Source organism: Streptosporangium sandarakinum (assembly GCF_013409935.1).
Taxonomy (GTDB): domain Bacteria; phylum Actinomycetota; class Actinomycetes; order Streptosporangiales; family Streptosporangiaceae; genus Streptosporangium; species Streptosporangium nondiastaticum.
The window spans coordinates 966,819-1,024,489 of record NZ_JACCCO010000001.1; the positions used below are offsets into that span (position 1 = coordinate 966,819).

At 73.2% G+C, this 57,671-nt stretch carries 47 protein-coding genes (2 of these 47 cut by a window edge); 13 read left to right on the forward strand and 34 right to left on the reverse strand.

Going from position 1 to position 57,671, the window contains the following annotated elements:
• Together HDA43_RS04200 and HDA43_RS04205 are read right to left on the reverse strand one after the other, a co-directional pair.
• Window positions 1-77: the 5' end (the start) of a hypothetical protein gene (locus tag HDA43_RS04200; protein ID WP_179818387.1), read on the reverse strand. 745 nt of this gene lie to the left of the window's left edge; the window shows 77 of its 822 coding nt (coding positions 1-77); the start codon lies at window positions 75-77; its stop codon lies off the left edge, out of view.
• Window positions 64-579: a SigE family RNA polymerase sigma factor gene (locus tag HDA43_RS04205; RefSeq protein WP_179818388.1), complete on the reverse strand. Its 516-nt coding sequence runs from the start codon at window positions 577-579 to the stop codon at window positions 64-66. The genes HDA43_RS04200 and HDA43_RS04205 overlap by 14 nt, the downstream gene beginning before the upstream one ends.
• A gap of 181 nt (window positions 580-760) precedes the next feature.
• On the opposite strand from HDA43_RS04205, the gene HDA43_RS04210 reads away from it, so the two are divergent.
• Together HDA43_RS04210 and HDA43_RS04215 are read left to right on the forward strand one after the other, a co-directional pair.
• Window positions 761-898 (forward strand): hypothetical protein, encoded by a 138-nt coding sequence (locus tag HDA43_RS04210; RefSeq protein WP_179818389.1) that lies wholly within the window; start codon window positions 761-763, stop codon window positions 896-898.
• A 54-nt stretch (window positions 899-952) separates the two neighbouring features.
• The gene (locus HDA43_RS04215) at window positions 953-1,885 is read left to right on the forward strand and encodes a CDP-alcohol phosphatidyltransferase family protein (protein WP_179818390.1); all 933 of its coding nucleotides are present in this window, start codon (window positions 953-955) and stop codon (window positions 1,883-1,885) included.
• A gap of 127 nt (window positions 1,886-2,012) precedes the next feature.
• Here HDA43_RS04215 and dnaE read toward each other — a convergent pair whose 3' ends face one another.
• Window positions 2,013-5,534, reverse strand: a complete 3,522-nt coding sequence (dnaE, locus tag HDA43_RS04220) for a DNA polymerase III subunit alpha (protein WP_179818391.1) — start codon at window positions 5,532-5,534, stop codon at window positions 2,013-2,015.
• A gap of 148 nt (window positions 5,535-5,682) precedes the next feature.
• On the opposite strand from dnaE, the gene HDA43_RS04225 reads away from it, so the two are divergent.
• Window positions 5,683-7,074, forward strand: a complete 1,392-nt coding sequence (locus HDA43_RS04225; RefSeq protein WP_312872985.1) for an amino acid permease — start codon at window positions 5,683-5,685, stop codon at window positions 7,072-7,074.
• Between the two features lie 107 nt (window positions 7,075-7,181).
• On the opposite strand, the gene HDA43_RS36290 is transcribed toward HDA43_RS04225, so the two are convergent.
• Window positions 7,182-8,102: a chorismate mutase gene (locus HDA43_RS36290; protein ID WP_179818393.1), complete on the reverse strand. Its 921-nt coding sequence runs from the start codon at window positions 8,100-8,102 to the stop codon at window positions 7,182-7,184.
• Window positions 8,103-8,418: 316 nt separating this feature from the next.
• Between HDA43_RS36290 and HDA43_RS35745 the strand changes: the two genes are divergently transcribed.
• From HDA43_RS35745 to HDA43_RS04255, 5 genes are all read left to right on the forward strand, one after another.
• On the forward strand, window positions 8,419-10,572 hold the full coding sequence (locus HDA43_RS35745) for a protein kinase domain-containing protein (RefSeq protein ID WP_179818394.1): 2,154 nt from the start codon (window positions 8,419-8,421) through the stop codon (window positions 10,570-10,572).
• A 49-nt stretch (window positions 10,573-10,621) separates the two neighbouring features.
• Window positions 10,622-12,907, forward strand: coding sequence for a serine/threonine-protein kinase (locus tag HDA43_RS04240; protein ID WP_179818395.1), 2,286 nt, complete (start codon window positions 10,622-10,624; stop codon window positions 12,905-12,907).
• A gap of 196 nt (window positions 12,908-13,103) precedes the next feature.
• The gene (locus HDA43_RS04245; protein ID WP_179818396.1) at window positions 13,104-13,784 is read left to right on the forward strand and encodes an AzlC family ABC transporter permease; all 681 of its coding nucleotides are present in this window, start codon (window positions 13,104-13,106) and stop codon (window positions 13,782-13,784) included.
• Complete coding sequence (locus tag HDA43_RS04250; RefSeq protein ID WP_179818397.1) at window positions 13,781-14,101, forward strand: AzlD domain-containing protein; 321 nt, start codon at window positions 13,781-13,783, stop codon at window positions 14,099-14,101. The genes HDA43_RS04245 and HDA43_RS04250 overlap by 4 nt, the downstream gene beginning before the upstream one ends.
• 60 nt (window positions 14,102-14,161) lie before the next feature.
• Window positions 14,162-15,775, forward strand: coding sequence for a protein kinase domain-containing protein (locus HDA43_RS04255; RefSeq protein ID WP_179818398.1), 1,614 nt, complete (start codon window positions 14,162-14,164; stop codon window positions 15,773-15,775).
• A gap of 168 nt (window positions 15,776-15,943) precedes the next feature.
• Here the strand turns inward: HDA43_RS04255 and HDA43_RS04260 are convergent, their stop codons facing one another.
• Genes HDA43_RS04260 through HDA43_RS04270 form a run of 3 tightly spaced genes read right to left on the reverse strand, consistent with a single transcriptional unit; the run spans window position 15,944 to window position 17,840 of the window.
• Complete coding sequence (locus tag HDA43_RS04260; RefSeq protein WP_179818399.1) at window positions 15,944-16,873, reverse strand: RluA family pseudouridine synthase; 930 nt, start codon at window positions 16,871-16,873, stop codon at window positions 15,944-15,946.
• Entirely contained in the window at window positions 16,873-17,412 is a 540-nt protein-coding gene (gene lspA / locus HDA43_RS04265; RefSeq protein WP_312872988.1) for a signal peptidase II, read from the reverse strand. Before lspA ends, HDA43_RS04260 begins: the two co-directional genes overlap by 1 nt.
• 23 nt (window positions 17,413-17,435) lie before the next feature.
• Window positions 17,436-17,840 (reverse strand): TraR/DksA family transcriptional regulator, encoded by a 405-nt coding sequence (locus HDA43_RS04270; protein WP_229810913.1) that lies wholly within the window; start codon window positions 17,838-17,840, stop codon window positions 17,436-17,438.
• Between the two features lie 484 nt (window positions 17,841-18,324).
• On the opposite strand from HDA43_RS04270, the gene ileS reads away from it, so the two are divergent.
• Window positions 18,325-21,489 carry an isoleucine--tRNA ligase gene (ileS, locus tag HDA43_RS04275; protein WP_179818401.1) on the forward strand — a complete coding sequence of 1,055 codons (3,165 nt, stop codon included), beginning with the start codon at window positions 18,325-18,327 and terminating at the stop codon, window positions 21,487-21,489.
• A 114-nt stretch (window positions 21,490-21,603) separates the two neighbouring features.
• Here ileS and HDA43_RS04280 read toward each other — a convergent pair whose 3' ends face one another.
• The 18 genes from HDA43_RS04280 to mraZ all read right to left on the reverse strand — a co-directional run bounded on the left by HDA43_RS04280 (window position 21,604) and on the right by mraZ (window position 43,521).
• Window positions 21,604-23,520 (reverse strand): hypothetical protein, encoded by a 1,917-nt coding sequence (locus HDA43_RS04280; RefSeq protein ID WP_179818402.1) that lies wholly within the window; start codon window positions 23,518-23,520, stop codon window positions 21,604-21,606.
• 42 nt (window positions 23,521-23,562) lie between these two features.
• The gene (locus HDA43_RS04285) at window positions 23,563-24,420 is read right to left on the reverse strand and encodes a DivIVA domain-containing protein (RefSeq protein ID WP_179818403.1); all 858 of its coding nucleotides are present in this window, start codon (window positions 24,418-24,420) and stop codon (window positions 23,563-23,565) included.
• A 49-nt stretch (window positions 24,421-24,469) separates the two neighbouring features.
• Entirely contained in the window at window positions 24,470-24,757 is a 288-nt protein-coding gene (locus HDA43_RS04290) for a YggT family protein (RefSeq protein ID WP_179818404.1), read from the reverse strand.
• 82 nt (window positions 24,758-24,839) lie between these two features.
• A complete protein-coding gene (locus HDA43_RS04295) occupies window positions 24,840-25,343 on the reverse strand; it encodes a cell division protein SepF (RefSeq protein WP_179818405.1) in 504 nt (167 codons plus the stop codon).
• 120 nt (window positions 25,344-25,463) lie between these two features.
• Complete coding sequence (locus tag HDA43_RS04300; protein ID WP_179818406.1) at window positions 25,464-26,168, reverse strand: YggS family pyridoxal phosphate-dependent enzyme; 705 nt, start codon at window positions 26,166-26,168, stop codon at window positions 25,464-25,466.
• 91 nt (window positions 26,169-26,259) lie between these two features.
• A complete protein-coding gene (ftsZ, locus tag HDA43_RS04305; RefSeq protein ID WP_179818407.1) occupies window positions 26,260-27,684 on the reverse strand; it encodes a cell division protein FtsZ in 1,425 nt (474 codons plus the stop codon).
• 222 nt (window positions 27,685-27,906) lie between these two features.
• Entirely contained in the window at window positions 27,907-28,575 is a 669-nt protein-coding gene (locus HDA43_RS04310; RefSeq protein WP_179818408.1) for a cell division protein FtsQ/DivIB, read from the reverse strand.
• 206 nt (window positions 28,576-28,781) lie between these two features.
• Window positions 28,782-30,188: a UDP-N-acetylmuramate--L-alanine ligase gene (murC, locus tag HDA43_RS04315; RefSeq protein WP_179818409.1), complete on the reverse strand. Its 1,407-nt coding sequence runs from the start codon at window positions 30,186-30,188 to the stop codon at window positions 28,782-28,784.
• 251 nt (window positions 30,189-30,439) lie between these two features.
• On the reverse strand, window positions 30,440-31,525 hold the full coding sequence (locus HDA43_RS04320) for a UDP-N-acetylglucosamine--N-acetylmuramyl-(pentapeptide) pyrophosphoryl-undecaprenol N-acetylglucosamine transferase (protein WP_179818410.1): 1,086 nt from the start codon (window positions 31,523-31,525) through the stop codon (window positions 30,440-30,442).
• Window positions 31,522-32,754 (reverse strand): putative lipid II flippase FtsW, encoded by a 1,233-nt coding sequence (ftsW, locus tag HDA43_RS04325; RefSeq protein ID WP_312872989.1) that lies wholly within the window; start codon window positions 32,752-32,754, stop codon window positions 31,522-31,524. The genes HDA43_RS04320 and ftsW overlap by 4 nt, the downstream gene beginning before the upstream one ends.
• 338 nt (window positions 32,755-33,092) lie before the next feature.
• Entirely contained in the window at window positions 33,093-34,517 is a 1,425-nt protein-coding gene (gene murD / locus HDA43_RS04330; protein ID WP_312872990.1) for a UDP-N-acetylmuramoyl-L-alanine--D-glutamate ligase, read from the reverse strand.
• Window positions 34,514-35,572 (reverse strand): phospho-N-acetylmuramoyl-pentapeptide-transferase, encoded by a 1,059-nt coding sequence (mraY, locus tag HDA43_RS04335; RefSeq protein ID WP_179818413.1) that lies wholly within the window; start codon window positions 35,570-35,572, stop codon window positions 34,514-34,516. Before mraY ends, murD begins: the two co-directional genes overlap by 4 nt.
• The gene (locus tag HDA43_RS04340; protein ID WP_179818414.1) at window positions 35,569-36,978 is read right to left on the reverse strand and encodes a UDP-N-acetylmuramoyl-tripeptide--D-alanyl-D-alanine ligase; all 1,410 of its coding nucleotides are present in this window, start codon (window positions 36,976-36,978) and stop codon (window positions 35,569-35,571) included. Before HDA43_RS04340 ends, mraY begins: the two co-directional genes overlap by 4 nt.
• Window positions 36,975-38,534, reverse strand: coding sequence for a UDP-N-acetylmuramoyl-L-alanyl-D-glutamate--2,6-diaminopimelate ligase (locus HDA43_RS04345; protein ID WP_179818415.1), 1,560 nt, complete (start codon window positions 38,532-38,534; stop codon window positions 36,975-36,977). Before HDA43_RS04345 ends, HDA43_RS04340 begins: the two co-directional genes overlap by 4 nt.
• A gap of 40 nt (window positions 38,535-38,574) precedes the next feature.
• Window positions 38,575-40,269, reverse strand: a complete 1,695-nt coding sequence (locus tag HDA43_RS04350) for a peptidoglycan D,D-transpeptidase FtsI family protein (RefSeq protein WP_179818416.1) — start codon at window positions 40,267-40,269, stop codon at window positions 38,575-38,577.
• A gap of 968 nt (window positions 40,270-41,237) precedes the next feature.
• The gene (gene ftsL, locus HDA43_RS04355) at window positions 41,238-41,879 is read right to left on the reverse strand and encodes a cell division protein FtsL (protein ID WP_179818417.1); all 642 of its coding nucleotides are present in this window, start codon (window positions 41,877-41,879) and stop codon (window positions 41,238-41,240) included.
• Window positions 41,866-42,870, reverse strand: a complete 1,005-nt coding sequence (rsmH, locus tag HDA43_RS04360; protein ID WP_179818418.1) for a 16S rRNA (cytosine(1402)-N(4))-methyltransferase RsmH — start codon at window positions 42,868-42,870, stop codon at window positions 41,866-41,868. The genes ftsL and rsmH overlap by 14 nt, the downstream gene beginning before the upstream one ends.
• Before the next feature lie 219 nt (window positions 42,871-43,089).
• Window positions 43,090-43,521, reverse strand: coding sequence for a division/cell wall cluster transcriptional repressor MraZ (gene mraZ / locus HDA43_RS04365; RefSeq protein WP_179818419.1), 432 nt, complete (start codon window positions 43,519-43,521; stop codon window positions 43,090-43,092).
• A 376-nt stretch (window positions 43,522-43,897) separates the two neighbouring features.
• Here mraZ and HDA43_RS04370 point away from each other — a divergent pair, with 376 nt between their 5' ends.
• The 3 genes from HDA43_RS04370 (at window position 43,898) to HDA43_RS04380 (ending at window position 48,751) form a co-directional block, all read left to right on the forward strand.
• Entirely contained in the window at window positions 43,898-44,917 is a 1,020-nt protein-coding gene (locus tag HDA43_RS04370) for an AAA family ATPase (protein WP_376770452.1), read from the forward strand.
• Window positions 44,914-46,170 carry a DUF58 domain-containing protein gene (locus HDA43_RS04375; RefSeq protein WP_179818421.1) on the forward strand — a complete coding sequence of 419 codons (1,257 nt, stop codon included), beginning with the start codon at window positions 44,914-44,916 and terminating at the stop codon, window positions 46,168-46,170. Before HDA43_RS04370 ends, HDA43_RS04375 begins: the two co-directional genes overlap by 4 nt.
• A gap of 109 nt (window positions 46,171-46,279) precedes the next feature.
• Window positions 46,280-48,751 (forward strand): transglutaminase TgpA family protein, encoded by a 2,472-nt coding sequence (locus HDA43_RS04380; protein WP_179818422.1) that lies wholly within the window; start codon window positions 46,280-46,282, stop codon window positions 48,749-48,751.
• A gap of 51 nt (window positions 48,752-48,802) precedes the next feature.
• Here the strand turns inward: HDA43_RS04380 and HDA43_RS04385 are convergent, their stop codons facing one another.
• The 8 genes from HDA43_RS04385 to HDA43_RS04420 form a co-directional block, all read right to left on the reverse strand.
• A complete protein-coding gene (locus HDA43_RS04385; RefSeq protein WP_179818423.1) occupies window positions 48,803-49,201 on the reverse strand; it encodes an SCO2097 family morphological protein in 399 nt (132 codons plus the stop codon).
• A gap of 147 nt (window positions 49,202-49,348) precedes the next feature.
• Window positions 49,349-50,587, reverse strand: a complete 1,239-nt coding sequence (gene dinB / locus HDA43_RS04390; RefSeq protein ID WP_179818424.1) for a DNA polymerase IV — start codon at window positions 50,585-50,587, stop codon at window positions 49,349-49,351.
• 37 nt (window positions 50,588-50,624) lie between these two features.
• Window positions 50,625-51,383: a methyltransferase domain-containing protein gene (locus HDA43_RS04395; protein ID WP_179818425.1), complete on the reverse strand. Its 759-nt coding sequence runs from the start codon at window positions 51,381-51,383 to the stop codon at window positions 50,625-50,627.
• Between the two features lie 124 nt (window positions 51,384-51,507).
• Entirely contained in the window at window positions 51,508-51,918 is a 411-nt protein-coding gene (gene nusB, locus HDA43_RS04400) for a transcription antitermination factor NusB (protein WP_179818426.1), read from the reverse strand.
• Window positions 51,918-52,478, reverse strand: a complete 561-nt coding sequence (gene efp / locus HDA43_RS04405; RefSeq protein ID WP_179818427.1) for an elongation factor P — start codon at window positions 52,476-52,478, stop codon at window positions 51,918-51,920. Before efp ends, nusB begins: the two co-directional genes overlap by 1 nt.
• A 25-nt stretch (window positions 52,479-52,503) precedes the next feature.
• Window positions 52,504-53,601 carry a M24 family metallopeptidase gene (locus tag HDA43_RS04410; protein ID WP_179818428.1) on the reverse strand — a complete coding sequence of 366 codons (1,098 nt, stop codon included), beginning with the start codon at window positions 53,599-53,601 and terminating at the stop codon, window positions 52,504-52,506.
• A 193-nt stretch (window positions 53,602-53,794) separates the two neighbouring features.
• On the reverse strand, window positions 53,795-55,105 hold the full coding sequence (locus HDA43_RS04415) for a dicarboxylate/amino acid:cation symporter (RefSeq protein WP_179818429.1): 1,311 nt from the start codon (window positions 55,103-55,105) through the stop codon (window positions 53,795-53,797).
• Window positions 55,106-55,444: 339 nt separating this feature from the next.
• Entirely contained in the window at window positions 55,445-56,485 is a 1,041-nt protein-coding gene (locus tag HDA43_RS04420) for an LLM class F420-dependent oxidoreductase (RefSeq protein WP_179818430.1), read from the reverse strand.
• A 227-nt stretch (window positions 56,486-56,712) separates the two neighbouring features.
• On the opposite strand from HDA43_RS04420, the gene HDA43_RS04425 reads away from it, so the two are divergent.
• Window positions 56,713-57,600 (forward strand): endonuclease/exonuclease/phosphatase family protein, encoded by an 888-nt coding sequence (locus HDA43_RS04425; protein ID WP_179818431.1) that lies wholly within the window; start codon window positions 56,713-56,715, stop codon window positions 57,598-57,600.
• A gap of 1 nt (window position 57,601) precedes the next feature.
• On the opposite strand, the gene HDA43_RS04430 is transcribed toward HDA43_RS04425, so the two are convergent.
• Window positions 57,602-57,671: the final stretch of a nucleotidyltransferase family protein gene (locus HDA43_RS04430; RefSeq protein ID WP_179822757.1), read on the reverse strand. The gene runs 524 nt beyond the window's last position; only the last 70 of its 594 coding nucleotides appear in the window; its start codon lies off the right edge, out of view; the stop codon is at window positions 57,602-57,604.

Genomic DNA, 57,671 nt, shown 5'->3' on the forward strand with positions numbered 1-57,671 from the left:
GCCAGGTCCGGCGCGGCATGCAGCTCCCGCGTCTCCTCCGCCATGGCCCGGCGCAGGATCTCCTCAAGAGTGGGCACTTTCGAGCACTCCTTCCAGTGACTCGTGGCCGATGGCCGTCCTGAGCTTCGCAAGCGCCTTCGACGCCTGGCTCTTCACCGTGCCCGTCGAGCAGCCGAGGATCTCGGCCGTCTGCGCCTCGCCGAGGTCCTCCCAGTAGCGCAGGACGATCACCGCGCGCTGCCGGGGCGGCAGCGCGCGAAGGGCGTCCATGAGCATCCCGCGCAGGTCGAGGTCGACCTCCCGGGCCGGCCTCTCGGGCGGGGTGTGGGTGGGCAGGATCCGCAGGATCGCCCGGCGCCGGGCGCGGTTGATGGCGGCGTTGACGATGACGCGGCGGACGTACGGTTCCGGGTTGTCGTGCCACACCCGGTCCCACCTGCGGTACGTCCGCTCCAGCGCCGTCTGCAGCAGGTCCTCGGCCTCCCGCTCGTCACCGCACGCGAGGTGGGCGACGCGCAGCAGGCTGGTGCCCCGCGCGGCGACGAACGCGGCGAACCCATCGTCGTCGGGACCGCTCATCCCTGTTCGTCCGATCTCATGCCCGGTAGTACACGCGGACCGCCCGGAAGGTTGTCCGGCGCCCCCGAGAACACGCCGGACCAGGGCCGGCGGCCCCGAGCCGGAAAGCATCCCGCCGCACGGGCAACCCGGGAGGCCGTCCGGATGTATCAGGGGGCATCCACAGAACGGGGGCGAGCACATGCCGAATGCGTTTCTCGACGCCATGGCGGCGCTGTTCGGAGCCGACGACGATCCCCACTTCGGGGACGACACGCATGCGCTCGACGAGGACGACGACATCGATGAGGCGGAAGACCTGGATGACGATTTCCGATGAGTTCCCGCGACCTCGCGGGAGAGATGTGACCCCTACCCGCCGGAGGCCGGCGGAATGACCTTCACCCTGGAGGAGGTGCGGCTTTCGACCTACAAGGCGCGGGACGCCTGGTGGACGGTGTTCCTCGTGGACCCCGTGGCGGGCCGCCTGGTGGTCGCGACCGCGAATCGCACCTCGATCACTCCGAACCAGCTCACCTGGGGTGCTTTCGTCCTCGGCCTCGGGTCGGCCGCCTGCTTCCTGATGGCCGAGTGGGTCTGGCTGGCCGCCGGAGCGTTCCTCTACCACCTGAGCTTCGTGCTCGACTGCATGGACGGCAAGATCGCCCGTCTCAAGGGCACCGGGACGGTCCTGGGCGGCTGGCTCGACTACGTGTTCGACCGGATCCGCGTGTTCACCTGCACCCTCGCTCTGATGGGAGGCCAGTACCGGGTGGGCGGGCAGGAGGTGTACCTGTTCCTCGGCGTCGCGGTGGTCTTCCTCGACATGCTCCGCTACATGGACGCTCTGCAGGTGGGGAAGGTCAGGCGCCAGATGCGCCAGAAGCTGCGGAAGGCGATCAGGGAGGCGTCTCCGGCCGATCCCGCCGCCCTCACCGGCGGCCTGCCGTCCGGGAAGCCCGGTCTCGACGCCGACCCCGACCCCGACCCCGACCCCGACGCCGACGACGGGGAGGCCGTGATCCGTACGGCACGAACCGTCGACCTGCAACAAGAGTTCCGCTCGCGTTTCGCCTGGTACCTACGGATCCGCGACTGGCTGCGCGACCACCGGGTCCGCACCCACCTCGTCAGCGGCATCGAGTTCCAGATGGCGGTGTTCATCGTGGGCCCGCCGGCCGGGGGGATCATCCCGGTGACCGTCGGCGCGGGGGCGCTGCTGCTCCTCTTCGAGGTCGCGATCGTGTACAAGCTCTGGCTGTCGTCACGGGACCTCGCCCGCGCCCTGGCCGAGATCCGGCGGGCACGCCCGGCGACCGTGGGCTGAGCCGAGCACGCCCGTGGCCGTCCCCGCCGGGTACGGGGACGGCCACGGGCGTCGCGGTCCCGCCCGGCACGGAAACGGCGGGCGCGGGCCGGTCGGCGATCATCCCGGCGGTCCCGCCCGCCCCGGCTCAGGCGCCCAGGCAGGCCGGGCCGAGGAGTTGCTTCAGGTCGCCCATCAGAGCCGGGGACAGGGCGACGCGCAGGCGGTCGTCGAGCCGCATGACGGTCGTCCGGGGGCCGTTGTGGACCTGCAGGTGGACTTCGGTGGTGCCCGGGTGGGTGGTCAGGACCTCCTTCAGCCGCCCCACCACGGGCGGGGTGCAGCGGGTGAGCGGCACGCTGACGACCAGGGGGCCGCCGCCCTCGACCGAGAGGTCGGGGGCGGTCACCTCCATCGCGATGATCTTGCCGACGTCCTCGCGCTTGTCCAGTCGGCCCTTGACGAAGACGATCGCGTCCTCGGCGAGGATCGTCGAGCAGAGCTGGTACGTCGAGGGGAAGACCATCACCTCGATGGCGCCCTCCAGGTCCTCCAGCGTGGTCAGGACCCAGGTGTCGCCCTTCTTGGTGACCTTGCGCTGCACGCCGCTCAGGATGCCGCCGACGGTGACGATCTGGCCGTCGGGCCGGCCGCCGTCCTGGAGCGCGGCGACCGAGCAGTCCGCGCCGGAGGCGAGGATGTGCTCCACGCCGAACAGCGGGTGGTCGGAGACGTACAGGCCGAGCATCTCCCGCTCGAACGCCAGCAGGGTGGTCTTGTCCCACTCCCCCGGCGGGATCTGCACGTCGAAGGTCTGGTCCTCGGCGCCCTCGACCGCGCCGAACAGGGAGTCCTGGCCGATCGCCTCGTTCCTCTTGATGTCGATGATCGCGTCGACGGCCTGCTCGTGGACCAGGACCAGGCCCTTGCGGACGTGCCCGAACGAGTCGAACGCGCCGGCCTTGATCAGCGACTCGATGACGCGCTTGTTGCAGACGACCGCCGGGACCTTGCGCAGGAAGTCCTTGAAGTCGGCGAAGCGGCCCTTCTCCTTGCGCGCGGCCAGGATCCCGTCGACGACGTTGCCGCCGACGTTGCGGATGGCCGACAGGCCGAAACGGACGTCGGAGCCGCGCGGGGTGAAGTCGAAGTCGGAGTCGTTGACGTCCGGCGGGAGCACCTTGATGCCCATGCGGCGGCACTCGTTGAGGTAGAGGGCCGACTTGTCCTTGTCGTCCTTGACGGAGGTCAGCAGGGCCGCCATGTACTCGGCGGGGTAGTTGGCCTTGAGGTAGCCGGTCCAGTACGCGACGAGGCCGTAGCCGGCGGTGTGGGCCTTGTTGAAGGCGTAGTCGGAGAAGGGCAGCAGGATGTCCCACAGGGACTTGATGGCCGCGGCGGAGAAGCCGTTGTCCTTCATGCCGCGCTCGAAGAACTCGTACTGCTTGTCCAGCTCCGACTTCTTCTTCTTGCCCATCGCGCGGCGGAGCAGGTCGGCGCCTCCGAGGGAGTAGCCGGCGACCTTCTGCGCGATGGCCATGACCTGCTCCTGATAGACGATCAGGCCGTAGGTCGTGTCGAGGATCTCCTTGAGCGGCTCCTCCAGCTCCGGGTGGATCGGGATGATCTCCTGCTGGCCGTTCTTGCGCAGCGCGTAGTTGGTGTGCGAGTTGGCGCCCATCGGGCCGGGCCGGTAGAGCGCGAGGGCGGCGGAGATGTCCTCGAAGTTGTCCGGCCGCATCAGGCGCAGCAGCGAGCGCATGCCGCCGCCGTCGAGCTGGAACACGCCGAGGGTGTCGCCGCGGGCCAGCAGCTCGTAGGTCCTGCGGTCGTCCAGCGGCAGCTTGAGCAGGTCGATCATGGTGCCGGTGTTGGCCTCGACGGCCTTGAGGCAGTCGTCGATGATCGTGAGGTTGCGCAGGCCCAGGAAGTCCATCTTCAGCAGGCCGAGCGTCTCGCAGGTCGGGTAGTCGAACTGCGTGATGATCGCGCCGTCGGAGTCGCGGCGCATGATCGGGATGTGGTCGGTCAGCACCTCCGACGACATGATGACGCCCGCGGCGTGCACGCCGGTCTGCCGGATCAGGCCCTCCAGGCCCCGGCCGAGGTCGACCGCCGCCTTGACGTCGACGTCCTCCTCGTACAGCTTGCGCAGCTCGCCGGCCTCGTTGTACCGGGGGTGGTCCTTGTCGAAGATGCCGGAGAGCGGGATGTCCTTGCCCATCACCGCGGGCGGGAACGCCTTGGAGACCCGGTCGCCCAGCGCGTACGGATAACCCAGGACGCGGGCCGCGTCCTTGATGGCGGCCTTCGCCTTGATGGTGCCGAAGGTGGCGATCATCGCGACCTTGTCGGAGCCCCACTTCTCGGTCACGTAGCGGATCACGTCGCCGCGCCGGCGCTCGTCGAAGTCGATGTCGACGTCGGGCATGGAGACGCGCTCGGGGTTGAGGAACCGCTCGAAGATCAGGCCGTGCGGGATCGGGTCGAGGTCGGTGATGCCGAGGGCGTAGGCCACCAGCGAGCCCGCCGCCGAGCCGCGGCCCGGGCCGACCCGGATGCCGTTGTTCTTGGCCCACATGATGAAGTCGGCGACCACGAGGAAGTAGGACGGGAAGCCCATCTGGACGATGACGCCGAGCTCCTTCTCGGCCCAGGCGCGGTGCTCCTCGTCGACCCCCTCGGGGAAGCGGCGCTCCATGCCCTCCCAGACCCGCTGCCGGAAGAACTCCTCCTCGGTCATGCCGTCGGGCACCGGGAAGGTCGGCATCAGGTTCTTGAAACCGAACATGCCGGTCGGGTCGACCTTCTCGGCGACCAGCAGGGTGTTGCGGCAGCCCTCGGCCCACAGGTCGGAGGAGTCGACGGCGCGCATCTCGTCGGCGGTCTTGATGTAGTAGCCGCTGCCGTCGAAGCGGAACCGGTCGGGGTCCGACAGCTGCTTGCCCGTCTGGATGCACAGCAGGGCGTCGTGGGAGGAGGCGTCGGACTCGTAGGTGTAGTGGGAGTCGTTGGTGACCAGCGGCGGGATGCCCAGCTCCCTGGAGATGCGGGTCAGGCCGTCGCGGACCCGGCGCTCGATGTCGAGCCCGTGGTCCATGATCTCCAGGTAGTAGTTGTCCCTGCCGAACAGCTCCTGGTACTTCGCCGCGGCGGCGAGGGCCTCGTCGTACTGGCCCAGGCGCAGCCGGGTCTGCACCTCGCCGGACGGGCAGCCGGTGGTGGCCATCAGGCCCTCGGCGTGCTCGGCGAGGATCTCGGCGTCCATCCGGGCCCACTTGCGGACGAAGCCCTCGGTGTAGGCCCGGGAGGAGAGCTTCATCAGGTTCTTCAGGCCGCGCTCGTTGCGCGCCCAGATCGTCATGTGGGTGTAGTAGCCGCCCGCCGAGACGTCGTCCCTCTTCTGGTGCGGCTCGCCCCACAGCACCGGCTTCTTCTGGTGCCGCGATGCCGGGGCGACGTACGCCTCGATGCCGATGATCGGCTTGATCCCCGCCCCGGTGGCCTGCTTGTAGAAGTCGTAGGCGCCGTGCATGTTGCCGTGGTCGGTGATCGCGATGGCGGGCATGCCCAGGTCGCCGACCTGCTTGAACATCTGCTTCAGACGGGCGGCTCCATCGAGCATGGAGTACTCCGTGTGAACGTGAAGATGGACAAACGAGTCTGGCATGCGGCCTCTCCCTCCCCTGGTCACTTCTCGGCGTGGGAAGCCTACGCGCGTCGGGGCCGTCACCGGGTGCCGCCTCGCGCCGAAGCGGGGGCAACGCTCGGCTACCTTAAGTGATGGCCTATCTGAGCTGGGCAAACAGGGGGACCACGTGAAGACCGAAGAGGGCTACCGCCCCGCGCTCGGCAACCGCCAGGTGCAGATGATCGCGATCGGCGGCGCCATCGGCGTCGGGCTGTTCCTGGGCTCCGGCGGGCGCCTGCAGGCGAGCGGGCCGGCGCTGGTGCTGTCGTACGCGGTCGCCGGGCTGGCGGCCTTCTTCGTGATGCGCGCCCTGGGCGAGCTGGTGCTCCACCGGCCCACCTCCGGCTCCTTCGTAGACTACGCCGCCGAGTTCATCGGCCCGTGGGCGGCCTTCGCCAGCGGCTGGATGTACTGGGTCAACTGGGCCTTCACCGGCATCGCCGAGCTGACCGCGATCTCCATCTACGTGCAGATGTGGGCGCCGGACTTCCCCCGGTGGCTCACCGCGCTCGTCGCGCTGGGGTTCGTGCTGATCGTCAACCTGCTGTCGGTGCGGCTCTTCGGCGAGCTGGAGTTCTGGTTCGCGCTGCTGAAGGTGCTGGCCATCTGCGCGTTCCTGGTGGTCGGGCTGGCGGTCGTGCTGCTGGGCACGAAGGTGGGCGGGACGCCCGCGGGGGTCGGCAACCTCACCTCGCACGGCGGTTTCTTCTCCATGGGGTTCCCGCCGGTGCTGATGAGCCTGCAGTCGGTCGTCTTCGCCTACTCGGCGATCGAGCTGGTCGGCATCGCCGCCGGCGAGACGAGGAACCCCGAGAAGGTCATGCCCAAGGCCATCAACAGCGTGATCTGGCGTATCGGGATCTTCTACGTCGGCTCGGTGCTGCTGCTGTGCATGGCGCTGCCGTGGACGTCCTACGGTCCCGGCCAGTCCCCGTTCGTGACGGTCTTCTCCGCCCTCGGCGTGCCCTGGGCCGCCGACGCGATGAACCTGGTCGTGATCACCGCGGCGTTGTCGTCGTGCAACTCGGGCCTGTACTCCACCGGCCGGATCCTGCGGGCCATGGCGGTCAAGGGCGAGGCGCCCGCCGTCGCGGGCCGCCTCAGCTCGCGTCACGTGCCCTTCGGGGGCATCCTCATCACCGCGGGGGTGCTGCTGGCCGGGGTGGTGCTGTACTACTTCGTCCCCGAGCGCGCCTTCAACATCGCCACCGCCGTCGCGTCCCTCGGCGTGATCACCACCTGGGCCACCCTGGTCTACTGCCAGCTGCGGCTGCGTCGCGCCGCCCAGCGGGGCCTCGTCGAGCGGCCGTCCTTCCGGATGCCCGGCTCGCCGTACACCAACTGGCTCACGCTGGCCTTCCTGGCGCTGGTGGTGGTGCTCATGGCGTTCGCCGACCCCGACCAGCGCATCGCCTTCTTCTGCGTCCCGGTCCTGGTCGTGGCGATCGCCCTGGGCTGGCGCGTCGTCGGTTCCCGCCGCCGCGCCAGGGCCCCGCTGGCCGACCGCACGCCCGGCTGATCCCGGGCCCCGTCACCGCCGGGTGTACGGCGGGCGCGCGCTCCCGGGGCGTCCCACGGCGTCCCACGGCGTACGGCGAGCCCCCCGCGTACGGCGCGGCGCGCGGGTCAGCCCCCGTCCGGGGCCCGGCGCTCCTCGGCGACGTGCAGGCCCGCCTCGATGACGGCCTTCATGATGGGCGCGAGCCGCTCCTCGCCCAGCGTGGGGGCGCGGCGGGCCATCTCGGCGACCAGGCGGCGCTCGCGGTCGGGGTCGCGGCCGGCGAAGCCGCCGACCGGCTTGAGCCGCTGGATGACCCCGGCGAGCCCGACCCGGCGCTCCAGCAGGACGGCGAGGGCCGCGTCGACGCGGTCGATGGCGCCGCGAGCGGCCGGGATCGAGCCGGGCGTCTCCGGGCGGGTCAGCGCCCCGACGACCCGGGCGGCCTCCAGCGCCCCGCGGACGGCCTCCCCGGAGACGTCGGGCGACAGCAGCAGGCCGTCGGCGCCGGCGGCGACCGCCGCCGCGGCCAGGCCCGTGTCCTTCCCGAGGCCCGCGACGACGGGCCGGCCGGACCTCTCGCGGGCGGCGCGCAGCAACGCCAGGTCGGGGGCCGGCTCCGCGACGCGCGCCCGGCCGCCGCTCTCGCACAGCACGATCCGGTCGTTGCCCTCGGCCGCGCACTGCCCGGCCACGGCCAGCCACTCCTCCAGCGTCGCGGCGGGGCCGCGCTGGACCACCACGGGCAGGCCGAGCCGGGCGGCCGCGCGGACCAGCGGCAGGTCGCGCGTCCAGGCCGCGCCGACCACCACCGCGTCGGCCGCCGCGGCGATCGCCGGAAGGTCGCCCGCGGCGGACGGCTCGACGAGGAGCGGGCCCTCCCACCCGGCCCGGACCAGGGCCAGCGCCTCGCCCGCCGGCTCCCGGCGGGTCCGCAGGTCGAGCAGCAGCGCCTCGGCGCCCGGCCCGCCGATCACCACGACGGGCCCCTCTCCCACGGTGAGCGCCCCCAGGCGCACGGCCCGGCGTTCCAAGTCTGCGGTCAACATCACGGCTCCCTGGCTGGGCCGGCGCGCCCCGCGAGCCGGCGGATCGGAGAAACAAAAAAGGCAGAGATCTCAAGGTCTCTGCCTGTGGCCGGCTCCGGAAGGTCGCTACGTCACGTCGTCACGACCGGCTCCCCGGAGCCGGCCCGATAAACGCGAAGTGGCATGTCATGGCATCGACGATAGGCCATCTCCCGGCGACACGCCAGTTGGTGAGCAGATTCGTCTCATATGTCGAACGAACAGTGCGCGAGAGAGTCGATCATCCCACCTGGCCTGTGAGAGTATTCGGTGGCTTAGAAAGGGGTAGGTGCGGTTGATGGCCGAAGCACAACCTGAGGGACGTCGCGTTGCTTCCCGCTACCACCTGCTCGAACCCATCGGCCGGGGTGGCATGGGCATCGTCTGGCGGGCCCACGACGAGCTGCTCGACCGCGAGGTCGCGGTCAAGGAGGTCCGCTACGCCGACACGCTCGGCGAGGACAACCAGGAGAACTTCAACCGGCGGACCAAGCGCGAGGCCCGCGCCGCCGGGCGGCTGACGCACCCCAACGTGGTGGTCGTCCACGACGTCGTCGAGGAGGACGGCCGGCCGTGGATCGTCATGCAGCTGGTGGAGTCCCGTTCCCTCGGCAAGGTGCTGCGGCAGGACGGCCCGCTGCCGCCCGAGCGGGTCGCGGAGATAGGGCTCCAGGTTCTCGACGCGCTGCGCGCCGCGCACGCCCAGGGCGTGCTGCACCGCGACGTCAAGCCCGAGAACGTACTGCTGGCCGACGACGGCCGCGTGGTCCTCACCGACTTCGGCATCGCGACGCTGGAGGCGGAGACCGCGCTGACCATGACCGGCATCGCGGGCACGCCCGCGTTCATCGCGCCGGAACGGATCAAGGGCGGCAGCGCCCAGCGCGAGTCCGACCTGTGGTCCCTCGGGGCGACGCTGTACGCGGCCGTGGAGGGCCGGGCCCCGCACGACCGCGGCGGGGCGCTGCCGACCATGCACGCCGTGCTGAACGACGAGCCCGACCCCCCGGTGCGCGCGGGGCGGCTGGCCCCGACCCTGGAGGGGCTGCTCCGCAAGGACCCGGCGCGGCGCCTGTCGTACGACGAGGCGGAGCGGATGCTGCGCGAGGTCGCCGAGGGCGGCCGGCGGAGCGCGCCTGCCGGGGAGTCCCGGGAGCCCGCGAGGACGACCGTCATGCCGGTCGCCGAGACGCCGGACGCCCCGGAGCCACGCGCGGCGCGGGAGGCGCGGGAATCCCCCGACGACGCGGCGGCCGCGGCGACCGACCCGCAGATCCGCCTGGAGGCGGGCGGCGCGCCGTCCACCGGGGCCAGGCTCGGCACGACCGCGCCGGCGGAGGAGGAGGACGTCCCGTCCGTCCCGGCGCCGGCGCCGCCCGCGACCCCGGCCCCGACCGGCCGCGCGCCGTCGGCCAAGGCGGGACGCGAACCCGTCCCGCCGGTACGGCGCGCCGGGCCGGACCCCGCGCCCGCCGCCCGACCGGAGCGGGATCCCGGGCCGCGCGAGGCCATTCCGGCGCCCAGGCCGGAGCCCGTCGTCCCCCCGGCGCGCCGGGAGCCCGCCGCGCGGTCCCGGCCGGAGCCCCGGCCGTCTGCGCCGCCGACTGTGTCGTCCGCGGCGTCCGCGGCGTCGTCCGCGCCGCCCACCGTGCCGCCGTCCGCGGCGTCCGACATGCTGCCCACCTCGCCCGGGGACGGCGGGAGATCCGGGTCCGCGCTGCGGTGGGCCCTGCTGATCGTTCCGGCGATCCTGCTGGTCGGGGCGCTCGCGGCGTGGCTCGGGATGCGAAGCGCCGAGAACGACGGCGGCTCCCCGGCCTCGCGGGCCGGCCGGTCGGCCGAGCCCGCCGGCACCTCGAAGACCTCCGAGGCGTCCCGGCAGCCCACCTCCGACCCCACGTCCTCCGAGTCCCCGGGCTCCGGCGAGAGCCCGAGCGCCGCCCCCTCCCCGTCCCCCTCGGCGTCGGAGACCGGCGGAGAGGACGACGAGAAGGAGAAGAAGGACGAGCCCGCGCTGCCCGCGGGCTGGCGCATGCACAAGGACCCCAACGGCTTCTCCATCGGGTTGCCCAAGGGCTGGCACGAGGACAAGCGGGTCGGCAAGCAGGTGTGGTTCCGCAGCCCCGACCGGGTGAGCTTCGTGTTCGTCGAGTACGTCGACAAGGCCGGACCCGACCCCAAGAAGGACTGGGAGAACCAGGAGTCCTACAGCCGCGGCAGGTTCCCCGGCTACAAGCGGATCCGCATCGAGAACACCGACTACATGGAGAAGGCCGCCGACTGGGAGTTCACCTGGAGCACGAGCTCGGGCAGGGCCCGGGTCATCAACCGGGGGTTCGTCACCAAGGGCGGCCGGGGGTACGCGATCTACTGGCACACCCTCGCTTCGAAGTGGGACGAGAACCTGCACTACTTCAAGGGGTTCACCGAGTCCTTCTCCTCGAAAAAGTGAGATTCGCCCCGACGGGCTACGATGCCTGGGTTTGGGAGGGGCGGCGACAATGACCGAACGGAAGGTGGCGGGCCGGTACCACCTGATCGAACCCATCGGCGAGGGCGGCATGGGCGTCGTGTGGCGCGCCCATGACGAGCTCCTCGACCGGATCGTGGCGATCAAGGAGGTCCGCTACCGCGACGTCGACGGCGCCGCCCGGGCGGACCTGAACCGGCGGACCATCCGCGAGGCCAGGAGCGCCGGGCGGCTCGACCACCCGTCTGTGATCATCATTCACGACGTGGTGGAGGAGGACGGCCGTCCCTGGATCATCATGCAGCTGGTCCGGTCGCGGTCGCTGGGACAGGTCGTCCGCACCGGGGGGCCGCTGCCGCCCGGACGGGTGGCGGCCGTGGGGACGCAGGTGCTGGGCGCGCTGCTCGCGGCGCACACCGCCGGGGTGCTGCACCGTGACGTGAAGCCCGAGAACGTACTGCTGGCCGACGACGGCCGCGTGGTGCTCACCGACTTCGGCATCGCCTCGATGGCCCAGGAGACGGGGATCACCCGGACCGGCGGGGTCGTCGGCACCCCGGCGTTCCTGCCGCCCGAGCGGCTCCACGGGCTGCCGGCCACCCCCGCGTCGGACCTGTGGTCCCTCGGGGCGACGCTGTACGCGGCCGTGGAGGGCCGCCCGCCGTTCGAGCGCGCCACGGCCGCGGCGACCATGATGGCCGTCCTGCACGGCGAGCCCGCGCCCATGTCGCACACCGGGCCGCTCGCCACCGCGATCCTTGGACTGATGGCCAGGGAGCCCGCGGAGCGGATACCGGCCGAGCAGGCCATGGCGCTGCTCACCCGGGCGTCCTCCGCGACGTCCGGCGGGAGCGAGGCGGGCGTCCTCCCGGCGGCCGGCGCCGGGGAGCCCGCCGGGCCCGCCGGGCCGCCGACGAGGCCCTCGGGCCGCGGCTCCCGGGCGGCCCGCTCCGGGGAGCGGTCCCGTCCCGCCGAGACCGCGCCGCAGGGATCCCACCCGCGGTACGAACCGCAGGGCGAGGGGATGCGGCACGACCTCCAGCCGGGGCTGCACGCCTTCCCCGACGGCCCCGCCGCCGTCCCGGGGCACACGTTCCCGGATGACCCGCGGGCCCTCCACGAGGGTCCCGGGCACCGGGGACGGCCGGGTCACCCCGCCGCGCCGGCGTACCGGGACGAGGCGCCGTACGGGGGCCTCCCGCCGTACGGCGGCGGCCAGGAGCGGAACGGGTCGCCGCACCCGGGTGGGCACGGCGGCGCCCCGGCGGCGTATCCGGAGGCGCCGCCGTACGGCGGCCCGTACGGCGCCGCGCCGTACACGGGGGGCCCGCACGGAGCCGTGCCCCATGGAGGGGACCCGCACGGGGCCGCGCCGTACACGGGGGGCCCTCATGGGGCCGCGCCGCACGCGGAGAGCCCGGCCCACCCCGGCCCGCCGCAGCCCGGGACGCCGTACCGGGAGGTCGCGGCGCACCGGGAGATGCCGCCGTACCCGGGCGGCCCGGCGGCCGGCGGGCCGCCGGCGCACGGCGGCGACCCGGAGCGGCCCGGTTACCGGAGCGCCCCGACGCAGGCCGGGCACCGGGCGCACCCGGACGCCTCGCCGCACCCGGACGGACGGCCGGGCCGCGGACGGGCCGCCGGGGACGACGCGCCCGGGGACCGGCGCTTCCCGGTGGCGCAGGCCGCGCTGGTGGCCGGTTCCGCCGCGCTCGCCGTGCTGCTCGGTGTCGGCGGCTGGCTGGTGTTCCAGGACTGGCAGCCCGCGACCGGGACGGCCAGGGAGACGTCCACCCCGTCCGGCGAGGCGACCGCCTCCCCCCGGCCCTCCGGGACGCCCCGCCCGACCGCCTCCTCGTCGGCGGGCACGGGCCGGACGACGCCCAAGGGCTGGCGGACCTACCGCGACCGGCTGGGCTTCACGGTCGACGTGCCGCGCGGCTGGGCCGCCCGGCGGTTCCCCGACCGGGACCGCGTGGAGTTCCGGGCCCCGGGGTCGAAGACGTTCCTGTGGATCGAGTCGACCGAGGACCCGGAGAAGGACCCGGTCCGGCACTGGCTGAAGGTCGAGCGGAGCGGGCGGGCCAGGCAACTGTGGCCCGGCTACCGCCGCATCGGCATCAGCGCGCGGACGTACCTCTCCCAGAGCGCCGCCGACTGGGAGTTCACCTACCTCAAGGGCGGGGTCCCCACGCACGTCCTCGACCGGGGCTTCCACACGGCCACCGGCCGCCCGTACGCGATCTACCTGGAGAGCCCCGAGTCCGACTGGAACCGGGCCCTCTTCAACAACATCGTCCGGGGCTTCCGGCCCTGACCGGGGCCCGGGGGCGGGGCGCCGCCGGTTCACCGATCGAGCCGGCGGCCGGCGCCCGGGACGGGGACGATGTGGCCCGGACGCCACGGCTTCGGACGCCGCGGCTCCGGATGCCGTCCCCCGGACGCGGCGGTACCCGGTCTCACCACCTGGAATACTGAAATGACCATTTATGACGGCACATAACCTCGATGACATGGATGAAACCACTCGGTCCTCGGCGGTCCGTGACGGCCTCGGGGTGGGGATCGCCGTGGGACTGGCCGGGCTGGCGTTCGGCGCCGCCGCGGCGACCGCCGGACTGACCGTCGCGCAGGCGTGCGCGCTGAGCGTGTTCGCCTTCACCGGGGCCTCACAGTTCGCCCTGGTCGGGGTGGTCGCGGGTGGCGGCAGCCTCGTCGCCGGCACCGCCGGCGCGCTGCTGCTCGGCGCCCGCAACGGCCTGTACGGCCTGCGCATGGCGGACATCCTGGGTGTACGGGGCTGGCGGCGGCTGCCGGTCGCGCACGGCATGATCGACGAGACGACGGCCGTGTCCCTGGCCCAGCCCGACGCGAGGGCGGCCAGGACCGGGTTCTTCGTCACGTTCGCCACCCTCTACCTGACGTGGAACGCCACCACGCTGCTCGGCGCGGCCGGGGTCTCCCGCCTGGCCGACCCGGACGTGCTCGGCCTGGACGCCGTGGGCCCCGCGACCTTCCTCGCCATCCTGTGGCCCCGGCTCACCGGGGGCGGGCCCGACGTCCGCACGCTGCGGCTGATCGCGGGCGGCGGCGCGGCGGCGGCACTGGCCACCACGCCGTTCACCCCGCCGGGCGTGCCCGTGCTGATCGCCGCGGCGGCCGTGCTCGCCGTGGTGCTGAGGAGGCCCGCGTGAGCGGCACGGGCGTCTGGTGGGCCGTCGTGGCGACCTGCGCCGGGTGCTACGTGCTCAAGCTCGCCGGGCTGTCGGCCCCGCGCCGGGTGCTCGACCACCCCCGGGTGCAGCGGTTCGCGGCGCTGGTGCCGGTCGCGCTGCTGGCCGCGCTGGTCGCGGTGCAGACCTTCGCCCAGGGCCGGTCGCTCCACTTCGACCTGCCGCGCACCGCCGGGCTCGGCGCGGCCGTCGTCGCCCTGCTGCTGCGCGCGCCCTTCCTGGTCGTGCTGGCCACCGCCGCGGTCGTCACAGCCGTGCTGCGCCACCTGCTCGCCTGAGAGCGGACCCGACTCCGGGTTTCGGGAATGTGATAGTAAATCCTGGGTATTCGGCACCCCATGACCGATTCTCAGGTGATCATCGGCTCCCGATACCGACTGCTGGAGCAGATCGGCCGGGGAGGCATGGGTACGGTCTGGCGGGCACGTGACGAGGTGCTCGGCCGGGACGTCGCGGTCAAGGAGGTCATCCCCTCCCCCGACCTCTCCAACCTGGAGCGTGAGATCTTCACCTTACGGACGCTGAGGGAGGCCCGCGCCGCCGGGCGCATCGGCCACCCGGGCGTCGCGACGGTCTACGACGTCATCGAGGAGAGCGACCGCCCCTGGATCGTCATGCAGCTCGTGGACTCCAGGACGCTGGGGGCCGTGGTCCGCGAGGACGGTCCGCTGCCGCCCAGGCGGGTGGCGGAGATCGCGCTCGACGTGCTCGGGGCGCTGGTCGCCGCCCACCGGGTGGGCGTGCTGCACCGCGACGTCAAACCCGACAACGTCCTGATCGCGAGGAACGGCCGGGCCGTGCTGACGGACTTCGGCATCGCGATGCTGGAGGGCGACTCGTCGGTCACCCGGACCGGGGCGCTCATCGGCACCCCGGCGTTCATCGCGCCCGAGCGGGCCGGCGGGGGACCGGCGGAGTTCGCCTCCGACCTGTGGTCGCTCGGCGTGACCATGTACATGGCCGTCGAGGGCCGCTCCCCCTTCGAGCGGGCGCATCCGCTGGCGACGCTCAGCGCCGTCATGCACCAGGACCCGCCGCCGCTGCGGTCCGCCGGGCCGCTGGCGCCGGCGATCTTCGGGCTGCTCGGCAAGGACCCGGCGCGGCGGATGACCGCCGAGGAGCTCCAGATCCACCTGCAGGCGATCGTGAGCGGGGCCGAGCCGCAGCCCACCGCGCCCGTCGCGCTCCCGTCTGGCGCGGTCCCGCGGCCCCGGGCCGCGTCCGGCGCCCTGCCCGGCGCGGTGGCGGCCACGGCGGCGAGGGCGGAGGCCACGCCGCCGCCGGAGTCCCCCGGCGAGCCCCCCGGGTACACCCCGGGCCGCCCGCCTCGGCGGCGGCTGCCGGGCGGCGCCCTGGTGGCCGCGGCGCTCGCCGCGACCCTGGCCTCCGGCGCCTTCGCCTGGGTGAACGTCACCGACCCCGGATCCACGACCATACGGCAGACCGTCCCGGCGAGCGTCCCCGTCAAGAAGAAGGCCCCGGAGAAGGCCAAGCCGTCCGAGGCCCCCGCCACGAAGGAGCCGACCGACACCCGCGACGGCGGCGGGACAGGGCGCTCCACCACGTCGCCTCCGACCGGGCCCCGGCAGGGCGGCGACGCCCGGCGGGACGGCGCGGGCGGGGCCGAGGACGCTCCGGCCCCGAAGCCGGACGACAGGCCGTCGAAGGACCCCGGGAAGGGGGCGGAGGAGGCGGGGGAGAAGCCGGAGAAGAACTCCGGTGAGAAGCCGGAGAAGCCGAAGGACCAGGGAAAAGCACCGGAGGACTCCGGCGAGGGCAACAGCCGGGAGTCCGACAGGGAGCCGGCGGAGGAGGGCACGCGAAATCAGGGGGAGAACCAGGGCGGGGACTCGGTCGATCCGTACAGCGGGCCGAACGCCACGGGGGGAAAGGCGCCGGAGGCCGGCACGGAAAAGGTCACGGTCCTGGCGGGCGGTAGGGACGCCGGGTGACCCGGGACCGGGAGACCGCCCCGGGGGCGGACGGCCCGGCCGGTCTCCGGGACCCGTCCGGCGGATCGTCACCACGACGAGGGTCCGCCGGGCAGGCCCCGGAGACCGGTCGCGGACCGGTCATGGTGAGCCCGCGGACCGGTCTTCCGGCGCGGCCCCGGAAGACCGTCAGAAGTCCGCGCCGACGAGCTCCAGGGCGCGCGCCAGGTCCTCGGGGTAGTCGGTGGTGAACGTCATCCACTCCCCCGTCACCGGGTGCTCGAAGGCCAGCGAGACCGCGTGCAGCCACTGCCGGGTCATGCCCAGCCGCGCGGCCAGCTTGGGGTCGGCGCCGTACAGCATGTCGCCGACGCAGGGGTGGCGCAGCGCCGACATGTGGACCCGGATCTGGTGGGTCCGGCCCGTCTCCAGCTTGATGTCCAGCAGCGACGCGGCGCGGAACGCCTCGATCGTGTCGTAGTGGGTGACCGAGTCCTTGCCGCCCGCCACGACCGCGAACCGGCCGTCGCCGACCGGGTGGCGGTCGATGGGCGCGTCCACCGTGCCGCGCAGCGGGTCGGGGTGGCCCTGGACCAGCGCGTGGTAGCGCTTGTCGACGGTCCGCTCCTTGAAGGCCCGCTTCAGGCGGGAGTAGGCGATCTCGCTCTTGGCCACGACCATGGCGCCGGTGGTGTTGGCGTCGAGGCGGTGCACGATGCCCTGCCGCTCGGCGGCGCCGCTGGTCGCCACCCGGTGGCCGGTGCCGAGCAGGCCGCCGATCACGGTGGGCCCGGTCCAGCCGACGGTGGGGTGGGCGGCCACGCCGATCGGCTTGTTGACGACGACGATGTCGTCGTCCTCGTAGACGATCGTCATGCCGGGGACCGGCTCGGCGACCGGCATCGGCGTGGTGGGCGGGGGCGGCAGCGTGACGTCCAGCCACGCGCCCGCGTGGACCCGGTCGGACTTGGCCGCGGGCGAGCCGTCCACCAGCACGTCCCCGGCGGCGACCAGCTCGGCCGCGCGGGTGCGGGACAACCCGAACAGCCGGGACAGCGCCGCGTCGAGACGCTCGCCCTCCAGGCCGTCGGGAACGGGGAGACTCCGCTGTTCAGCCATCACTTCTCTGCTCTTCCGGTGTCGCGGGTGCCGTCGATCTGGTAGCCCCTCCAGGCGAGGAAGACGGCCAGGATCCCGCCGCAGACGATCGCCGAGTCGGCGATGTTGAAGACCGGGAAGTGGCCGGGGAAGGTCTCGATGAAGTCGACCACGTGCCCCTGGAACGGCGAGGGCCGGCCGAAGCCCGAGGGCCAGCGCAGGAGCCGGTCGGTCAGGTTGCCGAGCGCCCCGCCGAGCATCAGCGCGAGCGTGACGGCCCACGGCAGGCTGCGCAGGTGCCGCGCGGTCCGCAGGATGGCGATCACCACGGCGGCGGCGACGAACGTGAAGACGATCGTCATGCCGGTGCCGATGCTGAACGCGGCCCCCGAGTTGAAGATCACCCGGAACTGGAGGAGGCCGGGGATGAGGACGAGGGGGTCGCGGCCCTCCAGGGTCCTCAGCACGACCGTCTTGGTGAGCAGGTCCAGGCCGTAGATGATCGGGACGATCGTGGCGAGGACGGCGATCCTCCGCCTGCCCGGCGGGGCGGCCGTCACCGCCCCCTCCGCCGGGCCGCCGGTCAGCGGCGCTCCTCCCGTTGCTTGCAGGCCACGCACAGCGTCGCCCTCGGGAACGCCAGCAGACGTTCCTTGCCGATCTGCTTGTGGCACGATTCGCACACTCCGTAGGTACCCGCGTCGATCCGGGCGATCGCCCGCTCATTCTGCGCGACCAGGTCGCGTGAATTCAGGGTAAGGGCGATCTCGCGTTCTCGTTCATACGTCCGCGCCCCGGCGTCCGCCTGGTCGTCCCCCGCCCCGTCCGTCACATCACGGGCGGCGATCTCGCTCTCCGCCTTGACGATCTCCTTGGTGAGCTCTTCGATCTCCCCGGCCAGTCGCTCGCGGACCTCCGCCAGTTCCTCGGCCGACCAGGTGGCGGAACCGTCCTGCGACGGCCCCGCGGCGCTCTCGTCTGCGCGCACAGTCGCGGCCATGCCGGCCTCCTCGTTCGATCGGACCGTAACCCGATGCGGTAAACGGTGCGGGCAGCTTAGGTCCGCGATAACAGAACGGCAAACGACCCGCCCACATGTTTACCACTCCCGTACCATCCGGCCCCGTACTCTCCCCCCGCGCGCACCGATGATATTCGGGAAGCTTCCGGCGGGCGGGTGCGTTATCGTGGGAGTTCGCAAGGCGTTGACGGGGACGAGTACGTCCGGGCCTCCCTCGCGCGAGCGACCCGGGGACGGTGTGAGCCCGGGGCGAGAACCCGGACGGAAATCACCCCCGAGCCGCCGGAGGAACGGCCCGCGACGGGCTCAGTAGAACCGGCAGCGAACCGAAGGAAGAGGGCCTCCCTCCGCCGTTCCCGGCGGTGAGGGGTCAAGGAGGGTGGTACCGCGGGGCCGCGAGGTCTCGTCCCTCCACGCCACTGCCAGCACCAGCGTGGAGGTCCCGCCCGTCATGTCAGCCCGCTTCCGTCCCCTTCCCGCGCAGGTCGACCTGCCCGCGCTCGAACACGAGGTGCTCGGCCGCTGGCGTGACGGCAAGATCTTCGAGCGTTCGGTCGAGCAGAACGCGGGCGGCCCCACGTGGGTCTTCTACGAGGGCCCGCCCACCGCGAACGGCATGCCCGGCGTCCACCACGTCGAGGCCCGCGTCTTCAAGGACCTCTTCCCCCGCTACAAGTCGATGCAGGGCTACAGCGTGCCGCGCAAGGCCGGCTGGGACTGCCACGGCCTGCCCGTCGAGGTGGCGGTGGAGAAGGAGCTCGGCCTGTCCGGCAAGAAGGACATCGAGTCGTACGGCGTGGCCGAGTTCAACGCCCGGTGCCGCGAGTCGGTGCTGCGGCACGTGGACGCCTTCGAAGAGATGACCGAGCGGATGGGCTACTGGATCGACCTGTCCCAGGCCTACCGCACGATGGACCCCGACTACGTCGAGTCGGTCTGGTGGTCGCTGAAGGTCGTCTTCGACAAGGGCCTGCTGTTCCGCGACTTCCGCATCACCCCCTACTGCCCGCGCTGCGGCACCGGCCTGTCCGACCACGAGCTGGGCCAGCCGGGCGGCTACGAGACCGTCTCCAGCCCGTCGGTCTACGTCCGCATGCCCGCCACCTCCGGCCCGCTGGCCGACCTCGGCGCCTCGCTGCTGATCTGGACCACCACGCCGTGGACGCTGGTGTCCAACACCGCGGTGGCCGTGCATCCCGACGTCACCTACGTCGCGGCGCGCCCCGCCGGGTCCGACGAGGTGCTGGTGGTGGCCGAGCCGCTGCTGGCCGCCGTCCTGGGCGAGGGGGCCGAGGTGCTGGCCTCCTTCCTGGGCGCCGACCTGGAGCACACCTCCTACTCCCGCCCGTTCGAGCTGGTCGACATCCCCGGCGCCCACTACGTGGTGCTCGGCGACTACGTCACGACCGAGGACGGCACCGGCCTGGTCCACCAGGCCCCGGCGTTCGGCGCCGACGACATGACGACCTGCAAGCGGTACGGCCTGCCGGTGGTCAACCCGGTCGGCCCGGACGGCCGCTTCCTCGACACCGTCCCCCTGGTCGGCGGCCGGTTCTTCAAGGACGCCGACGACGACCTGACCGCCGACCTGGCCGCGCGTGGCCTGCTGTACCGCGGCGGCCACTTCGAGCACAGCTACCCGCACTGCTGGCGCTGCCACACCGCGCTGCTGTACTACGCGCTGCCCGCCTGGTACATCCGGACCACCGCGATCAAGGACCAGCTCCTCGCCGAGAACGAGAAGACCAGCTGGTACCCCGAGACGATCAAGTGGGGCCGCTTCGGCGAGTGGCTGCGCAACAACGTCGACTGGTCGCTGTCGCGGTCGCGTTACTGGGGCACGCCGCTGCCGCTGTGGGTCTGCTCCGCCGACGACTCGCACGTCACGTGCGTGGGCTCGCTGGAGGAGCTGGGCCGGCTGGCGGGCCGCGACGTGTCCGCGCTCGACCCGCACCGCCCCTACGTCGACGACGTCACCCTGCCCTGCCCCGACTGCGGGGCCGAGGCGCGCAGGGTGCCGGACGTGATCGACGCCTGGTACGACTCCGGGTCGATGCCGTTCGCCCAGTGGGGCGCCCCGCTGCGCAACGCCGAGATGCTGGAGAAGGCCTACCCGGCGCAGTTCATCTGCGAGGCCACCGACCAGACCCGCGGCTGGTTCTACTCGCTGATGGCGGTCGGCACGCTGGTCTTCGGCCGGTCCTCCTACGAGAACGTGCTCTGCCTCGGTCTGATCCTCGCCGAGGACGGCCGCAAGATGAGCAAGCACCTCGGCAACGTGCTGCAGCCGATCCCGCTGATGGACCGGCACGGCGCCGACGCGCTGCGCTGGTACATGGCCTGCGCCGGCTCCCCGTGGGCCGCCCGCCGGGTCGGCCACGCGGCCCTGGAGGAGATCGTCCGCAAGGTCCTGCTGACCTACTGGAACACCGCGGCGTTCTTCACCCTGTACGCCGACGCCGAGTCCTGGACACCGGCGGCGCTCGCCGAGGCCCCCTCCCCCGCCGACCGGCCGCTGATCGACCGCTGGGCGCTGGCCGAGCTGCACCGTACGGTCGCCGAGGTGACGGCGTCGCTGGACGACTTCGACACCGCCCGGGCCGGGCGGCGGCTGACGGAGTTCCTCGACGACCTGTCCAACTGGTACGTGCGGCGTTCCCGCCGCCGGTTCTGGTCCGGCGACGTCTCCGCGTTCGCCACGCTCTACGAGTGCCTGGAGACCGTGACCCGGCTGATGGCGCCGGTGGCGCCGTTCCTCACCGACTACGTCTGGGACGTCCTGCGCGGTGACGACGCCCCCGCCTCGGTCCACCTGGCCTCCTGGCCCGTCGCGGACCCGGCGCTGCTGAACCCGGAGCTGTCGGAGCAGATGGCGCTGGTGCGCCGGCTGGTGGAGCTGGGCCGCTCGGCCCGCGCCTCCAGCGGGGTCAGGACCCGCCAGCCGCTCGGCCGGGCGCTGGTGGGCGCCCGCGGCTGGGCGGCCCTGTCGCCCGAGCTGCACGAGCTGATCGCCGACGAGCTCAACGTGCAGACGCTGGAGGACCTGTCCGGCATCGGGTCCGACCTGGTCTCCTTCACGGTCAAGCCCAACTTCCGGGCGCTGGGCAAGCGGTTCGGCTCGCAGACCAAGCTGGTGGCCGCGGCCGTCACCTCCGCCGACGCGACCGTGCTCGCCCACGCGCTCCGCGCGGGCTCGGCCGTCACGGTCGAGGCCGCCGAGCTGGGCCCGGTGGAGCTGACCGCCGACGAGGTCATCGTCACCGAGCAGCCGAAGGCCGGCTGGGCGGTAGAGACGGGCGCCATCGGCACCGGGACCGGTGAGACGGTCGCCCTCGACCTGGCGATCACCGACGAGCTGCGCCGCGCCGGCCTGGTCCGCGAGGTCGTCCGCCTGCTCCAGGACGCCCGCAAGTCGACGGGCCTGTCCATCTCCGACCGGATCGACGTGTGGTGGTCGGCCGACGGCGCCGACCTGGCCGAGACCCTGCGGGCCCAGGGCTCGGTCGTGGCCGACGAGGTGCTGGCCGTCTCCTTCACCGAGGGGAGCGCCGACGGGCCCGCCGTGCACCGCGACGACGACCTCGGGCTCGCGTTCCAGCTCCGCCGTACGGCCTGAGCCCCTCCGGTGGTCCTCCCGTAGCGGCGGGAGGACCACCGGAGGGAGACGCGGGAGAGAAAGCCGAAGGGCCGCCGGGAGGATCTCCCGGCGGCCCTTCGGCGTCGTCCGGGCTCAGCCCTTGCCGGGGCGGCAGACCGTGCAGCCGCTCAGCCCGGCCTCCTCGGCCTCGGCCACGGTCATCGTCTCCACGCCGTCGTCGTCTCCTCCCCCGACCAGGGGGCAGGACGGGTCATGGAAGCGGCGGGTGCCGACGATCACCTTGACCGTCCCGGCGGGCGGCTCGTCCCGGACGGCGGGGAACCCCCGGGGCGCGGTGTCGTCATCGGCGGTGTCGTCATCGGTGTCCCCTTCGCCGGAGGCGTCGGCGGTCGCGACGGGGTCGTCGCCGTCCGCGGGACCGGAGGGGTCCGGGGACTTTCCGGAGGGGTCCGAGGGTCCCGGAGAGCCGCTCTCGCCGGAGCCGGAAGCCTCGGGGGCCTCGGACTCAGGGGCCTTGGATCCAGGGGCCTTGGATCCAGGGGCCTTGAAGGCGCCGGTCTCACCGGAACCGTCGGACGCGCCGGTCTTGTCCGAGGCGTCGGTCTCGTCCGAGGCGCCGGTCTCGTCGAAGGCGTCGGTCTTGTCCGAGGCGCCGGGTTCCGCCGAGGTGGAGTCGGCCGTCGACCGCGACCCGGCGCGCCCGGGAGCGGTCTCGGCCGGCTCCACCGGCTCGGAGTCGCCGGCCGCCCGTGCGGGGGCGGGCCGGCTCGTGGCCTTCCGGCTCTCGGCGGAAGGCGTCCCGGCGGTTTCGCGGTCACCGGGGACGGACCCGCCGCGCTCCGCGGAGTCGTCCGGAACCGGTCCGGCCGGGGTCTCGTCGTGCGAGACCGGTTCGGTCGCCTCGCCGGCCGGGGCCTCGTCGTGCGGGGCGGGCTCGGTCTCCTCGTCGGCCGGGACGCCGACCGCCTGCTCACCGGCCTCCGCCCGGAGGTCGACGGCCGGGAACTCGCCGGTCTCGGGCTCGGCGTCCTCGGGTCCGCTCTGCTCCGGCTGCTCGATCGCGGTCTTTCCGGACCCGGCCTTCGCGGACCCGGTCACGGTGGACCCGGCCTCGGCGGGCGCGTCCTCGGACCTGTCGGCCTCTGGCTTCGCGGGCACGGACTCGGTGGCCTCGGGCTCAGTGGGCTCGGGCCTGCCTGGCCTCGGCTCGGCGGCCTCGGCGGGCGCGGCGCCGGCCGGAGCGGGCCCGGAGGTCGTCCGCTCGGCCGCCGGACCGGCCGCGCCACGGCTGAACCAGCTCGTGGCATCGGGGTCGTCGGAGGTCTCCGGCGCGGGCCGCGAGGGCCGGGCGGGAGACGGCGGCGCGGCCGTCCCCGAGGCGCCGGAAGGCGGGCCGTCCTGCGCGTCCGGTGCGGCGGACGCCTGGGCGGCGGGCCGGGTCGCCGGAGCCGGGGGTGCCGGCTCGGCGGGCGAGGCCACGGCGGCGGAGGCCGACGGGGTCATCGAGGTCGCCGGGGGCACCGGGGCCGCGGACTGGTCGGGAAGGCACGTGGTGCAGGGCGTGAAGCCCTCCTCCCGCGCCTCCTCCTGGGTGAGCTCCTCGTGATTCCGGCCGGTGAGCTGCCGGCATCCCGCGACGTGGTAGCGCCTGCGTCCCGGGACCACCAGGACGATCGCCCCGGCGTCCGGCAGGCCCCGCCTCGCGGCGGGGGAGGCGGCGACCCGGCCCGGCCGAGGCCGAGCCGGGGCGGTCGCCGTCTGCCGCGCCATCGGGTGGGGGACCGGCGTGGCCGGTCGGCCCGGTGGCATGTGCGGCGCGGGCACGGGGCCGGTGGGCGCCGGTTCCCTGGGCTGGAGCGGAGGGGTCGCTCCGGCGCGCCCGCCGGGGAACAGTTCGTGGCGGCGTAACAACGCCCCGATCACCAGGAAGACCGCGGACAGCACGCTGATCGCGATCGACCACATGACCAGAAAAGGTTTGGCCAGCACGAATCCCACGATGAGCAGGACGATGGCCGTGAGGACCAGACCGGCGCTGATGAGGATCACAGGGGAACTCCCGGATACGGGTCAGGGGGATGACCCGACACCCTAGCGCCGGTCGTTGTGGGGACCGTCAACGCCCTGGAAGGCACCCGAGTGCTGCGCCGGCTCGCCGCCGAACGGACCCGCGGCGCCCTGCATCGGCTGCGGACCGCCCGGCGTCACGGCGTGGGACATGGCCGGGGGACCGCCCACGATCGGGAACGCGCCGCTGCCCTCGCCCGCGACGTTCAGCTCGGCGAGCTGGTTCTCCAGGTAGAGCTTCAGGCGGCTGCGGTACTCCCGCTCGAAGCTGCGCAGCTCCTCGACCTTGCGCTCCAGCTCGTCGCGGTTCTGCACCAGCGAGCCCATGGCCTGCCGGTGCCGCTCCTGCGCGTCGCGCTCCAGCGTCTCGGCCCGTGCGCGGGCGTCGCCGATGACCTGCTCGGCCTGGCGGCGGGCCTTGCCGAGGATCTCGTCGGCCTCACGGCGGGCCCGGGTCACCGTCTCGTCCGCCTCCCGGCGGGCGTCGGCGATCGCCTGGTCGGCCGTCTGCTGGGCCAGCGCGAGCACCCGTGCCGCGGTGTCCATGTTGTCCTCGGCCTGCGGCATGCCCATGGCGACGGGGACGGGCTGCTGGTGCTGGACGGGCTCCGGAGCGCGCATCGGCTCCGGCTGCTGCATCATCATCTCGGGCTTGGGCTCGGCGACGGGGGCGGGAGCCATGGCCATGTTGACGTTGCCGGGCACCTTGCCCCGCAGGCACTCCGCCAGCTTGGCGCGGAGCTCCTCGTTCTCCTGGATGAGGCGGTCCAGCTCGGACTCGACCTCGTCGAGGAAGGCGTCAACCTCTTCCTCGTCGTACCCCGGCCTCAGCCGGGTCGTACTGAACTGCTTGTTCCGCACATCAGCGGGCGTCAGCGGCATTTCGGTCTCCTTGGCGCGCTTGGAGTCTGTCCGGAGGGACGGTACCCGATCAACGAAGCGCGGACACGAGTCGGATCAAGACCAAGACCACAATGAACAGCACTGTGAAGCTTAGGTCAAAGGCCACCGTACCCAACCGGAGTGGTGGAATGAAACGGCGGAGGAACTTGAGAGGTGGGTCGGTGACCGTGTACACGGCCTCCGCCAAGACGAGCACGGCCCCGGTGGGCCGCCACTGGTGCGCGAACGCCTGCACCGTCTCAAAGATCATTCTGCCGATCAGCAGAACCAGATAGAGGGAGAGGATGATGACCAAGATCTCGCTAACGATCCCCAAGGTCCGCCCTCGTCTCTGATCCGCTCCGCCGCTTCCGGTCTTGTCTGGACCTGTCCGGCCGGTCACTGTTCATGGTGGAACTCTAGCTCTGGTTGAAGAACCCGCGTTCCGCGATTCGGGCCTTGTCCTCGGCGGTCACCTCGACATTGGCTGGGGACAACAGGAACACCTTGTTGGTAACACGTTCAATGCTGCCATGTAGGCCAAAGACCAGACCTGCCGCGAAATCCACAAGCCTCTTGGCGTCGCTGTCAACCATCTCGGTCAGATTCATGATGACCGGGGTGCCGTCGCGGAAATGCTCCCCGATTGTCCGGGCCTCGTTGTAGGTGCGCGGATGAAGCGTGGTGATGCGCGCCAGATCGGTCGTACGGCGCTCGATGACAGCCGTCGCGGGCCTCGGGGCGGGCACCCCGGGATCGGCCTCGTCCTCGCGGTCCTGGACCGCGCCGGGACGCTCCTCCCCCGTCCGCCGCGAGTCGTCGAACTCCTCGTACTCCTCGTCGGAATAGCTGTCGTATCTGTCGTAGCGGTCGTCCTCCACAAGACCGAGGTAGACCGCCATCTTGCGCATCGCGCCGGCCATCGCTGCTTCTTCCTCCGCCTTACTTCGCTTTGCCTGGGGCGGTAGCCGCACCCCCTTGGAGCTCACCACCGATCGACCTCTATCCGGGTACGCGGACGCCAAGGTCCACTTGAAGGGACATTACCTGACCAAGGGCTTCCGGCGACCGAGCAACGCCGTACCGACACGCAGGTGTGTCGCGCCGTTGGCGATGGCCTCCGTCATATCGCCGCTCATCCCCGCCGATATGACGTCCGCCCCCGGGTGGGTCTTCCGTACGGCCTCCGAGATCTCCCTCAGCCGGGCGAAGGCCCGGGCCGGGTCCCCGCCCAGCGGCGCGACCGCCATCACCCCGCCCAGCCTCAGCCCGCCGGTCCCGGCGACCGCGTCGGCGAGCGCCGGGACCTCCTCCGGCAGCGCGCCACCGCGTCCGGGATCGCCGTCCAGGGCGACCTGCACCAGACAGGTGACCTCCCGGCCCGCCCGGACCGCCTCCCGGCCCAGCGCGGACACCAGCCGGAGCCGGTCCACCGAGTGGACGACGTCGGCGTAGGAGACCACCGAGCGGGCCTTGTTGGTCTGCAACTGGCCGATGAAGTGCCAGGTCAGCCCCAGGTCGGCGCATTCGTGCGCCTTGGCCGAAGCCTCCTGGTCGCGGTTCTCCCCCACGTCGGCCACCCCCAGCTCGGCCAGCAGCCGCACGTCGGAGGCCGGGTAGGTCTTGCTCACCGCGACGAGCGTCAGCTCCTCGCGCCTGCGGCCGGCGGCCCGGCATGCCTCGGCGATGTCCGCCTCGACCCTGGCCAGACCGGCCGCGATCTCTTCACGTCGCGTTGTATCCGTCACTTCTCCGCCGCTCGAACCCCGACAAACCGGCGGAACCCATTCTTCCCTGTCACGGCCGGGCATCCCGCGGGCCCCCCGGCCGTGAGCAAAGTCACTTCAGGAAGTCGGGGACGTCGAGCTCCTCCTCCTGCTCCTCGAAGACCACCGGACGCCGCCGGGCGGTGTCCGGGATCCGCGCGGAGATGGGCGTGGGAGCGGGCGGTTCGGGCGCCGGGCGCGGGATCGACACCGGCGGGGCCGCCGGCTCCTCGACGCGCGGCGGCTCGTGCTGCTCGACCGGCGCGTGGGCGGGCGCGGCGGGCTGGACCGAGTGGATCTGCTGGGCCGCCGGGGCCGGCGCGGGCGGGTGCTCGACCGCCGGGGCGGGCTGCGGCGGGGTCACCGGGCGGACCGGCGCGGGCGGGTGCTCGACCCTGGGCTCGGCCCGGAACTCCGGCCGCGGCTCGGCCTTCACCGTGGGCGCCGCCGGACGGGCCGGCGGAGCCGCCGCGGGAGCCGTGGCCGGACGAGCGGGCGGCTGCTGTTGCTGCGGCCGGGCCGCCTGCGGCACGGCCTTCTTCTCCTCCGCGGCGGGCTCGTCGAAGCCGGCCGCGATCACGGTGACGCGGACCTCGTCGCCGAGGGCGTCGTCGATGACCGTACCGAAGATGATGTTGGCGTCCGGCGCCGCCGCGTTGGAGACGAGCTGGGCGGCCTCGTTGATCTCGAACAGGCCGAGGTCGGAGCCGCCCGCGATCGACAGCAGCACGCCGTGCGCGCCGTCGATGCTGGCCTCCAGCAGCGGACTGGAGACGGCCATCTCCGCCGCCGCGACCGACCGGTCGTCGCCGCGCGCGTGGCCGATGCCCATGAGCGCCGAGCCCGCGCCGGACATCACCGACTTCACGTCGGCGAAGTCCAGGTTGATCAGGCCGGGCGTGGTGATCAGGTCGGTGATGCCCTGGACACCGGAGAGCAGCACCTGGTCGGCCGCCTTGAAGGCGTCCAGCACGCTCACCTGCCGGTCGGAGATCGACAGCAGCCGGTCGTTCGGGATCACGATGAGGGTGTCGACCTCCTCGCGCAGGGTCTCGATGCCCGCCTCGGCCTGCATCGCCCGGCGCCGGCCCTCGAAGCTGAACGGCCGGGTGACCACACCGATGGTCAGGGCGCCCAGGGATCGCGCGATGTTGGCCACCACGGGGGCGCCGCCGGTGCCGGTGCCGCCACCCTCACCGGCGGTGACGAAGACCATGTCGGCGCCCTTGAGGACCTCTTCGATCTCCTCGCGGTGGTCCTCGGCCGCCTTGCGCCCGACCTCGGGGTTGGCGCCCGCGCCGAGGCCGCGGGTGAGCTCTCGCCCCACGTCGAGCTTGACGTCGGCGTCACTCATCAGCAGCGCCTGAGCGTCGGTATTGATGGCGATGAACTCGACGCCCTTGAGTCCCTCCTCGATCATCCGGTTGACGGCGTTGACTCCGCCTCCGCCGATTCCTACAACCTTGATGACCGCGAGGTAGTTCTGCGGTGCTGCCACGACGAGGGGCCTTTCCGCTCGTTGACTTGCAATTTCCCGCGGCACGGGGTCCCGTGCCGTCGCTTTCAAAACTCTCACCCTCAAGTTGAGATTTAGATTTATGTCAACCTGAGGAGTGATACGGACAGTAGGAGTTACGCTCCGGGCGGGTCAACTAACCGGGCCCCAAGCGCGCCCGGCGTGTCGCGCGCTGTCCTTTTCCCGGCGCCCGCGGCGGGGACGTCACTTCACCGTCACGACCTCGGGTGAGCTCACGTCATAGGTGTCCGCCCGGCTCCTCAGGAGCGTGGCGAGGATCCGCGCCTTGTCCGCGGAACGGTCGCGCCCGCCCCACACCACCGTGCGGCCGTCCTTCAGCCGCAGCGAGACGGTCTCGGGCGAGGGCGCGGCCACCTCCGCGACCCGCCCGGCCAGGCTCCCCGGCAGCGCCCCGACCACGGCCAGCGCCGCGACGGTCGCCGGATCGCCCGCCCCCGGGCGGCCCACCCGCAGCGTCGGAAGGCCCGGCGGCGCGACGTCCCTGACCTCGATCACCACGCCGTGGCGGTCCACCAGCGCGGCGCGGTCCCCCTGCGGCACCACCGCCGCCGGCCTGCGCTCCACGACCCTGACCGCCAGCGTGCCCGGCCAGTCGCGGCTGACGGAGACCGACTCGACCCGGCGGATCGCGCCCACCTTCGCCTTGACCTCGGCCACGTCCACGGTGGCGAGCGGCCGGCCGGCGGCCACGCCCGTGGCCCGCCGGATCTCCTCGACCGGCAGGACCGCGTTGCCCGTCACCCGGATCTCCCGCACGCCGAGGACCGGTGAGAAGAACACCAGCCACACGACGCTGCCCACCACGCCCGCGGTGAGCAGTCCGAGGAAGGCCGTGCGCCAGACTCCGCTCAAAGGTCGCTCACCGCTCCCCGCTCGCTCCGCGGGCCGATCGTCCCTCACGGACCACTCCGCTCCCGCATCCGGCTCGCTCCCGGCTCAAAGGTCGCTCACCGCTCCCCGCTCGCTCCGCGGGCCGATCGTCCCTCACGGACCACTCCGCTCCCGCATCCGGCTCGCTCCCGGCTCAAAGGTCGCTCACCGCTCTCCCCCTGCCCGGGTCACCGCGTGGCCAGCTCCGCCACGATCCGCGGGCCCAGCTCGGTCACGTCGCCCGCCCCCATGGTGAGCACGATGTCGCCGGCCCTGGCCCGCTCCGCCACCAGGGCGGGGACGCTCTCCCGCTGCGGCGCGTAGCTCACCCGGTCCTCCGGGAGTGGCACCTTGCCCGCGACCAGGGCCCCGGAGACGCCCGGCTCGGGGTCCTCCCGCGCACCGTAGACGTCCAGGACGACCACCTCGTCGGCCAGGCCGAGGGCGGCGCCGAACTCGTCGGCGAAGAACCGCGTCCGGGAGTACAGGTGCGGCTGGAAGACCGCGATGACCCTGCCGGAGCCGGAGAAGGACGCCACCACGTCCCGTGCCGCGCGCAGGTCGGCCACCAGCTCGGTCGGGTGGTGGGCGTAGCTGTCGAAGACCGCGACCCCGCCGGCCTCGCCCTTGGCCTCGAACCGGCGCTTGGCCCCGGTGAAGGCGGCCAGGCCGTCGCGGATGTCGTCGAAGGAGATGCCCAGCTCGGCCGCGACGGCGATGACCGAGGCGGCGTTGAGGGCGTTGTGCCGGCCCGGTACGGCCAGCCTGACCCGGCCCAGGCCGCCGGCCGTGAAGGTGACGCCCAGGCCGTCCGGGGTGATGTCGCCCACCCGCAGGTCGGCGTCCTCGGTCTCGCCGTACGTGACGACCTTCAGGCCGCGGGCGCGGGCCACCGGCGCCAGGGCCGCGGAGCCCGGGTCGTCGGCGCAGAGCACCATGGTCCGGCCGACCCGCTCGACGAAGCGGGCGAAGCTGTCATAGACCGCGCGGGGATCGCCGTAGTTGTCCAGGTGGTCGGGCTCCACGTTGGTCACCACGGCGATGTCCGGGGCCAGCATCAGGAAGGAGCCGTCGCTCTCGTCGGCCTCGGCGACGAAGACCTCCCCGGCGCCCTCGTCGGCGCCCAGCCCGGTGGTCACCAGCTGCCCGCCGACGCAGTAGGACGGGTCGGCGCCGCACTTCTGCAGCGCCACCGTCAGCATCGACGTGGTGGTGGTCTTGCCGTGGGTGCCCGCCAGGGCGACGCCGGTCCGGCCCGCCATGACCGAGGCCAGCGCGGCGGCCCGCGGGATCACCCGCAGGCCCTGGCGCAGCGCCTCGCCCAGCTCCGGGTTGGAGTCGCGGATCGCGGTGGAGACCACGACCGTGTCGACGTTCTGGACGTGCGAGGCGGCGTGGCCGATGTGGACCCTCGCCCCCAGCCCCCGAAGCTCGTTGACCAGCTCGGAACCGCGGGAGTCGCTGCCGGACACCCGCACGCCGCGCTTGAGCAGGATGCGGGCGATGCCGGACATGCCGGCACCGCCGATCCCGATGAAGTGGACCCGCCCCAGGTCTTCGGCCGCGACCGGATCCACCAACTTGACCAGGCTCATCGGCCGCTCACCACTCCCCGACTCCCATTCATCGGTCGTTCACCGGTCCCCGCCCAAAAGTCACTCACCGCTGCCCGCTCAAGGTCGCTCACCACTCCTCGCTCACTTCGCGGGCCGATCGTCCCTCACGGACCACTCCGCTCCCTCGTCGGGTTCGCTGCCCGCTCAAGGTCGCTCACCACTCCTCGCTCACTTCGCGGGCCGATCGTCCCTCACGGACCACTCCGCTCCCTCGTCGGGTTCGCTGCCCGTCACTCCACGCCCCGCGCGATCCGCAGCACCCGCCGGGCCAGCGCCATGTCGGCGTCCTTGCGGCCCATCCGGGATGCGGCCTCCGACATGGAGACCACCCGCTCCGGGTCGGACAGCACGGGCAGCACGTTGTGGATGATCCACTCCGCGTTCAGCTCGGCGTCGTCGACCAGCAGGCCACCCCCCGCCCGCACGATCGGCTCGGCGTTGAGCCGCTGCTCGCCGTTGCCGTGCGGGAGCGGGACGTACGCCGCGGGCAGGCCCACCGCGGTCAGCTCGGCGCAGGTGATGGCGCCGCCGCGGCACAGCGCGAAGTCGGCGGCGGCATAGGCGAGGTCCATCCGGTCGACGTACTGCAGCACGACGTACTGGGGGTCGCCGGGCGGCGGCTCCTCCTCCAGCGTGTTGTTCGGGCCGATGATGTGCAGCACCTGGATCCCCGCGCGGCGCAGCGCCGGGGCCGCGGCGAGGGCCGCCCGGTTGATCGAGCGCGCCCCCTGGGAGCCGCCGGTGACCAGCAGCGTCGGCAGGTCGGCCTCCAGACCGAACCAGGAGCGCGCCTTGTCGCCCATGGACAGCCGGTCCAGCGAGGTGATCTCACGGCGGAGCGGGATCCCGATGTACTCGGCGCCGGACAGCGGCGTGTCCTGCTGGCCGATGAACACGTGGTCGGTCAGCCGCGCGCCCAGCCGGTTGGCCAGGCCGGGCCGCGGGTTGGCCTCGTGCACCACGATCGGCACGCCGCGGCGGCGCGCCCCGAGGTAGGCGGGGGTCGCGACGTAGCCGCCGAACCCGACGAGGACGTCGGCCCCGACCCGCTCCATGATGCCCGCCGCGGCGCCGATCGCGCCCGCCAGACGGCCGGGCACGGTCAGCAGCTGCGGGGTGAGCGACCGGGGCAGCGGTACGGCGGGCACGAGCTCCAGCTCGTATCCCCGGGCCGGCACCAGCCGCGTCTCCAGGCCGCGTTCGGTGCCGAGGCAGGTGATCCCGATGCCGGGATCGAGTTGGCGCAGCGCGTCGGCCAGGGCCAGCGCCGGTTCGATGTGACCAGCCGTCCCGCCGCCGGCGAGGACCACCCTCATGTCGGTCCCTTCACGTATCGTCTTCCGTTGGCCGGCCGCCGTGTGCGGGCCGGACCACCCAGGCCAAGCCAGCTTAGGCCCCGCGCCGCCGGTCCCGGGCCACGCGCGGCCAGGGCCTCGCGCGCGCCGGGCTCCTGTTTGGCGAAGCTCAGCAGCATCCCGAGGGCGGCGAGCGTGGGCAGCAGGGCCGACCCGCCGTAGGAGACCAGCGGCAGCGGGATGCCGGTGATGGGCACCACGCCGATCACCGCGCCGATGTTGACGATCGCCTGCCCGACGATCCAGGCCACGATGGCGGCGGCGGCGAGCCGGACGAAGGCGTCCTTCACCCGGACGGCCACCCGCAGCCCGGCGTAGCCCAGCAGCCCGAAGAGGGCCACCACCACCAGGGTGCCCATCAGGCCGAGCTCCTCACCGATGATGGAGAAGATGAAGTCGCTCTCGGCGTGCGGGATCCAGCTCCACTTCTGCCGGCTGGAGCCCAGCCCCAGCCCGAACCAGCCGCCGCTGCCCATGGCGATCTGCCCCTGGACGGCCTGGTAGCCGGTGCTCTGCGCGTACTTCCACGGGTCCAGCCACGCCTCGACCCGGCCCAGGCGGTACCCCTCGGTGCTGATCATCACGACGGCCGCCAGCGCCGCGACGGCCAGGATGCCGCCGAACAGCCGCAGCGGCGCCCCGACCACCCACAGCAGGGCCAGGAAGATCATCATCAGCACGAGCGTGGTGCCGAGGTCGCTGCCCAGCATGACCAGCAGGGCCAGGATGACCGCGCCGGGTATGAGCGGGATGAACAGGTGGCGCCACTCCATCGTCCCGGAGCGCGCCCGGCGCGCCAGCAGGTCGGCCCCCCACAGCGCGAACGCGAGCTTGGCCGGCTCCGACGGCTGGATGGTCAGCTCGCCGATGTAGATCCACCGCTGTGCTCCGAGCTCCGACTGGCCGATGAACAGGACCAGGACCAGCCCCAGCACCGCCAGGACCATCAGCGGATAGCCCGCGAGCCGGAAGTACCGAACGGGGAGCCTCGAACAGATCCACATCAGCAGCAGCCCCAGGAGCATCGCGATGAGCTGCCGCCCGAACAGGGCGAACGCCGATCCCCTGGTTTGGAGCGCCTCGATGCTCGACGCCGACAGGACCATCATCAGCCCCAGAGCCATCAGCAGCGCGCTGACGCCTGCGAGCAGGTAGTACGAGAAGAGAGGGCGCCCCAACAGCTCCCTCACCCGCGCAAGCTGCTCCCGGGGAGTGTCAGAGTCCGCCGTTCGATCGGATCTGAAGATCATTCACCGCACCCCACGCAAGGCTAAAGAGATCAAATATCCATATTGACCGGTATGTCCGCGAATGATCCTATGAGTGAGCCAGGATCATGGTCCGAACGGCAGGAGAGCCGGTCGGCCACCGTACCCGGGTCGCCGTCGGCGACCGGTTCGACGGCGGCCGCCACGACCCGGCCCCCGGTCAGGACTTCGCCTTCGCCCCGGCCCTGGGCCGGTACGAGCGGATCGCCATCCGCCGGGCGAGCGTCGCGAGGACCCTGAGGATGTGGTCTCATGCGCTCTCAGGACCCTCGCGGCCCGTTCAGCCGCTCCAGGACGGCCCTGGCGAACGCGGCCCCGCGGGCGCCGTAGTTCGGGAACATGTCGAGGGAGGCCCCCGCGGGGGCGAGCAGCACGGTGTCCCCGGGGGTGGCGAGCCGGGCGGCTTCGGTGACGACGCGATCCATGACCCCAGTGTCTTGCCCCGCCACCTCTACCACCGGGACATTCTCGGCGTGTCGCGCCAGAGCCTGCCGGATCCGCTCGCGGTCGGCGCCCAGCAGCACCGCGCCGCGCAGCCGCGGCGCGGCCCGCCGTACCAGGTCGTCGACGTCGGCGCCCTTGAGCTGTCCGCCGGCGACCCAGACGATCGAGGGGTAGGCGGCGAGCGAGGCGGCGGCGGCGTGCGGGTTGGTCGCCTTGGAGTCGTCGACGTAGTCGACGCCGTCCACGGTCGCGACGTGCGCGATGCGGTGCGGGTCGGGCACGAAGTCGGCCAGGCCCTGTCGTACGGCCTCCAGGGGCACCCCGTAGGAGCGGGCCATGGTCGCGGCGGCGAGCGCGTTGGCGACGTTGTGCGGCGCGAACGGCCGGATGTCGGCGAAGCCCGCCAGCTCGGCGGCCTCGCGCCGCGGGTCGGCGGTGAACGCCCGGTCCACCAGCAGGTCCTCGACCACGCCGACCTGTCCGGGCCGCGGCACGTCGAGCGTGAAGCCGACGACGCGGGCGGCCCCGCCGGCGTACGGCTCGGCCAGGCGGGCCGGCCACTCGTCGTCGGCGTTGCAGACCACCGTGCCGGCCCGCTCGAAGATCCGCCCCTTGTCCCGGGCGTACGCCTCCAGGGAGCCGTGCCAGTCGAGGTGGTCGGGCGCCACGTTGAGCACGGCGGCGGTGTGCGGGGCCAGGCTGGGCGAGCGGTGCAGCTGGAAGCTGGACAGCTCCACGGCCAGCACGTCCCAGGGCCCGCCGACGGCCTCCACGACGGGGGTGCCGACGTTCCCGGCGGCGAGCGCGCGGTGCCCGGCGGCGGCCAGCATGGCGGCGAGCATCCGGACCACGGTGGTCTTGCCGTTGGTGCCGGTCAGCGCGAGCCACGGCGCCGCGCCGGCCGGGCGCAGCCGCCAGCCGAGCTCGACCTCGCTGATCACCTCGATCCCGGCCGCCGCGGCGGCGGCCATCACGGGATGGTGCGGCGGCCAGCCGGTGGTGACGACCAGGGAGGCGCCGGCGGGCACCCCGGCGGGCTCGCCGAACCGGATCTCGACCCCCAGCCCGGCCAGCTCCGCCGCGGCGGCCCTGGCCTGCTCGCCGTCGCGGCCCTCCAGGACGACGACCTTCGCGCCCCGCCCGGCCAGCACGCGGGCGGCGGCGGTCCCGGAGACGCCGAGCCCGGCGACGACGACCGTGCCCCCGATGCCCCCGATGCCGGTGGGATCCGCGGCCGTCACGGCTTGGGCATCCATTCGACGTAGAACAGCCCGAGGCCGGCGGCGGCGCACAGGGCGGCGATCAGCCAGAAGCGGACCACGATGGTCGTCTCGGCCCAGCCCGACAGCTCGAAGTGGTGCTGGAGCGGCGCCATCCGGAAGACCCGTTTACCGGTCATCTTGAAGAACCCGACCTGGATGATCACCGACATCGTGATGACCACGCACATGCCGGCGAGGATGATCAGCAGGCCCTGGGTGCGGGTGGTGATGGCCAGGCCGGCGATCACGCCGCCCAGGGCCAGCGAGCCGGTGTCGCCCATGAAGATCTTGGCGGGCGGGGCGTTCCACCACAGGAAGCCGACCAGCGCGCCGAGCACGGCGGCGGCGACCACGGCCAGGTCTAGCGGGTCGCGGACCCAGTAGCAGTTGGGGCTCAGCTGGACGGTGCAGCTGTTGCGCAGCTGCCAGTTGCCGATCAGCACGTAGGAGGCGAGCACCACGCCGGTCGCGCCGCTGGCCAGGCCGTCGAGGCCGTCGGTGAGGTTCACCGCGTTGGAGAAGCCCACGATCATGATGAGCACCCAGATCGTGAACCCGATGATGCCGATGGAGGGGCCGAAGTCCCGCAGGAACGACAGCCGGGTCTCGGCGGGGGTGATGAGGTAGGCGTTGGGGAAGCGGGTCACCAGGACCGCGAAGACCGCGCCGACGATGAGCTGGCCCAGCGCCTTGGCGCCGCTGCGCAGGCCCAGGCTGCGCTGCTTGTAGATCTTGATGAAGTCGTCGAGGAAGCCGACCATGCCCAGGCCGGTCATCAGGAACAGCACCAGCAGCGCCGAGACGGTGGGCTGGGTCCAGGCGACCAGGTGGGCGCAGGCGAACCCGATCAGCGCCGCGATCACGATCACGGTGCCGCCCATGGTGGGGGTGCCGCGCTTGTCGTGGTGGCCGGAGGGTCCCTCCTCCCGGATGCTCTGGCCGTAGCCGCGCCGGGAGAACAGGCGGATCGCCAGCGGCGTGCCGAACATGGACAGCAGCAGGCTGACCGCCGCCGCGATGAGGATCTCCCTCATCGGCGTTCACCCCCGAGCAGGGCCTCGGCCACCCGCTCCAGGCCGGCCACGCGCGAGCCCTTGACCAGCACCACGTCGCCGGGCGCGAGGAGCGCCGAGACCTCGGCGACGGCCGTCTCGACGTCGGGGACGTGCGTTATCCGGGGGACGTGCCCGCCCGCGGCGCGGGCCTCCGCGGCGGCGGCCTCGGCCCCGGCCAGGACGGGCCCGGCGTCGGCGCCGACGACGAACAGGGCTTCGAGGCCCGCGGCGGCGGCCGTCCGGCCCACGCCCTCGTTCAGCTCGGCGCCGTGCTCGCCCAGCTCGCTCGGGGAGGCGATGACCGCGAGGCGGCGCCGGCCCCCGGCGATGGCCCCGAGGGCGCCGAACGCGGCGCGCATGGACTCGGGGTTGGCGTTGTAGGCGTCGTTGATGACGGTGACGCCGTCCGCCCGGTCGGTGACCTCCATCCGCCAGCGGCTGCGGGGCTCGGCCTCCGACAGCTCCTCGGCGATGGTGGCGACCGGCAGTCCCAGCTCGTAGGCGGCGGCAGCCGCGGCGAGCGCGTTGTCCACGGCGTGCTCGCCGTACAGGCGCAGGGAGACCGGCGCGGCCCCGGAGGGGGTGCGCAGCGTGAAGGAGGCGCGTCCGCGCCCGTCGAGGGTGACGCCCTCGGCCCGTACCGCGGCGGTCTCGCCGCGGCCGTACCAGGTGACCCGGGCGCGGGTCCGGTCGGCCATCGCGGCCACCAGCGGGTCGTCGGCGTTCAGTACGGCGACGCCGTCGGCGGGCAGCGCCTCGACCAGCTCGCCCTTGGCCTTGGCGATGGCGTCCCGGCCGCCGAAGACCCCGATGTGCGCGCTGCCGACGTTGAGGACCACGCCGATCTTCGGCGGGGCGATCCTGGCGAGGTGGGCGATGTGCCCGACCCCCCGGGCGCTGAGCTCCAGCACCAGGTAGCGGGTGCTCTCGTCGGCCCGCAGCACCGTCAGGGGGTGGCCGATCTCGTTGTTGTACGAGCCGACCGGCGCGACCGTGGGGCCGATCCGCGCGGTGAGGCGGGCCAGCAGGTCCTTGGTGGTGGTCTTGCCCGCCGAGCCCGTCACGCCGATGACCGTGGCCGCCGGCAGCCCGGCGCAGACCGCCGTGGCCAGGTCGGCCAGGGCCCCCACGACGTCGCCGACGACGACCGCGGGGGCCTCGACGGGCCGGGAGGCCAGCACGGCGACGGCGCCCGCCTCCGTGGCGGCCGCGGCGAAGTCGTGCCCGTCGGTCCGCTCGCCCTTGACGGCGACGAACAGCGACCCCGGCTCGACGGCCCGGGAGTCCACGACGACCGGGCCGCGTACGACCGCGCGGGGGTCGGCCATGCCCGCGAGGGCGCCCGAGGTGATCTCGGCGATCCTGCCCAGCGGCAACGGGATCATGATGAGGCTTCCTTACTCTCCATACACGCCTGGCGCCCGGTACGGCTCCGCCGTCTGCCGATCGCGTCGGCCACCACTTGCCTGTCATCGAACGGGAGGACCCGGTCGCCGACGTACTGGCCCTGCTCGTGACCCTTGCCGGCCACGACGACCACGTCGCCGGGGCCCGCGCGGCCGATCGCCAGATCGATGGCCGCGGCCCGGTCCGGCTCAATGATCACATGGGCCCGCTCCTCCGGAGACACGCCGAGGATCCCGTCCATCATCTCGGCCAGGATCCGCAGGGGGTCCTCCGAGCGGGGGTTGTCGCTGGTGAGAATGGCCACATCGGCCAGCCGGGCGGCGGCGGCGCCCATCATGGGGCGTTTGCCGCGGTCGCGGTCGCCGCCGCAGCCCAGCACCACGGTCAGCCGGCCCTCGGTGACCTCGCGCAGCGAGCGCAGCACCGACTCCACGGCCCCGGGCTTGTGGGAGTAGTCCACGATGGCCTCGAAGCCGTCGGCGCCCGGCACCCGCTCCATCCGGCCGGGCACCCCGGCCAGCGTGCCGATCCCGGCCGCCGCGGCGCGCAGCGGCACCCCCGCCTCCACCAGGGCGACGATCGCGCCGAGGGCGTTGGCGACGTTGAACGGGCCGGGCAGCGCCACCGTGGCGTCCTCCTCGACGCCTCCGGGGCCCACCACGCGGAAGGAGCTGCCGTCGCCGCTCAGGCGCACGTCTGTGGCGCGCCAGTCGGCCTCCGGGGCCCCCTGGGCGGAGAAGGTGGTCATCGGGATCTTCGCCGTGCCGAGGAGCTCGCGGCCGTGGGCGTCGTCGATGTTGACGACCCCGGCGCGGCTCATCTCGGGGGTGAACAGCCGGGCCTTGGCGGCGAAGTAGTCGTCGAGGTCGCGGTGGAAGTCGAGGTGGTCCTGCGACAGGTTGGTGAACAGCGCGACGTCGTAGAGGATCCCGTCGACGCGGCCGAGGGCCAGCGCGTGGCTGGAGACCTCCATCGCGGCGGCGGTGACGCCCCGCTCGCGCATGAGGGCGAACAGGCCCTGCAGGTCGCTGGCCTCCGGGGTGGTCAGTGTGGACTCGAAGCGCAGGTCGCCGGCGCGGATCTCCACGCCGCCGACGAGGCCGGTGGTGTGCCCGGCGGCCCGCAGCCCGGCCTCCAGCAGGAAGGTACTGGTGGACTTGCCGCTGGTGCCGGTGACGCCGATGAGCGTGATGGCGGCGGCGGGCGCGCCGTACACCCAGGAGGAGACCTGGCCGAGCACGGCGCGCGGGTCGGGCACGACGAGGACCGGCAGGCCGGTCGCGACCGCCGCCTCCCGGCCCGCCTGGTCGGTCAGGACCGCGGCGGCGCCGGCGGCGAGGGCCTGGGCGCAGAAGTCGGCGCCGTGGGCCGTGGCGCCCGGCAGCGCGACGTAGAGGTCTCCGCGCCGGACCCGGCGGGAGTCGATGGTGACCCCGGACACCGCGGCGAGCGGCGCCCGCGACGTGCCGGAGGGCGCGCCGAGCAGGCTCGCCAGCCCCGACAGCGGCCGGGGCGAACTGGTTGAGGGTCGCATGGACGACGGGGGACGCACGGCGAGAGCGTACCTTCCCTCGTCAGCGGCCGGTGCGGATCGGCACCGAGGCCGACGGCCTGGTCGCGGTGGGCGGGATCTTCTGGCTCTTCAACGCGAACGTCATCACTTTCCTGAATACCGGGGCTGCGACCTCTCCACCGTAGTGGGCTTTCTGAGGATCTTGCACGACCGCCAGGACCACCAGGCGTGGGGCGTCCGCCGGGGCGAAGCCGACGAACGTCGAGGTGTACCCGCAGTATCCCCGGCATTCGGCGTCGTAGCGCATCGCGGTGCCGGTCTTGCCCGCCACCCGGTAGCCGTCGATGGCGGCCAGGTTGCCGGTGCCCTCGGCGCCGACCGCGGCCTCCAGCATCCCGGCGACGTCCCTGGCGGTGCGCTCGCTGATCACCCGGGTCCGCGCGGCGGGCGCGGCCTGGGTGAACGCGCCCCGCTCGTCGGTGGTGCCGGCCACGATCGTCGGGGTGACGCGCACGCCGCCGTTGGCGATGGTCTGGTAGACGCTGGCCGTCTGCAGCGCGGTGACCGAGACGCCCTGGCCGTAGGCGATGGTGCAGCGCTGGCTTCCCGACCAGTTCCGCCAGTCGGGCAGCAGGCCGCCCTCCTCGCGGTACAGGCCGCTGCCCGGCTTGGCGCCGAACCCGAAGCGCCGCATCATCTCGTACAGCCGCTGGTCGCCGATCTTCTGCGCGGCCATGATCGTCCCGACGTTGCTGGAGGTCGCGACCACGCCGGAGAAGGTCAGCCGCTCCACGGGGTGCGGGTGGGAGTCGCGCAGCACCTGGTCGGCGCACCGGATGTTGTCCGGGACCCGCATGGCGGTGTCCGGCCGCAGCGCGCCCGACTCCAGGGCGGCCGCCGCGGTGATGACCTTGTTGGTGCTGCCCGGCTCGAACACGTCGGTCACGGCGCGGTTCACCCAGTTCTCGGGCGAGGTCCGCCGCCAGTCGTTCAGGTCGAGCTCGGGGGCGTTGGCCATGGCGTACACGCGGCCGTCGCGGGCGTCCATCACGATGACGCTGCCGGTGCGGGCGCCGGTGGCCTTCACCTCCTCGGCGATCGCCTGCTGGGCGGCCCACTGGATGTCGCGGTCGATGGTGAGCCGGACGTCCCTGCCCTCGACGGGCGCCTTGACCGTGCTGCGGGTCATCGGGATGCGCTGCCCGGCGCGGCCGGTCTCGATGATCTGCTCGCCGTCGCGGCCGGCGAGCAGGGTGTCGTAGGTGCTCTCCAGGCCGCTCAGGCCGTTCCCGTCGTCGCCGACGAAGCCGAGGAGGGTCCCGGCGAGGTCGCCGCCGGGGTAGTCGCGCACGTACCGGCTCCGGGTGCCGAGCCCTTTGAACTTGAGCTTCGACGCCCCCTGCATGATCCGCCCGGCCACGGACGGCTCCACGGCGGAGGCCAGCTTCTGGTAGCGGCTGCCGGGTACGGCGAGCTTGGTCGCGATGTCCTGCTTGGGCTGGCCCAGCTCCGTGGCGAGGAAGGTGGCCATCTGGTCGCGCATGGCCGGTTTGACCTCGGAGGGGTCGACGTAGACCTCGCGCGCCTCCCGGGTCAGCGCGAGCTCGTGCCCGGCCGCGTCGGTGATGGAGCCGCGGCGGGCGGTCAGCTTCTCCCCCTGGACCCGCTGCTTGGCCGCCTCGGCGGCGTAGACCTTGGAGTCGAGGCCCTGGAGCTGGATGAGCCGCCCGGCGAAGATGGACAGCACGAAGGTCATCGCGACCAGGCCGACGCTGATCCGCCGGCCGGGGTTGCCCAGGCGCAGCGTCGCGGGCGGGCGCGCGGGCGGCCTGGGCGGCCTGCCGCCGCCTCCGTTCCCGCCGGTCGCCGGGGCGGGCCGGGGCGGGCGCGCCTGGTCGCCGGACGGGCGGACGCGCGGCCGGCCCGCGGGGCCCGCCGGCTCCTCGGGGCGCGGTGAGCGGCCCGGCCTGCGGGGCGCCTCGGGCCCCGGCGGACGGCCGGGCCTGCCCGCCGCGCCGGCGGGGCCGGGCCTGCCGGTCGCGGGCCGGCCGGAGGCCGGGTGCTTCGCGGAGGCGGAGGACTTCGGAGAGGCGGGGGGCTTCCCGGAGGCCGAACCGGTCCTGGCGGCCGGGGGCTTCGCGGAGGCGGATCCGGGCCGCCCGCCGCGGGCGGGGCCGTCCCCGGTGTCGCGGGCGTCCCGGGCCGGCGACCCGGCGCGGGGCCTGCCCGGCGGTACGGCGGAGCCGCCGTTCCGGCCGGCGGAGGCGGATCCGCCCGCGCCGCCGGAGCGGGCGCCCCGGCCCCCGGCTCCCTCCGCGCGGGAGGGCCGCCCCGACGCGGACTCCGGGCGCGGGGAACGGCCGGATGAGCCCTCGGGGCGCGCGGGCCTGCCGGGCGACCGGCCGCGGGAGGACCCGCCCGCCCCGCCGGTCTCCTCGCGGCGCCCGGATCCCTCGGCGCGCCGGGGCCCGCCGGAGCGCCCGGAGGCGTCCGGGCGCCGGCCGGAGCCCTCCGGGGACGGCTGCCCGCCGGCCGGGGAGGACCCTCCCCGGCCGCCGGGGCCTTCCTGCTCGGGGCCGCCCCGGCCGGACGTCCCCTTGGAGGCGTCCGGGCCGCCCGGTCTGCCGGGCCGGCCCGGTCCCTTCGGGACCCGGCGGCCGGACCCTCCGGCGGGGCCGCCGGAGCCGCCGCGGCCCGGGCCGGAGCCCCGCCCGCCGGTCTCCCTCACCTGCCCGTGCCCTCCACCCGCTCGCGCGTGACGGGCGCCTGGCCCTGGCTGGCGGGCCGGCTGTCGATCGTGCGCATGCTGTCCCAGTCGCGGTCCAGGCCCTGCAGCCCGGCTCGCTTGGCGAGCTCTTCGGGCATGCCGAGCCGGGCGTTCTCGTTCTCGCGGTCCGCCTTCTGCAGCTGGAGTCTGCTGATGCCGTCGCGCAGCTCGTTGAGCCGGTAGGAGTCCTGGGCGAGGACGACGTTCAGCAGAAGCAGGCTGACCAGCCCGCCGCAGAGGAGGCCCACCACGAGCAGCACGAAGGGAGCGCGCGGCGGCCGGCCCTGCCGGGGCGGCCGTGCCGTACGGGCGGCGGAGGGCCGGGCGGCGGACCTGCTCGGCGCGGACCTGCTCGGCGCGCGCTTGGCGGGCGCGGCCTTGACGGGCGCGGCGGGCTTGAGGGGCTTGACGGGCGCGGGCTTGGCGGGCGCGGCGGACCGGCCCTGAGCGGGCTTGGCGGGTTCGACGGGCCGACCCGGGGCGGGCGCGGGCTTGGCGGGCGCGGCGGCCCCGCGTCCCCGCGGCACGGCGCGGGAGACGCGCCCAGGCCGCGCGGCGCGGCCCGGCGCGGCGCGGACGTCTGTGTCACTCCTCGTCAACTGCCTCACGGATCCTCTCTGCAGCCCGGCACCGGGCGGAGGCCGCCCGCGGGTTGCGGGCCACCTCCTCTTCGCTCGGGAGTTCGGCACCCCTCGTCAGCAGCGCGAACCGCGGCTGGTGGGCCGGCAGCGGGACCGGCAGCCCGGGGGGGCTGGTGTCCCTGGTCCGGGCCGCCAGGACCTGCTTGGTCAGCCGGTCCTCAAGGGAGTGGTAGGCGAGCACCACCACGCGCCCGCCAAGCGTCAGGGCGTCGAGCGCCGCGGGGAGCGCACGTTCCAGCGCCGTCAACTCCGCGTTCACCTCGATCCTCAACGCCTGGAAAGTTCTCTTGGCCGGGTTGCCCCCGGTCCGTCGCGTGGCGGCGGGGATCGCCGTACGGACGATCTCCGCGAGCCGCTTGGTAGACGTTATGGCCTCGTTGCCCCTTTCTTTGATGATTAGGCGCGCGACACGCGGGGCGAATCGCTCTTCGCCGTAATCCCGCAGGATCCGGATGAGCTCGGCGGCCGGGTACGTGTTGACGACCACCTCGGCCGTCAGCTCCTGGTCGGGGTCCATCCGCATGTCCAGGGGCGCGTCGTAGGAGTAGGCGAAGCCCCGCTCGGCCTCGTCGAGCTGGGGCGAGGAGACGCCCAGGTCGAACAGGACGGCGTCGACCCGGGGCCGGCCCAGCCGGGCCAGCACCTCGGGCAGTTCGTCGGAGACCGCGCGGACCAGGGTGATCCGGTCGGCGTACGGCGCCAGCCGGGCGGTGGAGCGCTCGATGGCGGCGGGGTCGCGGTCGATGCCGATCAGGTGCAGCGAGGGGTGGGCGGCCAGCAGCGCCTCGGCGTGGCCGCCGAGGCCGAGATTGGCGTCGACCGCCACCGGGTCCGGACCCGCCAGCGCGGGGGCCAGCAGTTCGAGCACGCGATCGAGCATCACGGGCACGTGGCCGCCCGGAGCCGCGCCCGGGCCCGGAAGATCGGACATGTCGTTGTCAGCGCGCATGAAGCGCAAACCCCCTCTTGCCGCATCGCTCGCGGATGTGCGGCGACGCTCACCGGTGTTCCTGCTGGCCCCCACCACGGGCCGCCCGGCCAGGTCCCCATCCGCACCCGCGTGCCGGCCCGTCACCTGACACCGGGGAAGGTGCATCAGCTGACGGGCGCGTGGTTGCGGGTGGAGACCTCGCCGAACGACTTTCTCACCGATGAGTCGACCGTGGAGTCACAAGATCCCTGGCAGCACCTCCTCCGACAGGTCGGAAAAGGCCTGCTCCTGCTCGGCCAGATAGGCGTCCCAGGCACCCGAGGCCCAGATCTCCAGGCGGGTGTTGGCGCCGATGACCGCGCAGTCGCGGCTCAGGCCGGCGTACTCGCGCAGGGGCTGCGGGACGGTGATCCGGCCCTGCTTGTCGGCGACCTCGTCGGACGCGCTGGCGAAGAGGACACGGCTGTAGTCACGGACCGCCTTGGCGGTCACCGGCGCGGTGCGCAGAGCCTCGGTGATGCGCCTGAACTCCTCTACGGGAAAGACGTAGAGGCAGCGCTCCTGGCCTTTGGTGATCACCAGACCCTCCGCCAGCTCCTCGCGGTACTTCGCCGGCAGGAACAGCCGTCCCTTGTCATCGAGGCGCGGATGGTGAGTGCCGAGGAACACCGGCCCCACCTCCCGTGCCTTGCGGAGGGCAGACCACTTTCGTCCCTGCTCTCCACTGCGCACCACCATACTCCACTTCTCTCCACCGTCAACTGATTCCGCATCTCCCGGCGATCGACTTCGGTGAAGAAATCGCAGGTCAGGATGGGTGGAGCGGAGTGGAGGGGGTGGGCGGCCCCGGCACGTCACGGGCGTGTCGGGAAGACGGCCCATGGCCGAACGATCATGAAATCGGCGGACCGGCGGGGATCCGCCGCGGGCCCGGCGCGGCCGAGAGCCCGAAATGAGGTTTCATGCCCACATTGGGTCGCCGGGGAACTTCCGACATCGTAATGTCGGTACCCACAATGAAAAGGGGCGCTAAAAGCCCCGAAATATGACCCCCGGCGCAAAACCGCCGCACCCTCATGGAGGCCTGGTGGCAGTAACCCATGACGTCCCTCCCCGGCTCGACGAGCTGGTGGTCACGGCCCAGCGGATCCACCAGGCGATCGAGTCGGTGATCGAGGGCAAAGGCGACGTCGTCCGCCTCACCCTCACCGTTCTCCTCGCCGAAGGCCATCTGCTCATCGAGGACGTGCCGGGAGTCGGCAAGACCATGCTCGCCAAGGCGTTGGCGCGGTCCATCGACTGCCCCGTGCGCCGGATCCAGTTCACCCCCGACCTGCTGCCCAGCGACATCACCGGCGTCAGCGCCTACAACCAGCAGACCAGGGAGTTCGAGTTCAAGCCCGGACCGGTGTTCGCCAACATCGTGGTGGGCGACGAGATCAACCGGGCCTCGCCGAAGACCCAGTCGGCGCTGCTGGAGTGCATGGAGGAGCGCCAGGTCACCGTGGACGGCTCGACCTACGTGCTGGACGGTCCCTTCATGGTGATCGCCACCCAGAACCCCATCGAGATGGAGGGCACCTATCCCCTTCCCGAGGCGCAGCGCGACCGCTTCACCGCCCGGATCGCGATGGGCTACCCCGAGGCGAGCGCCGAGCTGGAGATGCTCGACGTGCACGGCGCCGCCTCCCCGCTGGACAAGCTGGAGCCGGTGGCGACCACCGCCGAGGTGCGGGCGCTGATCGACGCGGTGCGCGCCGTCTACGTCTCCCAGCCGGTCAAGAAGTACGCCGTCGACCTGGTGACCGCCACCCGCACCTCCCCCGACCTGCGGCTGGGCGCCTCCCCCCGGTCGACCCTGCAGCTGGTCCGGGCCGCCCGGGCGCACGCCGCGCTCTCCGGCCGCGACTACGTCATCCCCGACGACCTCCAGGAGCTGAGCGTCCCCGTGCTCGCCCACCGGCTGCTGCCCAGCGTCGAGGCCCAGGGCCAGCGCCGGATGCCCGAGCAGGTGGTGGCCGAGCTGGTCCGGCGGGTGCCCGTCCCCGAGGCCCCGGCCAAGTGACCTCGGGACTCAGGGCTCTGACGTCGCGCGGCCGGTCGTTCATCGCCTCCGGCCTCGCGGCGATGCTGTGCGCCGTCGCCCTCGGGGAGCAGGATCTGCTCAGGATCGGCGTGCTGATCGCCGCCCTGCCGCTGCTGGCGGCCGTGGTGGTGGCCCGCACCCGCTACCGGCTGAGCTGCGCGCGGCGGCTGGACCCGCCCAGGACCGAGACCGGCACCGACGCCACCGTGACGCTCCGCCTGGAGAACATCACCCGGTTGCCGACCGGCCTGCTGCTGATCGAGGACACCGTCCCCTACGCGCTCGGGGCCCGGCCCAGGTTCATCCTGGACCGGGTCGAGTCGCGCGGCATCCGGGAGATCGACTACCGGGTGCGGTCCGACCTGCGCGGCCGCTTCCCCATCGGGCCGCTGACGGTCCGGATCAGCGACCCGTTCGGCCTGGTGGAGCTGACCAGGTCGTTCACCATCAGCGACACCCTCGTGGTGACCCCGCGGGTGGTGGCGCTGCCGCACGTCCGCCTCTCCGGCGAGTGGAGCGGCGGGGGTGAGAGCCGTACCAGGAGCGTCGCCGCGGCGGGCGACGACGACGTCGCGCCCCGCGAGTACCGGCAGGGCGACGACCTGCGGCGGGTGCACTGGCGCTCGACCGCCCGGTACGGCGAGCTGATGGTGCGGCGCGAGGAGCAGCAGTGGCAGAGCCGCGGCGCGCTCCTGCTGGACACCCGCAGGTACGCGCACCGCGGCGAGGGCCCCCGCTCGTCGTTCGAGGTGGCGGTCTCGGCCGCGGCGTCCATCGGGGTCCACCTCGCCCGCGAGGGGCTGGGCCTGCGGCTGGTCACCGACCAGGGCGCCCAGCACCTGGACGACGCCGGGGCGAGCTGGTCGCTGCTGGACGCCCTGGCCGTGGTGCGCACCGGCTCCGCCCGCTCGCTGGAGTACGGCGTGGGCGCGCTGCGGCAGGGCGGCGGCGACGGCCTGGTGGTGGCCGTGCTCGGCGGGATCGACGTGGAGCAGGCCGAGGCCCTGGCCCGGCTCAGGCACGGCAACATGACCGGGGTGGCCGTGCTGCTGGACGTGGCCGGGTGGGAGCGCCCGGAGCTCGGTTCGAACGAGGAGTACCGGGCGGCGCAGGCCGTCCTCGCCGGGGCGGGCTGGCGCGTCGTGCGCCTGCCGTCCGGTGTCTCGATCGCCGACGTGTGGCCGGAGGCCGGGCAGCGCGGGCGGTTCGCGACCAGTGGAGGTGCCGCATGAGGCTTCAGGGACGGTTCGCACCCGGCGGAGGCACCGCCGGGGCTTCTCGGGCGGTCCGCGACCGGTGGACGCACCGTATGCGACGGTTCGCAGCCGGTGGAGGCGCCGTATGAGGCTCACCGCCGCGGCGGGCGTGGCCACCGGAGCGGTCGCGACCGCGCTCTATCCCCTGTTCTCCGGCGGCGCCTGGTTCTGGTCGAGCCTCGGGGTCATCCTGGTGGTGACCGGGACCGGCCTGCTGGCCGGCCGCTACACCCTGCCGAACCGGCTGGTGCCGCCGCTCCAGCTGCTGGCCGTCCTGATCTTCCTGACCGCGGCCTTCGCCCGGGAGCAGGCGTGGGGCGTCCTGGTGCCCACCGTCTCGTCCGTGCGCGCGCTGGGCGGGCTGCTGGCCACCGGCTTCACCGACATCCAGCGTTACGCCGCCCCGGTACCGCCGAACCCCGGCATCGTCCTGCTGACCTGCGGCGGCGTCGGCCTGATCGCGATCGTCGTCGACCTGCTGGCGGTCCGGATGCGCCGGGCCGCGCTGGCCGGGCTGCCGCTGCTGACGCTGTTCACCGTCCCGGCGGCGGTGATCGCCGACCCGATCAACTGGCTGGCGTTCATCATCGCGGCCGCCGGCTACCTCGGGCTGCTGGCCGCCGACGGGCGGGAACGGATCAGCCACTGGGGCAGGGCCGTGCTGGTGCGCCGGGCCCCCTCCTTCGTCGCGCCGAGACCGTCCGACGCCGAGGCGGGGACGCTGCGCATGTCGGGCAAGCGCATCGGCTTCGCCGCGGTCGCGCTGGCCGTCCTGGTGCCCGCGTTCCTGCCCGCCCTGGAGCCCGATCCGCTGTTCGGCTTCGGCGTGGGCAACGGCAGGGGGCGGGGCGGCAACTCGATCAGCGTCTCCAACCCGATGGTCAGCATGCGGGGGCTCCTGTCGCTGCCGGCGAACTCCACCGTGCTGAGCTACACGAGCAGCGACGGCCTGTCCCGCTACCTGCGGACGTACGCCCTGGACGTCTTCGACGGCGAGCAGTGGACGATGTCGGATCCGCACGGCCGCCCCGAGGACCGCACCTCCGAGGGGCCGCTGCCCGCGCCTCCGGGGCTCGCCCCGGCCACGCCGGTCACCCGGGCCACCACCACGATCGCGGTGAGCGAGGACGTCAGGGGCATGAGCTTCCTGCCGCTGCCGTATCCCGCGGGCCGGGTCGACATCGAGGGCGACTGGCGGTCCGACCGGGACACGCTCATGGTGTTCTCCACCCGCGACACCGCCGAGGGGATGACCTACCGGGTCACCACCGCCGAGCCCAACCCCACCACAGAGGCGCTCAGGGCGGCCGGGTCCACGCCCGCCTCGGTCGGCGAGCGCTACCTCCGGCTGCCCCCGGACCTGCCGCGGGAGGTCCGCGCGCTGGCCAGGCGGGTGACGAAGGACGACGCGAACTCGTACGAGAAGGCGGTCCAGCTCCAGGAGTTCTTCACCAAGGAGGGCGGCTTCACCTACAGCCTCGCCACGCGGGGGCACACCGGCTCCGCGCTGGCGGACTTCCTGCTGCGCAGCCGGACCGGCTACTGCGAGCAGTTCGCCGCCTCGATGGCGGTGCTGGCCCGGGTCCTGGGCATCCCCGCCCGGGTGGCCATCGGCTACACCGGCGGCACCAACGTCTCCGGCGTCTGGCAGGTGCGCGCCCACGACTCGCACGCCTGGCCCGAGCTGTACTTCGAGGGGACCGGCTGGCTGCGGTTCGAGCCCACCCCCGCCGGGTCGGCGGGCCAGGGCACCGCGTCGGTGCCCGTCTACACCCGCCCCCAGGTGACCACGGACGGCTCCGAGCGGCCGGACTCCACCCCGGAGACGGGTTCGGGCGGCACGGACACGCCGCGCGACCCCTCGGCCCGTTCCCGCGACGACCGGACGCTGCAGCGCGACCTCACCGGGGTGCCGGTCGCGGTGGACGAGGGGGTGCCGGTCGCCGTCTGGATCGGTCTCGGCCTGCTGGCCGTGCTGCTGGTGGCGCTGGTGCCGGCGGTGCTCCGCTGGGAGTTGCGCGCCCGGCGCCGCAGGTCCCTCTCCTCGGGCCCGTCCGGGGTGCCCGGCGGCCCGTCCGCGCCGGCGTCCGCCGGGGCGGCGGAGGTCCGGGCCGGCCGCGGCGCGCCGGAGGGGGCGGTTTCGGCGGCCTGGGCCGAGTTGGACGACGCCCTGTGCGACTACGGCATGGGCCGGCTGCCGAGTGAGAGCCCCCGCGCGCTGGCCGGGCGGCTGACCGGGCAGCACGGGTTCGACGCCGACGAGGCCGCCGCGTTGACCAGGATCGCCACCCTGGTGGAGCGGATGATGTTCGCCCGGACCCCCGGCGAGACCGGCCCGCTGCGGGAGGACCTGCGTCTGGTACGGCGGGCGCTGGCGGCCCGGGTGACGCGGGGCCGGCGGATCCGCGCGGTGCTGCTGCCGCCGTCCACGCTCCTGCGGATACGCCGGGCGGGCGGGCGCCTGCTGGAGGCCACCGAGCGGCTGGAGGGCGCACGGCTGCGGCTGACGGCCAGGCTGGACGGCCTGACCGGCGGGCGGCTGACCGGCCGCGTCTGACCACCGGATCGGAACGGGCCGCCTCCCTGACGGAGGCGGCCCGGACGGACCCTAGCGATCATCGTGCCGGCGGCGCCAGCGCTCCTCCATCCGCTCCATGAAGGTCTGCCGGGGCCCCGGGCTGCGGCCCGCCCGGCCCCTCTGCCGGCCCGGCTTGGCCCCTGGAGCGTCGCCGAAGCCGTTCATCCGCTTCCAGCTGGACAGACCCCAAAGACACGCGGCGAGCATGACCACGAAACCGCCGACACCGATGGGGATCTTGTTGATCACGACGCCGACCATCAGCAGGGCGATGCCGAGGACGAAGCCGATGGAGGCTTTCACCAGGCGGCGCCGGTAATGGCTGCGCGGGTCACTGATCCTGACGGTGTTGGCCCACTTCGGGTCCTCGGCGTAGAGGGCCTGCTCGATCTGGTCGAGCAAGCGCTGCTCGTGCTCAGAGAGCGGCACGGCGCCTCCCAAGGACAGCCCCAGGACGGGGAAGACGGTGACGGACGACACGGGGTGTCCGAACCTCGCGGTCGGTTATCCCCAGAATACGAGGCTGTAGACGTAGACGAAAGAAAACGTCCAACGTAGTCCAAACCGGAGGTGACGTCATAGATCTATTTCATCAAACGGAGGGCGGACAAGAGAAGCCGGGAGCACCACATCTCGTCCGAACCTGCGGGCCGCCCGGTCCATGGCCCGCTCCGCCTCCCGCCAGCCCTTCTCCCGCTCACCCAGCCCGAGCTGCCGGGGCGTCTCGGCGGCGGGACGGAGGTTCTCCACCCGCACCCCGACCAGCCGCAGCGGCGTCCGGCCCAGGCCAGAGGCGGTGTACAGCTCACAGGCGACGGTGTAGAGGTCACGGGCGACGTCGGTGGGCTCCCGCAGGGTCCGCGACCGGGTGATGGTGCTGAAGTCGGCGCGGCGGAGCTTGACGCTGACCGTGCGGCCCACGTGGCCGCCCTCGCGCAGCCGGGCCGCGACCCGCTCCGACAGGCGCAGCAGCTCGCGGCGGATCTCCACCGGGTCGCCGACGTCTGTGGCGAACGTCTCCTCGGCGCCGATGCTCTTGTCGGGCACGTCGGCCCGCACCGGGCGCGGATCGCGCCCCCAGGCCAGCTCGGCCAGGTGCGTCCCGGCCGCCTGGCCCAGCTCGCGCCGCAGGGCGTCGACCGGGGTGTGGGCGAGGTCGCCGACCGTCTTGATGCCGAGCCGTACCAGGGAGTGCTCGGTGCGCTCGCCGACGCCCCACAGGGCCGCGACGGGCAGGGGGTGGAGGAAGCTGACGACCTCGTCGGCGGGCACCACCAGCAGGCCGTCCGGCTTGCAGTGCTGGGAGGCGAGCTTCGCCACGAACTTGCTGCCGGCCACCCCGACGGAACAGGTGATCCCGTGCTCCCGGACGACCCGCTCGCGGATCGCCGCGGCGATCACGGCGGGGCGGCCGAGCCGCTTGCGGGCCCCGCCGACGTCGAGGAACGCCTCGTCGGAGGCGATCGGCTCCACGTCGGGGGTGATCGAGCGGAAGATCTCCATGACGCCGCGGGAGACCTCCGCGTACTTGTGCCGGCTGGGCGGGATGACCACCGCCCGGGGGCAGAGCCGGCGGGCCCGGGTCATGGGCATCGCCGAGTGCACCCCGAACCGCCTGGCCTCGTACGTCGCGCTGAGCACCACGCCCCGCGCGCCGGGGTCGCCGATGATGACGGGGACGCCGCGCAGCTCGGGGCGCTCGCGCAGCTCGACGCTCGCGTAGAAGGCGTCCATGTCGACGTGCAGGATCGGGCAGCCGGTGTCGTCGGTGCCGAGCGCCGGCCCGGGACGTGGCACCTGCTGTTTCCTCGACACCCCGCCATCCTATGGGAACAGGCGTTCGGCACAACCCTCATCGGTGGCCGAGGACGTGCAGCTGGGTCGCGATGTCCCGGAGCACCGGGTGCGCGGCGGCCGCCTGCTCCAGCGCGACCAGCGCGCGCGCCGCGCCCGGCTCGCCGTCGAGCAGCCGGCTGGGCACCAGGTCGGCGAAGATCCGCACGCCGTGGGCGTCGCCGGGGGTGAATCCGGCCCCGGCGAGGAGCCCGGACAGGGCCTCGCGGGTGAAGCGGCGGGGCGTGGGGTCGCGGTCGCCCCAGCGGCCCTCGGGATCGCCCAGGACCTCGCGGGCCTCGTCGAACCGGCCGGCGACCGAACGGTGCAGCGCGGCGGCGACCGGGTTGGCGGCCAGCACGCTGATCACGCCGCCCGCGCGCAGCAGGCCGCCCATGGCGGCCAGCGCCCCCGCCGGGTCCTCGACGTACTCCAGCACGCTGTGGCACAGCACCAGGTCGGCGGAGCCGGCCGGGAGCAGGTCACCGAGGTCGGCGGCGTCGCCCTGCAGGGCGCGCACGCCCACCCCCGCCTCCGCGGCGCGCCGCTCCAGGGCCGCCAGCGAGTCGGGGCTGGGGTCGACGACCGTGACGGCGTGCCCCAGCTCGGCCAGCGGTACGGCGAAGCCCCCCGTGCCGCCCCCGGCGTCGACGATGTCGAGCCGGTCCCGGCCGGTGGCGGACGACCGTTCGGCGAGCACCGCCCGCAGGACGTCCCAGACCACGGCGGTGCGGACCGCCGGGGTACCTGACTGCCGTGAAGTGCCTACGGCGCGCAACTTCGGATCGCCTCCCTCTGGCCGATGACCAGCCCAGCCTACGGCCGCGCCCGCGTGCGGCCCCCGGCGGCCCTCCGGGGAACCGGGGGCGGCGGGGGTCGCAGGGGCCGGCCGGAGCCGGGCCCTACAGCGCCAGGGAGGGCTTGAGCTGCTTGAACCGCGCCATCAGCCCGTTGACGAACTGCGGCGACTCGTCGGTGGACAGCTCCGAGGCCAGACCGACCCACTCGCTGATGACGACGCCCTCGGGGACGTCGGGCATCCACAGCAGCTCGTAGGTGCCGCCGCGCAGCAGGTTGCGGTCGACCGCGGGCATGCGGTCGAGGGTCCAGCCCTCGGAGTACGTGGTGATCAGCTCGTCGATGCGGTCACGGTGACGGCACACGCCCTCGACGATCGCCGCGGTGTACTCGTTGACCGGCGGGTCGGCCCGCTCCAGGCGCTCCGCGAGGATCTTGAGAGGGTCCTCGCCGCGCGCCTCCGACTCGAACAGGATGTCGAGCGCGCGCCTGCGCGCCTTACCGCGTGCCGACATCAGGCGCGGCCGAGGTAATCGCCGGTGCGGGTGTCGACCTTGACCTTCTCGCCGGTCGTGATGAACAGCGGCACCTTGATCTCGGCGCCGGTCTCCAGCTTGGCGGGCTTGGTGCCGCCGGTGGAGCGGTCGCCCTGCAGGCCCGGCTCGGTCTCGGCGATGGTCAGCTCGACGGCCGCCGGGAGCTCGACGTAGAGGACGTTGCCCTCGTTGATCGCCACGGTGGCGAGCATGTTCTCCAGCAGGTAGTTCGCGGCGTCGCCGACCGCGACCCGGGAGACGTTGAGCATGTCGTAGGTCTCGGTGTCCATGAACACGAACTCGTCGCCGTCCATGTAGGAGAACTGCATCTCCCGCTTGTCGACGTTGGCCACCTCGACCTTGACGCCCGCGTTGAAGGTCTTGTCCACGACCTTGCCCGACAGGATGTTCTTCAGCTTGGTGCGGACGAACGCACCACCCTTGCCGGGCTTGACGTGCTGGAACTCCACGACGGTCCAGAGCTCGCCGCCATCGAGCTTGAGCACCAGGCCGTTCTTGAGGTCGTTCGTCGTCGCCACTAGTTTCTCCTGCGTACGGCCGCTCTTAAAGGACAAGCAGCTCTTTGGTCGTCCGTGTGAGAAGTTCCGGTCCGTCATCACGTGTCACGAGCGTGTCCTCGATGCGGACGCCGCCCCTGCCAGGTATGTAGACCCCGGGCTCAACGGTGACCGGTACTCGATCCTCTAGTCTAGCGTGCCCGCGCCCTGGCTCGGTCTTCGCGGCGGCCGGGACCGGAGACAGGAACGGCACCTCGTGGATCTCCAGTCCGACGCCGTGCCCGAGGCCGTGGCCGAAGTGCCCGCCGTGGCCGGCCGCGGCGATGAGGTCGCGGGCGGCGGCGTCCACCTCGTGGGTGGCGGCGCCGGGCCGTACGGCCTCGCGGCCCGCGCGCTGGGCGGCGCGGACCAGGTCGTACAGCTCGCGCTGCCAGCCGGCGGGCTCGCCGATCGCCACCGTCCGGGTCATGTCGGCGTGGTAGCCGCCGTAGCGCGCCCCGAAGTCCATCGTGACGAGGTCGCCGCGGGCGAGGGGCCGGTCCGAGGGCGAGTGGTGCGGGATGGAGCCGTTGGGCCCGCTCGCCACGATCGTGGCGAAGGCGGGCGCGTCGGCGCCCAGGTCCGCCATGAGGCGTTCCAGCGTCCGGGCGACCTCCCGCTCGGTCAGGCCGGGCCGCAGCGTGGGAAGCAGTTCGGCGAACGCCCGGTCGGTCAGCTCGCACGCGGTGCGCAGCAGGCCGATCTCCTCCTCGTCCTTGACCCGGCGCACCGACTCCACCAGGCCGGACAGCCGCAGCAGGTCCCCGCCCAGCGTGAAGTAGACGTCCGCCGTCATCCGGTGGGCCTCGACGGCGAGGCGGCCGGGCGGCGAGCCGTCCAGGACGGCCGTGGCCAGGACCCCGGTGACGTCGCGGTCCTCGATCACCTCGACGTCGGGGCAGACCCGCCGGGCGGTCTCGGCGTAGCGGGAGTCGGTGGCGAGCGCGGCGCGGGCGTCGGCCCGGACGAGCAGGGCCGCGTTGGAGCTGTCCAGGCCGGTCAGGTAGCGGACGTTGACGCCGCCGGTGACCAGGATCGCGTCCGCCTCGCAGGCGGGGAGCAGGGCCGCCAGGCGCTCGCGGCGCCGGGCATGGGTGACGGTCATTAAGGCATGGTATTGCCCGTTTCACGATTCTTCCCGTGCCACCCGGACGGACTTTTCGCGCCACCCGGCCGGGACGGGGCACGCGCCGTACGGATCACCGGCGGGCGGGGCGGGGCACCCGTAGGGGTGTCCGGCGCGGAACGCGCGGAGGGCGGGCCCCGGTGGACCGGGACCCGCCCTCAGGCGTGGGGCGTCAGGCCGGAACGGGCTCGGCTCCGCCGCGGCCGCGGCCGGGAGTGGAGGCGGGAGCGGGCGCCTCGTCCAGCGGCTGCGGCGGGGCGTTGAGGACCGCCTCGTCGAGCCTGCCCTCGGAGCGGGCCACGATGACCGGCACGACCATCTGGCCGGCCACGTTGGTGGCGGTACGGATCATGTCGAGGATCGGGTCGATCGCCAGCAGCAGGCCGACGCCCTCAAGCGGCAGGCCGAGCGTGCTGAGGGTGAGGGTGAGCATCACGATCGCGCCGGTCAGGCCGGCGGTGGCGGCGGAGCCGACCACGGAGACGAACGCGATCAGCAGGTAGTCGCCCACCCCGAGCGGGACGCCGAACACCTGCGCCACGAAGATCGCGGCCAGGGCCGGGTAGATCGCGGCGCAGCCGTCCATCTTGGTGGTCGCCCCGAACGGCACGGCGAAGGAGGCGTAGTCGCGGTCCACGCCGAGGCGCTCGGTGGTGACGCGCTGGGTGAGCGGCATGGTGCCGACCGAGGAGCGGGAGACGAAGGCCAGCTCGATGGCGGGCCAGGCGTTGCGGTAGAAGGTCAGCGGGCTGACCTTGCCGGCGAGGGCCAGCAGCAGCGGGTAGCTGACGAGCAGGACCAGGGCGCAGCCGATGTAGACGCCCGCGCTGAACTTGGCGAGGGGGGCCAGCAGGTCCCAGCCGTAGGTGGCGATGGACTTGCCGATGAGGCCGGCGGTGCCGATCGGGGCCAGCCGGATGATCCACCACAGGGCCTTCTGGACCAGCTCCAGGACGGACTGGCCGAGGTCGAGGAACGGCTTGGCCTTCTCCCCCACCGCGATGGCGGCGGCGCCGAGGACGGCCCCCAGGAAGACGATCTGCAGGACGTTGACCTCGGTGAAGGAGGTCACGATGTTGGTCGGGATGATGCCGGTCAGGAAGTCGACCCAGGTGCCGGCGCCCTCCAGGTCGGGGGCCTTGGCGCCCGCCGTGGAGATGGTGACACCCTGTCCCGGGTTGAGCAGCAGCCCGAGGCCGATGCCGAACGCCACGGCGATCAGTGAGCTGCCCAGGAACCACATCAGCGTCTTGCCGGCCAGCCGGGCGGCGCCGTTGACGTTGCGCAGGTTGGCCACGCTGACGATGACGGCGGTGAAGACCAGCGGCGGGACGGCCAGCTTGAGGAGCTGGACGAAGATCTTGCCGACCTCGGTCAGGGTGGCGGTGAGCCAGGCGACGTCGCCGGCCCGGGCGACGAAGCCGAGGACGATGCCGACGGCCAGGCCCAGCAGTAGTTGCAGGGAGAAGGAGAACTTCTTCATGAAGAGACTTTCGGAAAAAGGCACGCCGGAGCGGACACGGTCGTGCCGGTGAGGAAAGGGGGTGATCGAGGGTGGACCGGGGTCAGCGACAGAGACGGCTGCTGGTGCGGCACAGATCGACGTGCAGCCGCTCGACGAGCCACACGATCACCGGAGAGAACCTCACGAGGGGGTAAAACCAGCCGGTTCGCCCCATGATTCCCCCTTTCTCTGTGATCCACCTCACATTTCAGGAAAGATCAGAGGGTTTGTCAATGACCGGCGCGGACCGGCGGGCCGCCGGACGCGAGAAGGGGGCCGGCCGGAGCCGTGCCCCCTTCCGGGAGAAGACGCGCGGGGTCAGGACGCGAGGTCCCTGACCTTCTCGATCAGCCGGACCCGCTCGGCGTGCGTGCGGCCCAGCGGGGCGACGTTGATCGTGGTGACGCCCGAGTCCCGCATCACCGCCAGGCGCTCGCGGACGTGGCTCTCCGGGCCGATCAGCGACATCTGCTCCAGCAGCTCCCCGGGGACGAGCGCGGCGGCCTCGTCCTTCTTGCCGTCGAGGTAGAGGTTCTGGATCTGCTCGGCCTCCTTCTCGTAGCCGTAGCGGCGGGCGAGGTCGTTGTAGAAGTTCTTGCCCTTGGCGCCCATGCCGCCGATGTAGAGGGCGGCCATCGGCCGGCCCAGCTCCAGCCACTCCGACACGTCCTCGCCGATGGCCAGCGGCGCCTGGGCGATGACGTCGAGCTCGCCCAGGGCCGGGTCGCGCCTGGCCTTCCCCGCGGCCAGGGACGCCCCCCAGACGTCGGCGGCCTTCTCCGGCATGTAGAAGATCGGCTCCCAGCCCTCCGCCAGCTCCGCGGCCAGCTCGACGTTCTTGGGCCCGATGGCGGCGATCACGATGGGGATGCGGTCCCGGACCGGACGGTTGATGATCTTCAGTGGCTTGCCCAGGCCGGTGCCCTGGTCCGCGGGCAGCGGGACGTTGTAGTACCTGCCCTCGTAGGTCAGGCGCTCGCGCCTCCAGACCCGGCGGCAGATCTCCACGACCTCGCGGGTACGGCCCAGCGGCGCGGTGTACGGCACGCCGTGGAAGCCCTCGATGACCTGCGGCCCCGAGGCGCCCAGGCCCAGGGTGAAGCGGCCGTCGGAGACGTAGTCCATGCCGGCGGCGGTCATGGCCAGCAGGGTCGGGGTGCGGGAGTAGATCGGCAGGATGCCGGAGGCGATCTGCAGCCGTTCCGTCCTCGCCGCGATGTAGCCCATCTGGCTCACCGCGTCGAAGCTGTACGCCTCGGCCACGAAGACGATGTCGAGCCCCGCCTTCTCGTAGTCGGCCAGTTCGGCCACCGTCTCCTTGAAGCCCCCCGAGTAGTTCAGGGCCATGCCGATGCGCATCGTGAGATCGTCCTTCCGCACGCGTCCGGGTCCGCCCGCGGGCCCCGCCGGCTTACGTGGTCGCCCGGGCGGCCTCGGGAAACCGAATGATGTTCCGCTGCCTTCACAGGACAGGCTATCGACTCACCGGCCGGCCACCAAGCGCCCCCCTTCGCACCGCGAAGCCGGTAGCGTACGCGTTCCAGGGGCAGTGGAGGATCATGGTCAAGCGGGCGGGGAGCAGCGCAGTGCTCGAGCGGATGATCATCGTGTTGGCGGGGGCGCTGGCCCTGGTCCTCGGCGGCCACGGGCTCCTGCCGGACCTCGGCGGGTTCACACCGGTGCTGGAGAGCGGGCTGCCCTGGCTCGGCGTCGCCGTACCGCTCCTGCTGCTGGGCGCGCTGCCGGCCCGCTCGTGGAAGGCCGTCGCCGCCGCGCTGGTCCCGGCGGCCGTGTGGGGGGTCATGTTCGGCCCCGCCCTGCTGCGCAGGCCGCCCGGCGGGCCGAGCGACCTGTCGGTCGCCACGCTCAACGTGGGGGTGACCAACGCCGCCTCCGGGCGGGCCGTACGGGCCCTGGCCGAGGGCAGGGACCTCGTCGCCGTGCAGGAGCTCACCCCGGGCGGCCCGGCGGCGAAGGCGCTCGGCGAGGCCCTCCCGTACCACTACCAGGTCACGACGGTGGGCCTGTGGAGCCGGTTCCCGATCATCGAGGCTCGCAAGGCGGACATCGGCCTGGCCTGGGCGCGGGCGCTGCGGGCCGTGCTGAGCACCCCCAAGGGCAGGGTGACCGTCTACGTCATGCACCTGGCCTCGGCCCGTCCCGGCGAGACGGCCATGCGCGACAAGAACCTCTCCTACGTCCGGCGGATCATCGACGCCGACACCAGCCGGCGCCTGCTCCTGCTCGGCGACCTCAATACCGCCACCACCGACCGCAACCGCTCCGGCCTGGTGCCCCCGCTGCTGGACGCCCAGCAGGAGGCGGGGTCGGGGCTCGGCTTCACCTGGCCGGCGTCCTTCCCCGTCACCCGGCCCGACCACATCCTCTACCGCGGCCTGGTCGCCACCGGCGCGGCGGTCGAGGAGGCCGCGGGCAGCGACCACCGCGCGGCCGTGGCCACCCTGCGCTTCTAGGTCACCGCTCCCGCAGCGCCGACAGGTCGGCCGGGGTGTCGATGTCGGCCGGGTCGCCCACGTCGTCGCAG

Coding starts and splice junctions, on each gene's coding strand:
- HDA43_RS04410 (WP_179818428.1), bottom strand. CDS start 53,601: ATGACCGTCACCCATGCCCGGCGCCGCGAGCGCCTGGCGGCCCTGCTC.
- ileS (WP_179818401.1), top strand. CDS start 18,325: ATGTCAGCCCGCTTCCGTCCCCTTCCCGCGCAGGTCGACCTGCCCGCG.
- dnaE (WP_179818391.1), bottom strand. CDS start 5,534: ATGCCAGACTCGTTTGTCCATCTTCACGTTCACACGGAGTACTCCATG.
- HDA43_RS04345 (WP_179818415.1), bottom strand. CDS start 38,534: ATGCGACCCTCAACCAGTTCGCCCCGGCCGCTGTCGGGGCTGGCGAGC.
- HDA43_RS36290 (WP_179818393.1), bottom strand. CDS start 8,102: ATGTTGACCGCAGACTTGGAACGCCGGGCCGTGCGCCTGGGGGCGCTC.
- nusB (WP_179818426.1), bottom strand. CDS start 51,918: ATGTCGGCACGCGGTAAGGCGCGCAGGCGCGCGCTCGACATCCTGTTC.
- mraY (WP_179818413.1), bottom strand. CDS start 35,572: ATGAGGGAGATCCTCATCGCGGCGGCGGTCAGCCTGCTGCTGTCCATG.
- HDA43_RS04255 (WP_179818398.1), top strand. CDS start 14,162: ATGACCGATTCTCAGGTGATCATCGGCTCCCGATACCGACTGCTGGAG.
- HDA43_RS35745 (WP_179818394.1), top strand. CDS start 8,419: ATGGCCGAAGCACAACCTGAGGGACGTCGCGTTGCTTCCCGCTACCAC.
- HDA43_RS04295 (WP_179818405.1), bottom strand. CDS start 25,343: ATGGCCGGCGCGATGCGCAAGATGGCGGTCTACCTCGGTCTTGTGGAG.
- HDA43_RS04340 (WP_179818414.1), bottom strand. CDS start 36,978: ATGATCCCGTTGCCGCTGGGCAGGATCGCCGAGATCACCTCGGGCGCC.
- HDA43_RS04205 (WP_179818388.1), bottom strand. CDS start 579: ATGAGCGGTCCCGACGACGATGGGTTCGCCGCGTTCGTCGCCGCGCGG.
- HDA43_RS04350 (WP_179818416.1), bottom strand. CDS start 40,269: ATGACCTTCGTGCTGTCCATCTTCGCCGGGCGGCTCATCCAGCTCCAG.
- HDA43_RS04370 (WP_376770452.1), top strand. CDS start 43,898: ATGACCCCCGGCGCAAAACCGCCGCACCCTCATGGAGGCCTGGTGGCA.
- HDA43_RS04215 (WP_179818390.1), top strand. CDS start 953: ATGACCTTCACCCTGGAGGAGGTGCGGCTTTCGACCTACAAGGCGCGG.
- HDA43_RS04285 (WP_179818403.1), bottom strand. CDS start 24,420: ATGCCGCTGACGCCCGCTGATGTGCGGAACAAGCAGTTCAGTACGACC.
- HDA43_RS04380 (WP_179818422.1), top strand. CDS start 46,280: ATGAGGCTCACCGCCGCGGCGGGCGTGGCCACCGGAGCGGTCGCGACC.
- rsmH (WP_179818418.1), bottom strand. CDS start 42,870: ATGCGCGCTGACAACGACATGTCCGATCTTCCGGGCCCGGGCGCGGCT.
- HDA43_RS04320 (WP_179818410.1), bottom strand. CDS start 31,525: ATGAGGGTGGTCCTCGCCGGCGGCGGGACGGCTGGTCACATCGAACCG.
- HDA43_RS04210 (WP_179818389.1), top strand. CDS start 761: ATGCCGAATGCGTTTCTCGACGCCATGGCGGCGCTGTTCGGAGCCGAC.
- HDA43_RS04415 (WP_179818429.1), bottom strand. CDS start 55,105: ATGAAGAAGTTCTCCTTCTCCCTGCAACTACTGCTGGGCCTGGCCGTC.
- HDA43_RS04420 (WP_179818430.1), bottom strand. CDS start 56,485: ATGCGCATCGGCATGGCCCTGAACTACTCGGGGGGCTTCAAGGAGACG.
- HDA43_RS04260 (WP_179818399.1), bottom strand. CDS start 16,873: ATGGCTGAACAGCGGAGTCTCCCCGTTCCCGACGGCCTGGAGGGCGAG.
- HDA43_RS04245 (WP_179818396.1), top strand. CDS start 13,104: ATGGATGAAACCACTCGGTCCTCGGCGGTCCGTGACGGCCTCGGGGTG.
- HDA43_RS04240 (WP_179818395.1), top strand. CDS start 10,622: ATGACCGAACGGAAGGTGGCGGGCCGGTACCACCTGATCGAACCCATC.
- murC (WP_179818409.1), bottom strand. CDS start 30,188: ATGAGCCTGGTCAAGTTGGTGGATCCGGTCGCGGCCGAAGACCTGGGG.